General features: G+C 73.6%; 40 protein-coding genes (1 of these 40 running past the window's edge). 30 read left to right on the top strand and 10 right to left on the bottom strand.

The features are described from left to right. The 12 genes from ABT106_RS01615 to ABT106_RS01560 form a co-directional block, all read left to right on the top strand. Nucleotides 1–916: the 3' portion of an ABC transporter ATP-binding protein gene (locus tag ABT106_RS01615; RefSeq protein ID WP_351270690.1), read on the top strand. It extends 173 nt beyond the left edge of the window; 916 of the gene's 1,089 nt are visible here — the last part of the coding sequence; its start codon lies beyond the left edge, outside the window; the stop codon is at nt 914–916. Further along, a complete protein-coding gene (locus ABT106_RS01610; RefSeq protein WP_351270688.1) occupies nt 909–1,691 on the top strand; it encodes an ABC transporter permease in 783 nt (260 codons plus the stop codon). Before ABT106_RS01615 ends, ABT106_RS01610 begins: the two co-directional genes overlap by 8 nt. A gap of 48 nt (nt 1,692–1,739) precedes the next feature. Then, complete coding sequence (locus tag ABT106_RS01605; protein WP_351270686.1) at nt 1,740–2,393, top strand: HAD family hydrolase; 654 nt, start codon at nt 1,740–1,742, stop codon at nt 2,391–2,393. 147 nt (nt 2,394–2,540) lie between these two features. Continuing rightward, nucleotides 2,541–3,713, top strand: a complete 1,173-nt coding sequence (locus tag ABT106_RS01600) for an acyl-CoA dehydrogenase family protein (protein ID WP_351270683.1) — start codon at nt 2,541–2,543, stop codon at nt 3,711–3,713. A gap of 34 nt (nt 3,714–3,747) precedes the next feature. Continuing rightward, nucleotides 3,748–4,191, top strand: coding sequence for a type II toxin-antitoxin system RatA family toxin (locus ABT106_RS01595; protein WP_351270680.1), 444 nt, complete (start codon nt 3,748–3,750; stop codon nt 4,189–4,191). Next, the gene (locus ABT106_RS01590) at nt 4,188–5,204 is read left to right on the top strand and encodes an NAD-dependent epimerase/dehydratase family protein (protein ID WP_351270679.1); all 1,017 of its coding nucleotides are present in this window, start codon (nt 4,188–4,190) and stop codon (nt 5,202–5,204) included. The genes ABT106_RS01595 and ABT106_RS01590 overlap by 4 nt, the downstream gene beginning before the upstream one ends. A gap of 103 nt (nt 5,205–5,307) precedes the next feature. Continuing rightward, complete coding sequence (locus tag ABT106_RS01585) at nt 5,308–6,375, top strand: inositol-3-phosphate synthase (RefSeq protein ID WP_351270676.1); 1,068 nt, start codon at nt 5,308–5,310, stop codon at nt 6,373–6,375. Nucleotides 6,376–6,411: 36 nt separating this feature from the next. Next, nucleotides 6,412–7,602, top strand: coding sequence for a methionine adenosyltransferase (locus tag ABT106_RS01580; protein WP_351270673.1), 1,191 nt, complete (start codon nt 6,412–6,414; stop codon nt 7,600–7,602). Next, the gene (locus tag ABT106_RS01575) at nt 7,599–8,606 is read left to right on the top strand and encodes a hypothetical protein (protein WP_351270670.1); all 1,008 of its coding nucleotides are present in this window, start codon (nt 7,599–7,601) and stop codon (nt 8,604–8,606) included. The genes ABT106_RS01580 and ABT106_RS01575 overlap by 4 nt, the downstream gene beginning before the upstream one ends. Continuing rightward, nucleotides 8,603–9,391 carry an SDR family NAD(P)-dependent oxidoreductase gene (locus tag ABT106_RS01570; protein ID WP_351270667.1) on the top strand — a complete coding sequence of 263 codons (789 nt, stop codon included), beginning with the start codon at nt 8,603–8,605 and terminating at the stop codon, nt 9,389–9,391. The genes ABT106_RS01575 and ABT106_RS01570 overlap by 4 nt, the downstream gene beginning before the upstream one ends. A gap of 3 nt (nt 9,392–9,394) precedes the next feature. After that, nucleotides 9,395–10,204: a histidinol-phosphatase gene (locus ABT106_RS01565; RefSeq protein ID WP_351270665.1), complete on the top strand. Its 810-nt coding sequence runs from the start codon at nt 9,395–9,397 to the stop codon at nt 10,202–10,204. A gap of 90 nt (nt 10,205–10,294) precedes the next feature. After that, entirely contained in the window at nt 10,295–11,437 is a 1,143-nt protein-coding gene (locus ABT106_RS01560) for a hypothetical protein (RefSeq protein WP_351270662.1), read from the top strand. 21 nt (nt 11,438–11,458) lie between these two features. On the opposite strand, the gene ABT106_RS01555 is transcribed toward ABT106_RS01560, so the two are convergent. Beyond that, a complete protein-coding gene (locus tag ABT106_RS01555) occupies nt 11,459–12,433 on the bottom strand; it encodes an aminoglycoside phosphotransferase family protein (RefSeq protein ID WP_351270659.1) in 975 nt (324 codons plus the stop codon). Next, nucleotides 12,430–13,020: a P-loop NTPase family protein gene (locus tag ABT106_RS01550; RefSeq protein ID WP_351270656.1), complete on the bottom strand. Its 591-nt coding sequence runs from the start codon at nt 13,018–13,020 to the stop codon at nt 12,430–12,432. Before ABT106_RS01550 ends, ABT106_RS01555 begins: the two co-directional genes overlap by 4 nt. 203 nt (nt 13,021–13,223) lie before the next feature. Here ABT106_RS01550 and ABT106_RS01545 point away from each other — a divergent pair, with 203 nt between their 5' ends. The 7 genes from ABT106_RS01545 to ABT106_RS01515 all read left to right on the top strand — a co-directional run bounded on the left by ABT106_RS01545 (nt 13,224) and on the right by ABT106_RS01515 (nt 20,198). Continuing rightward, nucleotides 13,224–13,925 carry an SDR family NAD(P)-dependent oxidoreductase gene (locus ABT106_RS01545; protein WP_351270653.1) on the top strand — a complete coding sequence of 234 codons (702 nt, stop codon included), beginning with the start codon at nt 13,224–13,226 and terminating at the stop codon, nt 13,923–13,925. 138 nt (nt 13,926–14,063) lie between these two features. Continuing rightward, nucleotides 14,064–15,158 carry a phosphoenolpyruvate carboxykinase (ATP) gene (locus tag ABT106_RS01540; RefSeq protein ID WP_351270651.1) on the top strand — a complete coding sequence of 365 codons (1,095 nt, stop codon included), beginning with the start codon at nt 14,064–14,066 and terminating at the stop codon, nt 15,156–15,158. 94 nt (nt 15,159–15,252) lie between these two features. Continuing rightward, on the top strand, nt 15,253–16,350 hold the full coding sequence (locus ABT106_RS01535) for a hypothetical protein (protein WP_351270647.1): 1,098 nt from the start codon (nt 15,253–15,255) through the stop codon (nt 16,348–16,350). Nucleotides 16,351–16,390: 40 nt separating this feature from the next. Further along, nucleotides 16,391–18,130 (top strand): asparagine synthase (glutamine-hydrolyzing), encoded by a 1,740-nt coding sequence (gene asnB, locus ABT106_RS01530; protein WP_351270645.1) that lies wholly within the window; start codon nt 16,391–16,393, stop codon nt 18,128–18,130. A gap of 76 nt (nt 18,131–18,206) precedes the next feature. Beyond that, nucleotides 18,207–18,836, top strand: a complete 630-nt coding sequence (locus ABT106_RS01525; protein ID WP_351270643.1) for a histidine phosphatase family protein — start codon at nt 18,207–18,209, stop codon at nt 18,834–18,836. Between the two features lie 160 nt (nt 18,837–18,996). Next, complete coding sequence (locus ABT106_RS01520) at nt 18,997–19,731, top strand: SDR family oxidoreductase (RefSeq protein WP_351270640.1); 735 nt, start codon at nt 18,997–18,999, stop codon at nt 19,729–19,731. Continuing rightward, nucleotides 19,728–20,198: a nuclear transport factor 2 family protein gene (locus ABT106_RS01515; protein ID WP_351270637.1), complete on the top strand. Its 471-nt coding sequence runs from the start codon at nt 19,728–19,730 to the stop codon at nt 20,196–20,198. Before ABT106_RS01520 ends, ABT106_RS01515 begins: the two co-directional genes overlap by 4 nt. Nucleotides 20,199–20,376: 178 nt before the next feature. Here the strand turns inward: ABT106_RS01515 and ABT106_RS01510 are convergent, their stop codons facing one another. The 5 genes from ABT106_RS01510 to ABT106_RS01490 form a co-directional block, all read right to left on the bottom strand. Beyond that, nucleotides 20,377–21,189 (bottom strand): crotonase/enoyl-CoA hydratase family protein, encoded by an 813-nt coding sequence (locus ABT106_RS01510; protein WP_351270634.1) that lies wholly within the window; start codon nt 21,187–21,189, stop codon nt 20,377–20,379. 41 nt (nt 21,190–21,230) lie between these two features. Then, nucleotides 21,231–22,439: a cytochrome P450 family protein gene (locus ABT106_RS01505; RefSeq protein WP_351270631.1), complete on the bottom strand. Its 1,209-nt coding sequence runs from the start codon at nt 22,437–22,439 to the stop codon at nt 21,231–21,233. Between the two features lie 112 nt (nt 22,440–22,551). Further along, on the bottom strand, nt 22,552–22,998 hold the full coding sequence (locus tag ABT106_RS01500) for a molybdopterin-dependent oxidoreductase (RefSeq protein WP_351270628.1): 447 nt from the start codon (nt 22,996–22,998) through the stop codon (nt 22,552–22,554). Between the two features lie 83 nt (nt 22,999–23,081). Continuing rightward, a complete protein-coding gene (locus ABT106_RS01495) occupies nt 23,082–25,862 on the bottom strand; it encodes a molybdopterin-dependent oxidoreductase (RefSeq protein WP_351270626.1) in 2,781 nt (926 codons plus the stop codon). Then, nucleotides 25,859–26,695, bottom strand: a complete 837-nt coding sequence (locus ABT106_RS01490; protein WP_351270623.1) for an FAD binding domain-containing protein — start codon at nt 26,693–26,695, stop codon at nt 25,859–25,861. Before ABT106_RS01490 ends, ABT106_RS01495 begins: the two co-directional genes overlap by 4 nt. Nucleotides 26,696–26,930: 235 nt before the next feature. Here ABT106_RS01490 and ABT106_RS01485 point away from each other — a divergent pair, with 235 nt between their 5' ends. Beyond that, nucleotides 26,931–28,388, top strand: coding sequence for a helix-turn-helix domain-containing protein (locus tag ABT106_RS01485; protein ID WP_351270620.1), 1,458 nt, complete (start codon nt 26,931–26,933; stop codon nt 28,386–28,388). Between the two features lie 131 nt (nt 28,389–28,519). On the opposite strand, the gene ABT106_RS01480 is transcribed toward ABT106_RS01485, so the two are convergent. Further along, entirely contained in the window at nt 28,520–29,467 is a 948-nt protein-coding gene (locus ABT106_RS01480; RefSeq protein WP_351270618.1) for a methionyl-tRNA formyltransferase, read from the bottom strand. A 247-nt stretch (nt 29,468–29,714) separates the two neighbouring features. On the opposite strand from ABT106_RS01480, the gene ABT106_RS01475 reads away from it, so the two are divergent. The 4 genes from ABT106_RS01475 (at nt 29,715) to ABT106_RS01460 (ending at nt 48,010) form a co-directional block, all read left to right on the top strand. After that, nucleotides 29,715–31,067 carry a lysine N(6)-hydroxylase/L-ornithine N(5)-oxygenase family protein gene (locus ABT106_RS01475; RefSeq protein ID WP_351270616.1) on the top strand — a complete coding sequence of 451 codons (1,353 nt, stop codon included), beginning with the start codon at nt 29,715–29,717 and terminating at the stop codon, nt 31,065–31,067. A 101-nt stretch (nt 31,068–31,168) separates the two neighbouring features. Further along, nucleotides 31,169–32,212 carry an iron-siderophore ABC transporter substrate-binding protein gene (locus ABT106_RS01470; RefSeq protein ID WP_351270613.1) on the top strand — a complete coding sequence of 348 codons (1,044 nt, stop codon included), beginning with the start codon at nt 31,169–31,171 and terminating at the stop codon, nt 32,210–32,212. Nucleotides 32,213–32,255: 43 nt separating this feature from the next. Then, a complete protein-coding gene (locus tag ABT106_RS01465; RefSeq protein ID WP_351270610.1) occupies nt 32,256–47,804 on the top strand; it encodes a non-ribosomal peptide synthetase in 15,549 nt (5,182 codons plus the stop codon). After that, nucleotides 47,801–48,010, top strand: a complete 210-nt coding sequence (locus ABT106_RS01460; protein ID WP_351270607.1) for an MbtH family protein — start codon at nt 47,801–47,803, stop codon at nt 48,008–48,010. Before ABT106_RS01465 ends, ABT106_RS01460 begins: the two co-directional genes overlap by 4 nt. A 272-nt stretch (nt 48,011–48,282) precedes the next feature. Here ABT106_RS01460 and ABT106_RS01455 read toward each other — a convergent pair whose 3' ends face one another. Both ABT106_RS01455 and ABT106_RS01450 read right to left on the bottom strand, forming a co-directional pair. Further along, nucleotides 48,283–50,193 (bottom strand): ABC transporter ATP-binding protein, encoded by a 1,911-nt coding sequence (locus tag ABT106_RS01455; protein WP_502979149.1) that lies wholly within the window; start codon nt 50,191–50,193, stop codon nt 48,283–48,285. After that, nucleotides 50,190–51,887 carry an ABC transporter ATP-binding protein gene (locus tag ABT106_RS01450; protein WP_351270604.1) on the bottom strand — a complete coding sequence of 566 codons (1,698 nt, stop codon included), beginning with the start codon at nt 51,885–51,887 and terminating at the stop codon, nt 50,190–50,192. The genes ABT106_RS01455 and ABT106_RS01450 overlap by 4 nt, the downstream gene beginning before the upstream one ends. A gap of 209 nt (nt 51,888–52,096) precedes the next feature. Between ABT106_RS01450 and ABT106_RS01445 the strand changes: the two genes are divergently transcribed. The 6 genes from ABT106_RS01445 (at nt 52,097) to ABT106_RS01420 (ending at nt 57,630) form a co-directional block, all read left to right on the top strand. Beyond that, nucleotides 52,097–53,164 (top strand): FecCD family ABC transporter permease, encoded by a 1,068-nt coding sequence (locus ABT106_RS01445; protein ID WP_351270601.1) that lies wholly within the window; start codon nt 52,097–52,099, stop codon nt 53,162–53,164. Then, nucleotides 53,161–54,303: a FecCD family ABC transporter permease gene (locus tag ABT106_RS01440; protein WP_502979147.1), complete on the top strand. Its 1,143-nt coding sequence runs from the start codon at nt 53,161–53,163 to the stop codon at nt 54,301–54,303. The genes ABT106_RS01445 and ABT106_RS01440 overlap by 4 nt, the downstream gene beginning before the upstream one ends. Next, a complete protein-coding gene (locus ABT106_RS01435; RefSeq protein ID WP_351270598.1) occupies nt 54,300–55,130 on the top strand; it encodes an ABC transporter ATP-binding protein in 831 nt (276 codons plus the stop codon). The genes ABT106_RS01440 and ABT106_RS01435 overlap by 4 nt, the downstream gene beginning before the upstream one ends. A gap of 12 nt (nt 55,131–55,142) precedes the next feature. Continuing rightward, a complete protein-coding gene (locus ABT106_RS01430; RefSeq protein ID WP_351270595.1) occupies nt 55,143–56,723 on the top strand; it encodes an amidohydrolase in 1,581 nt (526 codons plus the stop codon). Further along, nucleotides 56,720–56,959 (top strand): hypothetical protein, encoded by a 240-nt coding sequence (locus tag ABT106_RS01425; RefSeq protein WP_351270592.1) that lies wholly within the window; start codon nt 56,720–56,722, stop codon nt 56,957–56,959. Before ABT106_RS01430 ends, ABT106_RS01425 begins: the two co-directional genes overlap by 4 nt. A 146-nt stretch (nt 56,960–57,105) precedes the next feature. Further along, nucleotides 57,106–57,630: a GNAT family N-acetyltransferase gene (locus ABT106_RS01420; RefSeq protein ID WP_351270589.1), complete on the top strand. Its 525-nt coding sequence runs from the start codon at nt 57,106–57,108 to the stop codon at nt 57,628–57,630. The last annotated feature ends 41 nt before the right edge of the window (nt 57,631–57,671 follow it).

The following is a 57,671-nucleotide window of genomic DNA, read 5'->3' as shown; positions in this document are numbered from 1 at the left end:
GCTGATGTCCCTGGTGGCGGGGCTGCTGCGGCCCGACGCGGGGGAGATCGAGGTGCTGGGCGTCTCCACGGCCCGCGAACCCCGCCGGGCCCGGCTGCGGCTCGGCCTCGCCCCCCAGGAGCTCGGCGTGTACCCGCCGCTGACCGTGCGGCAGAACCTCCGTTTTTTCGCGGAACTCGCCGGGCTGCGCCGCCGGGAGGCCGACCGGCGCATCGAGGAGGCCGCCGAACCACTGGGCCTCGCGGGCCTGCTCGAACGCCGCGTCGGGCGGCTCTCCGGGGGCGAACAGCGGCGCGTGCACACCGCGATGGCCCTGCTGCACCGGCCCAGGCTCCTCCTGCTCGACGAGCCGACGGCCGGAGTGGACGTGGAGACCCGGGCCCGGCTCCTCGCCCACGTCCGCGAGCTGGCCGCCGCCGGTACCGCCGTCTGCTACTCCACGCACTACCTCGGCGAGGTCGAGGACCTGCACGCGAGCGTGGCCGTACTCGACCACGGCCGCCTGGTGGCCCGCGGAACCATCGCCGACCTGGTCCGGGAGCACGGTGACGGGGCGGTGGAACTGACCTTCTCCGGCGCCCCGCCGCCCCTGCGCGTTCCCTGGCCGGTGACCCGCGCCGGTGAAACGCTGCGCGTGCACGCCCGGGAGCCGCACCTCGCGGCCCCCGAGGTGCTCGCGGCGCTCGGCGACGCGCTCACCCGGTTGGTCAACCTGCGGGTGCTACGGCCCAGCCTGGAGACCGTCTTCCTGGCCCTGACGGGGCAGCGGCCCCAGGCCCCCGGGGAACCCGGCGCACCCGCCGCACTCGGCGAAACCGCCGCGGCCGATGCGACGGGTGTGCCCGGTGCGACCGGTGCGGCTGGTGCGACCGAGCCCCCGGCCGGCCGGACCGTGGAGGCGGGGCGCCATGGGTGACGGGTCGCCGGGCCGGATCGCCGCACTGGTCCGGCAGGACGTACGCCTCCTCGCGCGCGACCCCGCGCCGCTCGTCGTCCGCACGGTCATGCCCCTGCTGATCATGGGCTTCATGCAGCCGCTGTTCCGCGCGGCGCTGCGGGCCGGCGACGTCAAGGACGCCACCGGAGCCGAACAGGGCGTGCCCGGCATGGCGGTGATGTTCCTCTTCTTCCTCGTCACCGTCATGGGCTTCGCGATGTTCCGGGAACACGGCTGGAACACCTGGGACCGGCTCCGGGCGGGACCCGCGAGACCGTTCGAGCTGGTCGCGGGACGGATCGTCGTGCCCCTGGCGGTCGCGGTCGCGCAACTGGCCGTGGTCTTCACGGCGGGCGGCCTGCTGTTCGGACTGCGGGTACGGGGCCCCTGGACCGCGCTCGTCGTGGTGGGGGTGCCCCTCGCGCTGTGCGTGGTCCTGGCCGGCATGGCGCTGGTCGCGCTCTGCCGCACGATCGCGCAGCTCAGCGTCTTCGCCAACCTCCTCGCGCTGCTCTTCGCCGGCCTCGGCGGCGCGCTGACCCCGCTGTCCGCACTGCCGGACTGGGCGCGCCCGCTCGCCCCGGGCGTGCCCAGCTACTGGGCGATGCGCGGCTTCTCCACCGTCATCCTCGACGGCGGCGGCGTGCGAGCCGTGCTGCTCCCGGCCGGCGTGCTGTGCGCGTTCGCGGCCGGCCTGACCGTCGTGACCCTGCTCTTCTTCCGGGTCCACCACCGCAAGCTCTCGTGGTCGTGAGGCCGTGCCGCCGAAGCCCCCACCCCGCGACGTTCCTGGAGGAACGCCATGCCCGCCGTCGTGGTCTTCGACTGCTTCGACACCGTCGTCCTGTCCCGTCCGCTCCCGGGCGCGGACCACTTCACCGCCTGCCTCGCCGACGTGCTCGCCCTGGACCCGCGGCGGGCGGGAGCGGTCGTGCGGACGGTCTTCGACGCCCTCCTCACGGCGATGACCGACCCCTCCGCGCCCCAGCCGCCGACCCTCGGCCTGCTGGACACGGCCCTGCGGGAACGGGGCGAACCGCGGGGGACCGCCGATCTGGAGGAGGCGCTGTGGCGGGCCCTCGGCTGCGCCGATCCCGGCCAGTACACCCTGTGCGCGCCGATGGCGGACGCGATGTCCCGCGCCGCCGCGGCCGGCCACACCGTCCGCCTCCTGTCCAACTGCTACCTCCCCGGCCCCCTCATGCGAAGGCTCCTGTACGGGCTGAAGGTGCCCGAGGTGTACGACCGGGCCCTGTTCACGGCGGACGGGGGTCCGAAAAAGCCGGACCCCCGCGCATTCCGGCTCATCGGAGCGGGCGGGTTCGACCGGCGCGTGATGGTCGGGGATTCCGCGGAACTCGACATCGAGCCGGCCCGCGCACTCGGCTGGGACACGGTCCACGTGAATCCCGCGCACCCGGATCCGACTCGGCTCCTGGCCCTCCTGGAACTCTGAGAAACGATTCGTCAGGCGCCACGGAGAATTCCCCCCGATTCGTGTTCCGCACAAAGAAACACTTGCTGATAAGACCGCCGTCGTCTGATTGTGTTCATCCCGTACCGATCGACGATCCGTACGGAACCGAACCCCGAGGGGAGAGGCATGACCCATGCCGCCGCGGACGCGACGGAGGGGGCCGGCCACACCGACGCCGCCCCCCACCTGTCCCTCCTGAACGCCGGTTGGAGCACGCTCTGGACGCCGGACCCGCCCCGCGAGGGCGCCTGCGGCGCCGACCGGATCCGGGACCTCGCCGCGAACGGCTACGCGGCCCTCGCGATCCCCCGGGAGTTCGGCGGCGCGGGCGCGACCCTCGTCGAAGTGGCCGCCGCGCAACGCGCGTTGGGCATGGCCGACCCGTCGGCCGCGATCGCGCTCAACATGCACGCCTTCACCGTCGGGCTGATGGCCGACTACTGGCGGCGCCACCGGGACTCCAGCTGGATGCTGCTCGAGGGGATCGCCCGGACCGGCGCCCTCGTCGCGTCCGCGTTCGCCGAGCCCGGAGGCAGCCCCAACTTCATGAGCAGCCGCTCCGAGGCGGTCCGGACCGCCAAGGGGTACCGGGTGTCGGGAACGAAGTTCCCCTGTTCCCTCGCCACCACGGCCACCCTCGTGTGCCTGACGGCCCGGGTCACCGGGACCGACGACACGATCCTCGCCCTGTGCCCGCGTACGTCCCCGGGCCTCACCGTCGGTGAGGAGTGGTCCTCGCTCGGCATGACCGGCTCGGACACGGCCGGGCTGGTCCTGCGCGACGTGGAACTGGACGACCGGCTCGTCTTCCACCGGGGCCCCGCCGACGTCATCGACGACAACGTGATCTCCGGGATGGTCTGGTTCGCGGTCCTGCTGAGCGCCACGTACCACGGTGTCCTCAGCGGGCTGCTGGACCTGGCGTACCGCCAGGTGATCCGGGCGGGGACCCACGGTCCGAGGACCGCCCTCCTCGGCCGCGCCACCCGGGAACTGCTGACCCTCGGCGGAGCCTGCCGCCAGCTCGCCGCGGACGTCGCCTCCGGCGCGGTCGCGGGGCGGGCCGCGCTGGCGGCCGCCGTCGGCCTCAGGGCCTCGCTCAGTGACACCCGTGACCGGGTGCTCGCCGCCGTGACGCCCGTCATCGGCGGCCGCCTGTACGGAAAGGGGCAGGCGGCCGCCTCCCTCCTCGTCGACTCGCTCGCCGTCCACCACCATCCGCCGTCCCTGCTGACGTGCGACGACGTGGTCGGCGCCTTCTGTACGGGACGTGAGATCAGCTTCGATCCGGCCGCCTGAGCCGCCCAGCCCTGCCCGAAGGAGACACACCGCGATGCCCCACGTCGAGGTCAACCTGCCCATCAAGGCCCCGGCGGCGGACGCCTGGCGTGCCGTCACCCGCCTCGAGGACTACGCCGACTACATGGAGAACGTCGAATCGGTCACCGTGCTCGGCGCCTCCGAGAGCGGAGCCCGTACCAGCGCGTGGTCGGTGCTGCTGAAGGGCTCCGTACTCGAATGGGTGGAGGAGGACGAACTCGACGAAGCGAACCGCGTGATGTCGTTCTCCCAGACGTCCGGGGACCTGGACGAGTTCACCGGGTACTGGCGCGTCGACGACCGGGGCGACGGCACCTCGGTGGTCGTCTTCTCGGTCGACTTCGAGATCGGCATACCGCTGCTGGCCGACATGCTGAACCCGGTCGCCGCCAAGGCGCTGCGCGAGAACTCCGAGCACATGCTGCGTGCCATCGAGCGCCGGATCACGGTCTCGTGACCGCCTCCGTACGCGTCCTGGTGACCGGCGCCACCGGCGCCGTCGGCGGGGCCGTGATGCGCGCGCTCACCGCGGCGGGACACCGGCCCCACGGCGTCAGCCGCCGCGGGGGGACCGGAGCCCGCCAGCACGTCTGGCAGGCCGGGCGGGAGGCCCCGCCGCCCGCACTGCGCGGCCCCTGGGACGCGGTGGTGCACTGCGCCGCCGACACCCGCTGGAACCTGCCCTTCGACGAAGCCGAGCAGGCCAACGTCGCCCCGCTGCGGGCGGTGCTCGGCCTGACCAGCCCGCGGACCCACCTCGTCCACCTGTCCTCCTCGTACGCCACCGGCCTCGCCGGGGACACCACCTCGCCCTCCCCGGAGTCCTACCGCAACTCGTACGAGTGGTCCAAGGCCGCGACCGAACGCCTGGTCCACGCCGAACGGCGGAGCGCCGACATCGTCCGCTTCCCCGTGGTGATGGGTGCCCGGGCCGACGGACTCCTGGACCGCTACAGCGGCTTCTTCTGGCTGCCCACGTCCCTGTGCAGCGGCGCCGTCCCGGCGATGGTGGCCGAGGAGAAGGCCCTGCTGGACATCGTCAGCACCGACGACGTGGCCGGACACGTCACACGGCTCGTCGGCGACGGCCCGCCGGCCGGCACGAGACTGTCGGTCCTCGGCCGCGGCGACCGGGCCCAGCCGGTGGCCGCGGCCTTCGAGACGGTCCGCGCCGCCCTCAACACCTGGCGCGGCGAACACGGGGTGCCCCCGCTGGAGCGCCTGCCGTCGATGACGCCCGAGCAGTGGAACCGCTTCTACCTGCCCTTCGCCGAGGAACACCTGGACCGGGCGCAACTGCTCCGGGTCACCGCGTTCCGCGCCTACCAGGGATACCTGTCGGTCACGGAACCGTTCGAGATCACCCACCGGGTGCCCGACACCGCCCTGGTGCTCCACCGCTCCATCCGCCGCTGGGCACAGACCCACGCGAGCGCCGCCCGCCGGATCCCCCGGCCGTGGCGGACCTGACCGGTACGCGCCGCGGACACGGCGCCGCGGGGAACTGACCGAAGGTGCAGGCCGGCCCGCCGGGGCCGGAGTGCCGCCGTTCGCCCAGGAAGGAAGAACCGCCATGAAGAACATTCGCGTCGCGTTCGCCGGCGCAGGCAACTGCGCATGGAGCTTCGCCCAGTTCGCCGCTCAGGCGCAGGCCGACCCGGACACCAGGCTGCCGGGACTCATGTGCCACACGCTCGGCGGCTACCGGCTCGCCGACGTCCGGATCGTCGCGGCGTTCGACGTGGACGCGGCGAAGGTCGGACTGCCCCTCGCGGAGGCGTTCACCGCGCCCGCCATCTCCGCCACCGGCTTCACCGCGCTCGGCGCCGACCGTGACGCCCCGGTCCTCCCGGCGCCCGTGCTCGACGGCCTCGCGGGCCCGCTCGGCGCGGTCATCCCGGTCGCCACCGCCGCCCGGGACGCCACCCCGGAGGACGTGGCCAAGGCCCTCGTCGAGTACGAGGCCGACGTCCTGGTCATCGCCCTGCCCACGGGCGCCTCCCAGGCCATCCGGATGTTCGCCCAGGCCGCGCTCACCGCCGGGACCGCCGTCGTCAACTGCACCCCGGAGGAGCTGGCCCGGGACGAGAACCTCAGCCGCAGGTTCGCCGACGCGGGGGTCGTCCTGCTCGGCGACGACCTGCGCAGCCACCTCGGCGCCACCTGCCTGCACACCACCCTCATCGAGCTGCTCCTCAGCCGCGGCCTGGAGCTGGAGAGCACCTACCAGCTCAACGTCGGCGGGAACACGGACTTCCTGAACCTCGCGGACACCGCGCGCTCCGCCTCCAAGTTCACCTCGAAGGCCAACGCGCTGCGCGCGGCGGGAATGACCGACGTCGACGGGGTCGCGGGCCCCGCCGGGTTCATCGGGCACCTCGCCGACACGAAGCTGTGCTTCGCCAACATCACGGCGAAGTCCGTGCTCGGCTCGCAGGTGCGCATCGACATCAAACTCACGGTGGAGGACAGCCCGAACGCCGCCGGTGTCATCGCCAACGCCGTGCGCGCCGCGAAGACCGCCGGCGACCGGGGCCTGTCCGGCGCGGTGGACGGCCCCTCCCCGCTGCTCTTCAAGAGCCCCCCGCACGGTCTGCCCGAATCCGAGGCCAGGACCGCGTTCCTGGACTTCGCCTCCTGAGCCGCCCCCCCCGGTCACCGAACAGAGAGACGGTCAATGCTGTCCATACAACGGGACTCCCGCTCGGTCGAGGACCTGCCCTACGAGCTGGTCGAGCGCAAGGGAGTGGGCCACCCGGACACCATGTGCGACGCCATCGCGGAGCGCATGTCCCGCTTCTACTCCCTCCACTGCCTCAAGGAGTTCGGCGGGGTCGCCCACCACTGGTTCGACAAGGTCACGCTCTACGGAGGCGGGGCCGACACCGGCTACGGGCGGGGCGAACTCACCTCGCCGTACCGGGTGATGGTCTTCGGGAAGGCCGCCTTCCGGGTGGGGGCCGTCGAGATACCCGTACAGGAACTCGTCTTCCGCGCGGCGGCGGACGTCCTGGCGGAGGTCACCACCGGCTTCGACGCCACCCGCCACCTCGTCGTCGAGCTCGGTGTCGTCGACCACCAGGGTTCGGGCCGCGGCCGCTCCCGCTACCAGCCCGCCTCGCCGCGGGACCTCGTACCCCTGCGCTCCGGCGGGCTGGTGTCCAACGACACCAACCTGCTGCACGGTTACGCCCCGCTGTCCCGGCTGGAGAGCGTCGTGCTCGGGCTGGAGCATCTCGTCAACGGCGCCTCCTTCAAGCAGCGGCACCCGGACTCGGGCTGGGACGTCAAAGTGTTCGGCAGCAGGCGCCGGGACGCCTTCAGCCTCGTCGTCAACATGCCCTTCCTGGCGGCCCGCATCGAGTCGATGGACCACTACCTGGCGCGCAAGGCCGTCGTGCGGGAGGAACTGGAGGAGTACATCGCCTCCCTCGGCATCCGCGACGTCCGGCTCCTGGTGAACGCCACCGACCGCAACGGCCGTCCCTACCTCACCGCGCTCGGGTCCGTGGCCGACACGGGCGACGTGGGCGTCGTCGGCCGGGGGAACCGGGTCAACGGCCTCATCACCCCCATGCGTCCCATGAGCATCGAGGCCCCCGCCGGCAAGAACCCCCTCGACCACACCGGGAAGATCTACAACGTCATGGCCATGCGGCTGGCCCAGCAGGTCCACGAGGAGTTCGGCGGACCGGCGCAGGTCCACATCTTCACCTCCAAGGAGGCCCCGCTCGAGCACCCCGACGAGGTCGTCGTGACCACCCCCGACGCGGACGAGCCGGCCCTGCGGGCCCTGGTGGAGGCCACCGTCGCGGGCTCCGCCGACCTGACGGTCGAGCTGATCGAGAACGGCATCACGCTGTGGTGACCGCCCGGGAGGCGCACGCCCTCGTCGCGCGGGCGCGCGCCACCGGACCGCGCACGGACACCGGGCCGCCGCCGACCGCCCCGCCCGCGACCGGCAGCCACTTCGTGGTCCTGGTCAAGCCCGAGGTGATGACGCCGGCCGGGGCGCCCGAGGCGGCCGCGGAGGCGGTACGGGTGCTCGGCGAGGCGCAGGCGGACGTGCGCCGCGCGGCCGTCGTCCCGGCGGGGGAGTTCGCGCGGCGCGGGTACCTGCTCCTGCACTACCCGCGCCTGCACCGGCTGGCCGCGGACGGGCCCGCGGCCCTCACCTCCGCCGCCCGGCGGGAACTGCGCTCGCTGCCGGGCGCGACGGGGACCGGCGACGTCTTCGGGGCCTACGAGGCGATGACCCGGGAGGCCGCCCTCACCCCCCAGGCCCTGGACGAACGCTGCCGGGGCGCGGGCATCCACCGGCTGGGCTCCGGCTCGTACGCCTCGGTGACCGTGCTGAACGGCCGCCCGGTGACCGTACTGAACGGATTCCTGCCGGCCCTCGCCGAGGGCTACACGGGATCCGGGGCGCTCGTCGCGCTCCTCGAATGCCACAGCCGACGCGAGATCGCGGACTTGCGCGGGGAGGTGCTGGGAGCGCTCCATCCCGCGCGGGCGGCCCCACGTTCCCTGCGCGGCGCTCTGGGGGCGCTGGCCCGCGACCAGGGCATCGCCGTCTCCGAGGGGCGCAACGCCGTCCACCTGTCGGCGGGGCACCTGGAGGGCATGTTCCAGACCTGGCGGTACTTCGCGGCGGCCGACGGGCGGGGTATCGGCAGCACCGCCTTCGGCGCGAGCCTGGCCGAGCGGGGCGTGCCGGAGGCTTCGGCGGCGGAGTTCGCCGACGACCGCAACCTCACCGGGGACTCCGGGGAGACCTTCTCGCCGCACGGCGCCACCGAGGGGCTGCGCCGCGAGGACGCGCTCGACCACGTACGCGCATGGACCGCAGGAAAGGGGCTGGGGACGACATGAACACCCTCGAACGGGGGCTCGCCGGGCGCACCGCCGTGGTGACCGGCGGCGCCCAGGGCATCGGCGCCGCGGTGGTCGGGAGGCTGTGCGCGGAGGGATGCCGCGTCCTCGTCCTCGACAAGAGCGCCGAGCACGGCCGCGCCGCGGTGAAGGCGTGGCGCGAGCACGGTCACGAGGTGAGCCTGGCGGTGGGCGACGTCGTCGACGAGGAGACGGTACGGGCGGCCTTCGCCGGTCTGCCGGCCGGCTGGCCGGCGCCCACCCTGCTGGTGAACCTCGCCGCGGGCTTCGTCTTCAAGGGCCTGGACGCGACCCCGCAGGAGTGGCATGCCGCACTCGACCCCACCATCATCGGACTGGCCCTGGTCACCCGTGAGTTCGTCGCCGGACTGCCGCGGGAAGCGGCCGGAGCCGCGATCGTGAACATGGCCTCCGTCTCGGCGCACATCGCGCAGAGCGGATACCTGACCTACAACACCGGCAAGTCGGCGGTACTGGGCTTCACCCGCTGCGCGGCCCAGGAACTGGCCCCCCGGGGCGTCCGGGTCAACTCGGTGAGCCCCGGGACGGTGTGGAACGCCAACAACGAGCGTCACCACCGCGAGGCCCTCGGCCTCGACCGGGCGTCGGCCGAGGCGGCCCCGGAACACGGCGGGAAGTTCCTGCTGGGACGGTTCGCCGACCCGGAGGAGATCGCGGCGCCGATCGCCTTCCTGCTGTCCGCCGAGGCCGGCTTCATCACCGGCACCGACCTGCCGGTCGACGGCGGATACCTGGCGGTGTGAGCGGTGATCGATCTGCACACCCACCACCAGCGCTGCGGGCACGCCACGGGCACGCTGCGGGACTACGTCACGGCAGCGCTCGACCGCGGCGTCAAGGTCCTCGGACTCTCCGACCACACCCCGATGTTCGCGGAGGAGGAGGACCACGCGCTGCCGCGCGTGGCGATGCCGAAGTCACAGTTCCCCTCCTACATCGCCGAGGCCCTCTCCCTCAAGGAGGAGTTCGCGGGCAGCATCGAGATCCTCGTCTCCACCGAGGCCGACTTCTTCCGCGGGCGGATGGACGCGTACACGAAGGCGCTGAGCGCGTACCCCCTGGACTACGTCATCGGTTCGGTCCACATGTTCGAGGGCCGGGACATCTTCGACGTGACCCGCTGGGAGAACGTCGGGGACGACGACCTCGGCGCGGTCAAGTCGCGCTACTTCCGGGAGATCGCCGCCTGCGCCCGGTCCGGCCTGTTCCACGTCATGGGCCACGTGGACGCGCTGAAGGGCAACCACCCGCGGCTGGGCGCCGCTCCCGCGCCCGCCGCTTCCGACGAGATGCTCCGCGCGATCCGGGACTCCGGCGCGGTGATGGAGATCAACACCTCCGGCGGCACCAAGAGGTGCGGCGGCTGGTATCCCGAGTTCGACCTGCTCGAACGGGCCCACCACTTCCGGGTCCCGATCACCTTCGGGTCCGACGCGCACGTCCCCGAACGGGTGGCCGACCAGTACCCGGAGGTGGCCAAGGTGCTCGGCGACATCGGGTTCCGTACCTGGACCGTGTTCCGCCGCGGCACCCCCGTGACCCGCCCGCTGTTCTGACCGCCGCCGCGGCGGTCTTCTCCGCTGCCCTCCTGACCGCCGCCCCCGACACCTCGCAGCACGTTCCCGACCGTTCCCCGTGGAGTCCCCATGCTTGTCAGTGACCTCGTATCCCGTGACCCGGACGGGGCGGCCACCCGCTTCCTGCGCGTGCGGGACCAGACGTTGAGGATCGTCACCAATTCACCCGAGGCCGACGGTCTGGTCTCGGAGACCTTCAGCCTGCCGGGCATGCTCGGTGTCGGAGAGAGCGGCCCGGAGCGGGAGCCGGACCTGGTGATCGCCGACGTGGCCCAGGACCCCTCGGACGTCGCCGAGTTGCTCCAGCGGTCGGCCGAGACGGCCGTACACGGCGTGTACGAGCTCACGCGCCACTACCGGCAGCCGCGCTTCGACGGCGAGGGCCACACCGTCTTCGTGCTCCGGGACCAGAACTCCGACGAGGTGGCCGCCCTGATCCGTACCGAGGGGCGGATGACCCTGGTGCGCCCCCGGTCCGGGCTCGGGGACCGCTGGCTCACCCGGATCATCCGCGACGTGGCCACCAGGATCGCCAAGGCCGAGGGCTCACTGGTCCTGCACTCCTCCGCCTTCGCGCACGACGACGGCGCCTACCTGGTGATCGGTGACTCCGGGGCCGGCAAGTCGACGACGGCCATCGCGCTGGCCAGGCTGCTGCCCTCGGCCGGCTGGATGGGCAACGACCGCATGCACCTCGACCAGCGCGGACCGGGCTACCAGGTGACGGCCTGTCCGCTGCCGCTCGCGGTCAACAAGGGCTCCCTCGACGTCATGGGCGTCACCGACTTCGGATCCTGGAACGTGCGGGCGGGCTTCCCGCCGGCCGGATCGGACTGGGACCGGTTCCAGGGCGAGGACAAACTGAAGCTCAGCACGCGGGAAGTCGGCCGCCACCTCGGCGTCCGGGTCGTGCCGAACGCACCGCTGGCCGGTGTGCTCCTGCCCCGCGTGGACCGCGAGGCGGGCTACTCCCTCGCCCCCGCGAGCGCCGCCCACGCCGCCGAGGTGATCACCCGGAACTGCTTCTCCCTCGACGACAACCTCTACGGCGAGGACTGGCTGGAGGTCCCCGTCCGACGCCGGGCGGCGCCCCCCTCGGTCGGCGTCTTCCTGGAACACCTGGCGAAACTGCCCGTGCTGCGCTGCTCCGTGGGCAGCGCCGCCGATGTGGCGCGGCTCGCGGCCGACTTCGAGGACCGCGTCCGCCGGTGAGGGCGCCCGCCGGCACACGGTTCAGGACGCACCCGCCTCCAGCTCCGCGGCGGTCCGCGCGACCAGGTCCAGATTCCCGCGGAAACGCGTCCAGAAGCGCGTCAGCCACCCGAGGTACCAGGCCCCCAGGCTCGCGTCACGCCGCTCCAGCAGGGTCACGTGGCCGTGCCGGGGCAGGAACCACAGGGCGCCCAGGCGGGCCAGATCGCGGGCACCGGAGTACGGCAGGCCCAGCCGGCCGTGCAGCCGGCCCAGGAAGAGGGCCACCGCCTCCTGGTCCAGCGCGAAGTCACCCCGCCCCCTGCGGCAGGAGAGCCACAGCGCCTTGCCCGCGTCGGCGGGACGGCGGGAGAAGCCCGCCTCGTCCCAGTCGATCACCGTCAACCGGCCGGGACCGTCCGCTATCAGGTTGCGCCCGTGCAGGTCGCCGTGATGCACCAGCAGGCCGTCCGCACTCGTCAACCGGGCCGCCGCGAGCCGGAGTCCGGGCAGGTGCGCGTCCATGGCGCGGCCCAGACCCCGCCACTCACCGGTCAGGAGCGGGTCCACCAGCGACCGCTCCGACCGGGCTCCGGACAGCCACGCCGAGGCGTAGTCCCCGACCAGCGCGTCCTCGGCGCGGACCCCTTCCGCACGCGCCGCCAGAGCGGCCAGGACGTCGACGACCCCGTTGATGTGCCGCCGCGCGTCGTCCGCCGGGGCGCCGGGCGCGTACGGACGCACCACCACCAGCCCGGGCCGCCGCGCCCCGCGGAATCCCAGGGCGAGCACCGGCGGATACCAGGGCGCGCCGCGCAGGGCCGCATCGACACGGCCGATCCGCCGGAACTCCGCGGCGGAGGACCGCTCCGCGCAGTGCACCTTCACCGACAGCGCCCGACGGCCCCAGACCACCCGGTAGGAGGAATTGAGGCCCCGGCCGTCGAGGAGTTCGGCCTGTCCGGCGGCGATGAGCTCCAGGACCCCGGAGACGGTGGGCGGCGCGGCGCGCGTCACGAGGGGCGGCCCGGCGCACCGCCCTCGGGCCGGCCCGCTTCCGGACCGCCCTCGAACCAGTCGGTCACCGCGGCGACCAGCTCGTCCGGCGGCAGGGCGCTGTCCAGCCGCAGCACCGGGCACGTGAGCCCCGCCAGCCAGCGTTCGTCCTTGGACCGGCGGCCCGGCACGTCGGTGTCCTCGTAACCCCTCGCCCAGTCCATGAAGTCGTGGTGGGCCGCCTCCAGCGCCCCGCCGGAGCCGATGCCGTCCCCGTACCGGACGACCTCACGGCGCATCAGCCGGTCCATCCGGACCTTCGGGTCGATGGTCAGGAACACGACGCCGTCGGCCTTCGCGATGACGTCGTCGCCCCAGCCCCGCAGCGTCCCGGACAGCACCCAGGCGGCGCGCGGCACGAACAGCGCGTCCATCAGCGCCAGACGGGCCCCGACGGGACGCTTGTGGGTGTAGGGCGGGACGGTCGGCAGCCACAGGTAGTCGTCCACGTCCGCGTGAGCCGCCGCCCACAGGGTGGCGAGCGCGCGGGCGAGCGTGGTACTGCCCGCCCCGCTCGGCCCCGTGACGAGCAGTCGGTGCGTGTGCATCCGACGTCTCCCCTTCCTCGGGTGTCCCCTGACCGGGCGCACCAGACTAACCGGCCGGTCCGCCGGGCGACACGGCGCACGGGGGACGGGCCGCGTCGCGCCGGGCCGGAAACGGTCGCGCCGGGCCGGAACCGGGCGCCCCAAGGCCGGAACCGGCCCCCGCGGTACGGACAGATCCCCGGCCGGCGGCTACGCTCGCCGCCATGCCGAATGCACTCGTGTCCGGTGTCTCCCGCGGTCTGGGCGTCCATCTGTGCCGCGCGCTCCGGGCGGCCGGCTACCGCGTCCTGGGCGTGGGCCTGTCCCCCTCGCCGCGCGGCGACCACGTCGACGACTACCGGGTCGTCGACCTGCGCGAGCCGCTCGCCGACGACCTCTTCGCCGCCGAGGACGTCGACGTGCTGGTCGGCAACGCGGGCGTCTACCTGGACGATCCCCGGTCCGGCTACGGCGACCTCTTCTCGCTCACCCCGGAGGACCTGCGGGACACCTTCGAGGTCAACCTGTTCGGCACCGCCCGACTGGTCCTGCGCTACGCCCCCGGGATGCTCGCGCGGGGCTCGGGCCGGATCGTCTGCGTCTCCTCCGGCATGGGCCGCCTCCAGGACGCGGACGGGGCCTCCTTCGCCTACCGGTCGTCCAAGCTGGCGGCCAACTCCCTGGTCCTCTCGGTGGCCCGGCACTTCGCCGCGGCCCCCGGTGACCTGGCCTCCTTCGCGTACTGCCCGGGATGGATCCGTACGGGCATGGGGACACCGCACGCCCCCGGCGAGCCCGCCCCCGCCGCCGACGACCTGGTGCGGCTGCTGGGCGTGCCCGCCGCGCGGTCCAACGGCAGGTTCTTCCGGGGGCTCGGCGAACTGGGCTGGGACACCCGCGGGCCGATGGTGCCGGAAACCGGCTGAATGCCGGCCGAATGCCATCTCCGTTCCGCTCTGCGGAATCGCCCGGGACAGGTCCGGCCGTCCTTGTCATGATCGGCCGAGAAGACCGGGACCCGGCACGACACGGGCCCCCACCCAGACACGGGGGTGAGATGCGGCATGACACCGAGCGCACCCGCACACCGGTACACCGTCCGTTCGCACGCCGAGAGCACCGGCCTGACGTGCTCGCCGTCCGTGGCGGGGTACATCGACCGCCTCGCCCGCCCCTACCTGTCCCTCGAACGGGGCCCCTGCCCGCCCGGCGCCTGGGAGGTCGTCGCGGACACCGCGCCACCGGCGGGCGCCCGGCCGGAGACGGTCACCGCGCAGGGTGAGGAGAGCGTCCACTACGCGGTCGACCACGCCCGCAGGACCCTCTACCACCTGGCCCCCCGGGGCGAGGCGTGGGTGACCCAGTCCCTCCTGCGGGCGACCCGGGCGATCCACCGCTCGGCGGCGAGCCGGCAGGGCATGGTGTTCCTGCACGCCGGGCTCGTGGAACTGGACGGGCTGGGCGTCGCCCTCGTCGGCGGCAGCCGGGCCGGAAAGACCACCTTCGTCATGGCGAGCGTGCTGCACGCGGCGGGCGTCATGGTGTGCAACGACGACGTGAGCCTCACGGCGGAACCGGACGGCGGCGGGGTCCTCGGCGTCGGGTGGCCGCGGTCCGTCTCGGTACGGCTGGACACCCTGGACCTGCTGTTCGGGCGGGAGGCGGCGCGGGCGGCCCGGTCCTCCCTGACCCATCCCGCCAACGAGACGCTGGGGAGCCTGCGCGCGTCGGGCGTGGAGGAGCACGGGACCGCCCTGATCTACCCCTGGGAGTACGCGGCCCTGCTGGACACCCGCATCGGCCGGTCGGCGGCCGTCGACGCGATCGTCCACCTCAGCCTCGCCGACGACCCGTCGCAGACCGGCGCGGCAGACGTACCGCCGGCCGAGCGCGCCGGCCTGCTGGAGCGGCACGTCCTGGGCCTGCCCAACAAACACCTCAACATCTTCGGCCACGCACCGGACGCCGCCGCGGCCGGCCGGACCCGTGACGCCCTCGCGGCGCTGCCCGCCTTCCGCTTCCGGTACGCGTTCGAGGACGCGAGCCGGGAGGTGGCACGGCTCGCCGGTCACCTCCGCACCCGGGTGCCGGCGGCGTCGGTACGCCGCGGTCGCCGCCACGGGGGGCAGCGTTCGGTTCCCCGCGCCCAACCCACCTAGGGGGTGTCACCCACCCCACCCACCCCACCCACCCCATCCACCCGGCCGGTCACCGGCCGGGCCGTCGCACCCGACAGAGAGGGGCAGGGCAGCCGTGCTCTCCTTCCGCACACATGTCGCCGCGGTCACCGGCATGGACGACTTCGACGAGGAGTCCGTCCTCGCGAAGATCCACCTCGCCGACGACGACATCCTGATGCTGTCCGGTTCGCTCGTGGACGGCTCGGGCACCCCGTCCTCGGACTTCGACTTCTGCGTCATCGCCCGGTCCAAGGACGAGCGGTTCCACCGCGACACCTTCCCCCGCGAGCAGCACATGCGGTACTACACCAGCGGCGACCGGGTGAAGGCGAGCTTCGACTACCTGCCCCACAGCCTGCTCGGGGTGGACGTCGAATACTGGACGGCCGAGGAGGTCTCCGCCCTCCTCGCCTCGCACGCGCGGCTCTACGCCCAGATGCGGACCCGCGCTCGCAAGTCCTCCGGATTCGCGGCGTCGGCCGTCGACTTCCGCCTCCTGTCGCGCCTCACCTACGGGGTCCCGCTCACGAACGCCGCCGCGTACGCGGAGCTGACCGCCGCGGTGCGCCCCGGAGAGGTCGCCTACACGGCCTTCCGCGCGGCGGTCGGCAGCTACCCCGACTTCCGCGACCTGGCCGGCATGTGGGCGCAGGGAGACCACGCGTCGGCGCTGGTCGCGGCGCGGAAGCTGGGCGTCGACACCTTCCGGGGCCTCACGCACGTCCACGGCAACACCAACCGCAATCCGAAGTACCTGGCCCGCTTCCTCGCCCGCCTCACCCTGCCCGCCGAACTGACGCACCGGTTCGCCGAGCTGAACGCGTTCGGGGCCGGGGAGCGCGACGCCGCCGATGCCGTCCTGGAGTGGCTCGACCTCATCGACCTCGCCTTCGCCGAGATCCGGGCCGGGCGCGAGAAGGCAGCGGCGTTCGTCGGCCGCACGGACTTCCTCGGTCTGCTGCGGGAGGAACTGCACGAGAACCTGGCCTGGAACGCCGAGATCTCCAACGAGTACTGCTTCCGCGCCCGTGAGGCGGAGCCGGGCCTGCCCTCCCTGCGCGAGCTGCTCCACGCCATGACCGCCCGCGCCGCCGCCCCGCACCACCTGCCTCTCCAGGAGTGGGCGAAGGGCCGTACGGCACCCGCGGGGGAGAACAACAAGTCCGCCTGAGGGGCCGCCAGGCTCCGTCGACCACCTGGGGGAGACGCCCTTGTGCCGGATCCACGGCTACTTCGGACGCGAGCGCGACGTGCGCGCGATGGAGGCCGCGCGCGACGCCCAGCTGCCCGGCGGCCCCGACCGGCAGGCCCACGTACGGGGGCGGGGCTGGGGCCTGGGCTGCAACCGCCTCGCGATCCAGGACCCGTCGCACGGGCGCCAGCCGTTCGCCAACGCCGACGGTTCGCTGCACGCCGTGTTCAACGGCGAGATCTACAACTTCCGTGCCATCAGGCGGGAACTCGCGGCGCACGGCGTCGACGTGGACGGCGACTGCGACGGCTCCGTCCTGCTCCCGTACTACGAACTGCACGGCGACCGCTTCGTGGACCGGCTCGAAGGCATGTACGCCATCGCCCTGGTGGACCTGCGCGCGGGGCGGACGCTGAAGCTGTGGAGCGACCCCCTGGCCGTCAAGAGCCTGTACTACGAGGCCACCGCGGACGGCGTCGCCTTCGCCTCCGAACCGGCCGCTCTCGCCGCCCTGCGGACGGGCCGCCCCGACGTGGATCCGTACGCCGTCGACCACTACCTCAACTGGCAGTGCCTGCCGCCCGGTGCGTCGCTGTACGCCGGTGTGTCCGCCCTCCGGGCGGGCGAGCACCTGGTCCACGACGGCCACACCACCGCCGTCCGGGCCCGCCGGAGCACCGCCACACAGCCGCCCGACGGCACCTGCACGCCCGCTCGCCTCGGCACCCTGCTGACCGGGGAGGTGGAGCGGATGTCACTCCAGTCCGCGCCCGTGGCCGTACAGCTGTCCGGAGGTCTCGACTCCGCCGTCCTGGCGACCCTGCTGGGCCGCCGCCGGACCGACGTCACCGGTTTCCACGTGACCCACGAGGGCGCGCACCCGTCCGACGAGGAGACCTACGCGCGGGACGCCGCCGCGCACGCCGGCATCCCCCTCGAAGTGGTCGAGATCCGCGAGGCGGAGCTGCCCGAACTGATCCCGCCCCTGGTGGCGGCACTGGGCTCGCCGAACGCGACGCCCCACGCGCTCAGCGCGTACGTCCTCTTCCGGGAGATGGCGCGGCGCTCGTTGCGCGTGTGCTTCGTGGGCGACGGGGCGGACGAGCAGTTCGGCGGCTACCGCCGCTACAGCACCGCGCTCGCCGCCACCGACGGCACGTGGCGCGAGCGCTACCTGGACCGGCTCTCCCTGGTGCCCCACGCGCGCTACCGCCGGCTCTACACGCCCGAGTACCGGGCCCTGCTCGACGCCGGCGGGACCAGCCGCGCCCGCGCGCTGGACCTGCTCGGACCGCCGGCGCCCGGACGCCTGGAGCAACTGCTGGACTTCGACCGGCTGCACAAACTCCCCGGCCTCAACCTCCGCAAACTCGACCACCTCTCCATGGCCCACGGGATCGAGGGCCGGGTGCCCTACTGCCAGCCGGCCGTCACCGATTTCGCGCGGCGCACCCCCGACGCGCTGAAGGCCACCGCGGTCCGGCGCAAGCGGATCCTCTGGGACGCCGGCGCCCCGCTCATCCCGGAATCGGTGCGGACCCGGCAGAAACAGCCCTTCACCTTCCCCGTCGACGCGTTCCTGGCCCCCGGCACCAAACTCTGGGAGTTCGCGACCGACGTGCTCGCCCGGCCCCGGCTGCGCACCGACGGATTCCTGAGCGCCGCCGCCGTCCGCGACGTCCTGGACACGCACGCCGTCCGCGGCGACCAGGCCCGGCTGGTGTGGGGCCTGATGATCCTGGAACTGTCCCTTCCGTAAGACCCGTCACCCGGGCCGCGCGCACGCGGTAGCGTCCCGGAGCAGGGCAGGACCCCGTCAAGAGAGAGGTGCGCCGGTGCGCAGCATCCACGTCGTCACCCACCCGGAGGCGAGCCACCACGTCGAGGGCCTGGTCGGCGGATGGCACGATTCCACGCTGACCCCCGAAGGGCTCCGGGAGGCGGCCGCCATCGCCCGCGCCCTGCGGACCGAGATCCCCGAGGGCGCCGACGTCGAGTTGATCTCCTCGGACCTCCGTCGGACCCGGCGTACCGCGCGCGAGATCGGCGGGCTGCTCGGCGTGGAAGCGGTCCTGGACCCCCGGCTGCGGGAGAAGTCGTACGGAGAGGCCGAGGGCAGGCCCCAGGAGTGGCTGGACAAGCGGTTCGTCCCCCCGCCCGCGACCGGCGACCGGATGGGTCACGACGAGGGCATCGAGGGAGCGGAGACGCGCGCCGAGTTCGCCGCACGGATCTACGAGGCCATGGACGGGATCCTGCGGCACCCCTACGAGCACCAGGTCATCGTGACGCACGGCTTCGCGCTGACCTTCGTGGTGGCCGCCTGGATCGGCATGCCGATCGACTCCCTCGGCCACGTCAACTTCCGGGCCGCCTCGGGCAGCATCACCCACCTCCGTGAGGACGACTTCTTCCACAACCGCCAGCTCGTCCGCCTCGGGGACACCCGCCACCTCGAAGGCTGACCACGCGCGGGGGCGGCCCGCGTCCGGGCGGCCGGGGCGGGGAGGTGCGTGCTGCCCGGGTGTGGTGCGTCCTGGTTGGCGGGCCGCCGCGTGCCCAGACTCGGTCGGGCGGAGACATCCGCTCCGGACGAGGAGGAGTACGGGTATGAGGAGTACGGGCATGAGGAACGAACCCAAGGTCGTCGCCATCACCGGAGCCGGCAGCGGGATCGGGGAGGCGACGGCCCGGCGGCTCGCCGCCGACGGCCACCGGCTGTTCCTGGGGGCGCGGCGCACCGACCGGCTCGACGCGCTGAGCCGGGAGATCGGCGCGGCGGGCGGCACGGCGGCCTTCCGGCGGGTGGACGTCACCGACGCCGACGACGTGCGGGCCTTCGTGGCCGCCGCCCGGGAGCACCACGGCCGGATGGACGTGATGGTCAACAACGCCGGGGTGATGCCGCTCTCGCCGCTGGACGCGCTGCAGGCCGACGAGTGGGACCGGATGATCGACGTGAACGTGCGGGGCGTGCTGCACGGGATCGCCGCCGCCCTGCCCGTGATGCGCGCGCAGGGCGGCGGGCACTTCGTCAACGTCGCCTCCGTCGGCGCGTACGAGGTGTCGCCGACCGCGGCCGTCTACTGCGCCACCAAGTTCGCCGTCCGCGCCCTGTCCGAGGGGCTGCGCCAGGAGTCGGACGGCTCCGTCCGGGTCACCCTCATCTCTCCGGGCGTGACCGAGTCCGAGCTGGCCGAAGGGATCTCCGATCCTGCCGCGCGGGAGGCCATGAAGACCTACCGCGCCGTGGCGCTGCCCGCGTCCGCCATCGCCGACGCCATCGCGTACGCCGTCGCCCAGCCGCCCGAGGTCGACGTCAACGAGATCGTCGTCCGTCCCGCCGCGAGCGCCCGGTGAGCGCCGGGACGCACGAGGACCTGTTGGACCGGTTGCGGGCCCTGGAGGACGGGGAGGCGTTGCGGCGGCTCATGATCCGCGGCTGGCGGGCCCTGGACCGCAAGGACTGGGGAGCCTGGATCGCGTGCTGGGCCGAGGACGCGGTGCTGGAGTTCGGGCCGTGGGGGGAGATCCACGGGAGGGAGGCGGTCCGGGCGAGGGTGGAGGAGGCGGAAGCCCACTTCCCGAGCATGCAGCACCACATCCTGAACATGGACTTCCAGGTGGAGGAGGACCGGGCGACGGGTGTCGGGTACATGTGGTTCGTCGCCGTCACGGGAAGCGGACAGAGCTCCTCGCCCTACTCCATGGGCGGCCCGTACGACTGGGACTTCCGCCGGGATCCCGACGGCGGCTGGCTCCTGACCCGCCAGCGGCTCGGCGTCTGGTGGACCGCCGGAACCGGGACGCCGCAGGGCCTCGGATAGCGCCACCCCGCCAGCCCGCCCGCGCTGTGGACCGAGCAGGTGAGTCCACGCGCGGCCCCCCGCGGCCACCCGGCCCGCCCGTCCACCGGCCCCGTTCGTGCACGTCGCCGGTCTCGGCGCGATCGACGGCGTCCGGAGCACCGAGTGGACCGAACGGATCCGTGCGCCGGCCGGCCCGTCAGGGCGTCCAGGCCGGCGGCCGCTTCTCGCTGAAGGCGAGGGCGCCTTCGGCCGCGGAGGCCGTGTCGAAGACGGGTGCGGTGAGCGGGTCCTGGACGGCGAACGCCGCGGCGGCGTCGAGGCCGCGGGTGACCTCGACGACCTGGCGGGTGATCCGGACCGCCTGCGGGGAGTGGGCGCGGACGCGGGCGGCGAGGGCGAGCGCGGCGTCGAGTGCCTCGCCCTCGCCGGTGAGCCGGTTGACGAGTCCGTGCCGGGCGGCGTCCGCCGCCGCGAGCGGGGAGGCGGTCAGGAGCATTTCCACGGCCAGGTGGTGCGGGAGGCGGCCGGGAAGGCGGATGGCTCCGCCTTCCGAGGCGATGAGGCCGCGGGCGACTTCCGGCAGGGCGAAGAACGCGGTGTCGGCGGCGGTGATCAGGTCGCAGGCGAGGACGAGTTCGAAGCCGCCCGCCACCGCCGCCCCTTCGACGGCGGCGATGAGCGGCTTCGACCGGCGGGCGCGGGTCAGCCCGGCCAGCCCCCGGTCCGCGACCCGCGGGACGCCCTCGTCGGGGAAGGCCTTGAGGTCCATGCCGGAGCAGAAGTGGCCGCCCGCGCCGGTCAGGACGCCGGCCTCGAGATCCGGATCGGTCTCCAGGAGGGTCAGCGCGGCATCGACGGCCCGGGCCAGGGCCTGATCGACGGCATTGCGGACATGAGGCCGGTTGAGGGTGATGACCAGGACGCCTTCGCGCCGCGCGGTCAGCACCACCGCCTCGTTCGTCCGCTTCGTTTCCGGGGTCTGTGCGGTCCGCGTGGTTTCCGTGTTCATTGTGGCTTCCGGCTCGGGGGACGGGTGGTCGGCGGCGGGGGTCATCGCCGGACGAGAGGCAGCGCGGCGAGTCCGCGCATGACGCGGGCCGGGCGCCACGGCAGCTCGTCGGCCGGTTTGGCCGGCTGCACCGGGCCCAGGCGCTCCAGCAGCAGGGGGAAGGCGACCCTGCCCTCCAGCCGGGCCAGGGCCGCGCCGATACAGAAGTGCGGTCCGTACCCGAAGGCGAGGTGGTCGTTGGGCGTCCGGCCGAGGTCGAGGCGTTCGGCGTCCGGGAACCGCTCCCCGTCACGGTTGGCGGATCCGATCAGAAGGCTGACGATCTCCCCCTCGCGGACGGTTTGCCCGTGCAGGCCGATCGATTCGCCCGCGCACCGGAACGTGGCGTCCCGCACGGGGGAGTCGTAGCGCAGGAGCTCCTCGACCGCGCTCGCCACGCGTTCCGGCGCGGCCCGCGGGCCGGTCAGGCGCGCGGCCTCGGACGGATGGAGCAGCAGGGCGAGCATGCCGTTGCCGATGAGGTTCATGGTCGTGTCGTGGCCGACCAGCAGCAGGAGGTAGGCGGTGGAGCGCAGTTCCTCCTCGCTCATCGCCCCGCTCTCGTCGCCGGCCCGGACCAGGGCGCCCAACAGGTCGGCTCCGCCGCTCTCGTGGCCCGACCGCTTCCCCGCGATCAGGACGTCCAGCAGGTGGTGCAGGTCCCGTACCGCGCGGGCGGGGTCCGCGGCGGAGTCGGGGGAGATGGTGGCCATCAGGGTGTCCCTGGTGGCCGCGGTGTCCAGGTGTCCGGGAACGCCGAGGATCGCGCAGATCATCCGGAACGTCAGCGGAGCCGCGAAGTCCGCGATCAGGTCGATGTGCGCGCTGTCCTCGACCCGGTCCAGGAGCCGGTGCGCGACCTCGGCGATGGAAGGTTCCAGCAGGGCGATGCGGCGGGGCACGAAGGCGGTGTTGACCAGGGTCCGCAGCCGGGTGTGGTCCGGGGGATCGGCGTGGACCAGGTGCCGGTTGAGTCCCGCCGGCCCCGGCACGTACCCGGGGACCCGGCCCGGATCCTTGCTCAGACGGGGGTCGCCCAGCAGGGCGCGCACGTCCTCGTACCGCGACACCTGCCAGACCGCGGGCCGGCCGGGCCTGCGGTCCACGTGGGCCGGCGCGTTGCGGCGCAGCCAGGCGAAGTAGGGGTAGGGATCCCGGACCCGGGCCGCCGACAGGTCGGCGGGCGGACGGGCGACGGCTTCAGCGGGCACGGCATCTCCGGCTCGGTGTCGATCTGCGGACACCCCACCAACGAAGCCCCGCACCGGGGGATACGGCAGCACCCGGCCCCGCAGGCGCGCCCCGCCCCGACGTCCGGGCCGCTCAGAGGCCGCGGCCCGGCGGCGGCAGTACGCCGAACCACACGTCCGTGACCGCGCTGACGTAGCGCGCCCCGCACCGGTCGGAGGGGACCACCAGCTGCGCGCCCGCCCCGTCGAGGTCCGCCCCGTCGAGGCGGGCGGCGAGGAGCACCGGGCTGTTGCCGAAGTCGGCGTCCAGCTCGGCCCAGGACAGGACGGTGTGGTGTCCGTCCCCGCCGCTGATCGCGAGCAGGAAGCGGCTCCGGTCCTTTCTCCGGCGGGCGTCGAAGGCGGGTCCCGCGTCGGCGACCACGTCCCGCAACAGGGCTCCCTCGAACACGTGGTGCCGGGCACCGTTCGTCGCGCAGTGGAACGTGACCGCGACCCGGTGCTGTTCCCATGCCCGCAGGTCCGCGACGCTCAGGGTGGCGGGGCGGTCGAGGTTTCCGTGCAGCGTGAGTTCGGCCATGTGCAGGTGATGCCCGGGGGCACCGATGAAGGAACCTCATCTGCAAGGTGGATCTGTCCCTGTGCGGTGCAGGTGTGGCACATTCACCCGATGTCACCTCGCATCTTCCGGTGGATGGCCCGCCAGACGATGTCGCGGGTCACCGGCATCTCGGTGAACCGGATCCCGGTCGCGTCCCGGAGGGCGTTGGCGAAGGCCGGTGCCACCGGGTTGAACGGGCTCTCGCTCATGGACTTGGCGCCGAGGGGGCCGATCGCGTCGAGGGTCTCCATGAAGTGGACCTCCGTCCGCGGCACATCGGCGTACTGGGGGAGGCGGTAGCGGCGGAAGGCGGCGGTGGTGACCTCCCCGCGCCCGTCGACCCGGACGGTCTCGAAGAGCGTGGCCCCCAGGGCCTGGGCGACGCCGCCCTCGACCTGGCCGCGGCACTGCATCGGGTTCATCACCTTCCCGGCGTCGGCCGCGTGGACGCTGCGCAGGATTCTCATCTCGCCGGTGTCCGGATCCACCGCCAGGCGGAACCACTGGGCGTTGAACGCGACGGAGCGGGGTGAACCGCCCCAGTGGCCGTCCGCGGCGAGCTCGTCGGCCGTGCCCGTGGCGTGGGCGGCTTCGTACAGCTCCTTCAGGGTGACGAGCCGGCCCGCGCAGTCGACGGCCTCCGCCGAGAGCGTGCACAGGTGCCGGGCGACGCCCGTGTGCCGGGCGGCGAGGGTCCGCAGGCGTTCGGCGAGCGAGCCCGCCGCGAGGAGCACCGCCTTGCCGGCGACGACGGTGCCGGCCGAGCCGAAGGCGCCGGTGTCGTGCCGTACGACGTCGGTGTCGGACTGCCGGACCGAGATCCGGCCGACCGTGGTGTTCAGCGCGCCCGCGGTGATCTGCTGGTGGACGGTGGTCGTGCCGTTGCCGAACTCCGCCGTGCCGACCGCGATGTCGTACGTGCCGTCCCGCATCAGGCGGACGCGCGCGTCGGCGTAGTGGCCGCCGGGCGGACCGGTGGCGATCATCGCCACCGCCGTGCCCTGGCCGGTGAGCCAGCCCTCGGGGACGTCCTCGTGGCTGCGGTCCTCGGCGATGGCGGTGCGGACGACGTCCATGCACTGCCGCAGCCCGTACGAGGCGATGAAGAGGTCCTCCTCGTCACCGATGGGGCTGACCATGTGGTCGCCGGGGCCGATGACGTTCCTCTCGCGGAGGACCAGCGGATCCATGCCCAGGCGCCGGGCCAGTTCGTCCATCACCGATTCGAGGGCGAAGGTGACCTGGCCGAGGCCGTAGCCGCGGAAGGCGCCCGCCGGGACGCAGTTGGTGTAGACGGAGTATGCCTCGACCTCCTTGTTGGGGGCCCGGTAGACGCCGAAGGACTCGCCGACGCTGTGGAACATGACGGCCGGGCCGTGGTTGCCGTAGGCGCCGGTGTTGGAGACGACGCGGATGCGCAGGGCGGTCAGGGTGCCGTCGGCTTTCGCCCCCGCCTTGACGGTGATCTTGAACGGGTGGCGGGTGGTGGCCCCGTAGAACTGCTCGGCCCGCGTGTATTCGAGTTTCACCGGGCGCCGCAGCTTCAGGGCGGCGAGGACGACGATGTCCTCGGTCAGCATCTCCTGCTTGCCGCCGAACCCGCCGCCCACGCGGCCCGCGACGACGCGCACGCCGTCCTCGGGCAGGTCGTAGAGCGCGCAGAGCGCGCGCCGGGTCAGGAAGGGGGTCTGGGTGGAGGAGCGGACGGTCAGCCGCTCGCCGTCGCCCTCCTCCTTGGGCTCGAAGTACGCGACGCAGCCGTGCGTCTCCAGGCTGGCGTGCTGCACGCGCTGGGTCCGGAAGGTCTCCTCGTAGATCACGTCGGCCCGGGCGTAGCCCTCCGCCATGTCGCCGATCGTGCCGTGCACCTCGCCGACCACGTTGTCGCCGGCGCGCGCGATCCGGGCCTCGGGGCCCTTGTCGTGGATGACCGGGGCACCCGGCAGCATCGCCTCCTCCGGGTCGATGACGTACGGCAGTTCCTCGTACGTGACGACCACGCGCCGGCAGCCCTCCTCGGCGGCCCGCTCGCTGCTCGCGACGACGGCCGCCACCCGCTGTCCCACGTGGCGCACGACGTCGTCCAGGACGCGGGTGTCCTCCGGGTCCTCGGTGGGGTGCTCGTGGCGGGCGCTGGAATACAGCCGCTCGGGGGCGTCGAGGTGGGTGAGGACCGCCTGGACGCCCGGGACGCGGAGTGCCTCGGAGGTGTCGACCGAGACGATGCGGGCGTGCGGGTGCGGGGAGCGCAGCAGTTTCATGTGCAGCAGCCCGGGGACCTCGACGTCGAAGGTGTAGCGGGCCGTTCCCGTGACGACCTGCGGTCCGGCGGGCGCGCCCGGGGACCTGCCGACGGCCTGGCCCGCCTCGGGCCGCTCGGTGTGCTTGACCCCGCGCACGGCGTCCTCGATGGCGCGATAGCCCGTACAGCGGCAGATGTTGCCCTTGAACGCGCGCGGGAGGTCCTGGAGCTTGCCGTCGTCGTGGGCGGTTCCCCGCTCGGCCTCGAGGGCGGCCGTGGTCATGAGGAAACCCGCGGTGCAGAAGCCGCACTGGAACCCCTGGGCGTCCAGGAACCGCTGCTGCACGGGGTGGAGTTCGCCGCCGGGGGAGCAGAGCCCCTCGACGGTGGTGACCGAGCGGCCCTCGGCGCGGACGGCCGGGTAGAGGCAGCTGTGCACCGGCCGGCCGTCGACGTGGACGGTGCAGGCGCCGCAGTCGCCCTGGTCGCAGCCCTTCTTCACGCCGAACCAGCCGCGCTCGCGCAGGTACGTGCGCAGGCACTGGCCGGCGCGGGGCTCCGTCTCGAACCGCTGCTCGTTGATCTCGATCTCGTAGCTCACCGGGATACCTCCGAACGGTCCGGGGACGTCAGTTCGCGGCGGATCTCCTCGGCCAGGCGCAGGGCCATGTGCCGCCGCCAGTCGGGAAGTCCGTGGATGTCGTCGAACCACTCGCCGGGCCGGACGGCGTCGTCGATCGCCGTACGCAGTGCGGCGGCGGTGGGCGGCAGCGCGAACCAGAAGGAGAACGGACGGGTGGTGGCGGCCGTGACGGTGACGCTCAGCGAGCCGTCCGCCGGGTCGCACGCGCCGGTCACCAGGGCGCCGGAGCGTCCGAGCCCGTACAGCGAGACCTGCCGGAAGGCCGTACGGCGGTCCAGGGCGCGGGCGGGCAGCCGGACCGAGCGCAGCAGCTCGCCCTCGCTCAGGTCCGTGAGGCCCGCGCCGAGGACGAAGCCGGTGACGGGCAGCCGGCGGGTGGCGCCGTCCTGGCCCTGGAGGAGGACGGTGCCGTCGAGACCGGCGGCCAGGGAGATCATCGGGCCGGCGGGGAGGCCGTTGCAGAGGTTGCCGCCGACCGTCGCCATGTTCCAGATCTTGAAGCTGGCCAGGAAGGCCCGGCAGCACTGCTCGAAGAGCGGGGCGGCGGCCACGGGCAGGCTCCGGCCGAACCGCGACAGCTCCGTGACGGTGCAGGTGGCGGCGATGTCGAGGGAGCCGTCGGGCTGCCAGGACAGGGGCGGCCAGCCCATCCGGGAGAGGTCGACCAGCCGCCGGATGTGGGGATGGGGCTCGGAGAAGAGGTACGTGCCGCCGCCGAGCCAGGCGTCACCGGGACGCCACGGTTCGCGGCGCCGGGCGTCGCGTACGTCGAGCACCGTGTTGAGATCCAATTCCAGCCACCAGCCTTTCCCGCCCGACGGCGGGGAACCGCGGGTTCCCGCCAGTGAAGCAACGCGGCGAGGCCGAAACGACTGGTCCCCGCCACGGAATCACACCGCCGTGCGGCCGCTGTCCCTGGACGATCAACCAACAGGCGATAGGGGCACTTGCTCTTGCATTTACGATGGTCTTCCTCGTATTCGCCTCGCGAATCTGGGGAGCTGCCCACCGCAAGGAGTCCCCGTCATGCACGTCCTCGAACTGCTCCAGTCCGAGAATCTCGGCCTCACCCTGCTCTGGGGCGAGGAAGCCCTTCTCAGCCAGGACATCAGCGGGGTCACCGCCACCGACCTGGAGGACCCGGGCCGTTTCCTGGGCCCCGGGGAACTCGTCCTCAGCGGGCTCGTGTGGTGGTCGAGGGACGACCCCGGGAAGGCGGACCGCTTCGTGGCCGCCCTCGCGGAGGCCGGAGCCACCGCCCTGCTGGCCGGCGAGGAGACCCACGGCCGGATCCCCGCCGAGCTCGTCGCCGCCTGCCGCGCCCACCGGGTGCCCGTCGCGGCCGTGCCCGCGACCACCAGCTTCCGCGCCGTGACCGAGGCCGTGTACCTGCGCCAGTGGGGCGACCTCAGCCGCCGGCCCACCCGGACCTTCGCCCTGCCGGAGAACGTGCGCGCCGAGCTGAGCCGGCTGCTGGAGAGCGGGGCCGGTCCCGCCGAACTCCTCGACCGGGCCTGCGCCCACCTGGGCCGGGTGAGCGGCTACCTGCTCACCGCGAGCGGCCGTACGGTGGCCCGCACCCCGTCCGCCCCCGCACTGCCCGCCGGGCGGACGGTGGCCGCCGCCGCGCGCGGCGGGGTCCGGCTGCGCGTCGAGACCGAGAGCACCCCGTACGACGCCTGGCACCTGTACCTCCCCGACCCGGACGCGGCCCCGCCGCGCGTGCTCCACGAGATCGCCGAGATCCTCGCCCAGTACCGTGACGGGCAGCCCCGCCGGGCCGCCGCCGTCCGGGTCGCGAGCGAGGAGCTGTTCGCGCTGCTGGAGGGGGACGGCCCGGCCGACCCCGGCGCGCTGGAGGAGGCCCTCGCCGCCGCCGGGCTGCCGCCGGGCGGCCCGTACCGCGTCCTCGCGGCGACCTCCGGCGACGCCCTGGCCGAGGCCCTGGCGCACCTCGAGGGGATCCCGTACGCGGTGTGCGGCGCGGCCGCGGTCCTGTCCGAGGCCGAGGCCGCGGAGCCGGATCCGACGGCGGGGCTCCGCCCGGTGTGGCCGCTGATCCAGGCGTGCGGGGACGCGGAGGCGGACCTGCGTCTGGGCATCGGCGCGCGGGCCGCCGGGACCGGGCAACTGCGCGTGTCACTGAGCCAGGCCCGGTACGCGCTGACGGCGGCCGACGCGACGGTCCCGGTGCGCGGGGTCGAGCAGTTGGACACCCTCTCGGAACTGCTGGCAGGGGTTCCGGCCGACGTACGGCGGGTGTTCGCGGCCCGGATCCTGGGGGCCCTGGGGGACGGGATGCTGCGCGAGACCCTGGAGGTCTTCCTGGCCAACAACTGCTCGTGGACGCGCACGGCCGAAGCCCTGCACCTGCACGTGAACACCGTCCACTACCGGATGGACCGGGTCGAGGTCCTCACGGGCCGCGACCTCACCCGCCTCGACCACAAGGCCGACCTGTACGCGGCGCTGCGCTGCGCCTGACGGAGCCCCGGCGCGCCGGACAGCGCGATCGGCGCGCCGGGGTCCCCTGCGCCGCGCCCACGGTGGCCGCGGGGGAGCCGCCGGGCAGCCTCGGGGCTGCGCGGCGGGGCCCCGGCCGGGCGCGCCGTGGGTCAGGGGCGGCTCGTGAGGTAGCCGCCCATGGCGGTGAAGTACTCGAGGGCGGGCATCTCCCGGCCCTCCTCGGTGCGTACGCGCGTGATGGCGAGGCCGTGGTTGCGTCCGGTGCGGGCGTCGGCTCCGGCGACGACCGCGACGCCCTCGCCCTCGCGGTAGAAGATGCGGCCCGGCGTACCGCCGTAGCGGCCCTGGGACACGACCGCGGACACGATCTCCAGCCGCTTGCCCTTGTGGAAGGTGAACGCGCTGGGGTACGGGGCGGACTGGGCGCGCACGAGACGTTCCAGGACGTCCGCCGGCCAGCTCCAGTCGATCCGGATGTCCTCCTCGGCGCGCTTGTGGAAGAAGCTGGCCTGCGAGCGGTCCTGCCGGGTGAAGTCGCTCTCCCCGGCGGCGATGCGGGCCAGCGCGCCGACGGTGACGGGTCCGATCAGGTCGACCGTCTTGTGGAAGAGGTCGGTGGCCGTGTCGGTCGGGCCGACGGGGACCGACCGCTGGAGGACGATGTCCCCGGCGTCGAGCTCGTCGTCCATCATGTGCGCGGTCACGCCGACTTCGGACTCGCCGTTGATGAGGGCCCAGATGAGGGGCGAGAAGCCGGCGTACTTCGGCAGCAGCGAGTCGTGGACGTTGAGGGTGCCGTGACGCGGCAGGTCGAAGATGCGTGACGGAATGTACGTACGCCAGTTGTTCGCCACGATGATGTCCGGATCGGCCTCCTTGAGGCGCGCGAACAGTTCCTCGTCGTCGGGGCGGTTGCGGATCACCACGGGGACGCCGTGCTCTTCGGCCAGGTCCGCGACCGAGTCGCTCCAGATCTTCTCGTAGGCGTGCTCGCTCTTGGGGTGGGTGAGGACCATCACCACGTCGTGCTCGGAGTCCAGGAGCGCTTGCAGGGTGCGGTGGCCCCAGGTCTGATAACCGAACATGACGACCCGCATGGGGTTCCTCCTCGGGAGAGCGTGAGATCACCAGAAAGTAAAGCAAGCCTTACCTAAGGATGCAACGTGCCTGATTCTCGGCGCTGTTTGCTGGCCTAATGAACGATCTGTCCGCTTTGCCTGGTCGACAGGGTGGCGTGATCAGGTTAGCTTTACCTAAGTTGGCTCGGCCGTCGCTCGTCGGCGTGCCCTGCCCAGGATTCTCCTCGACGCCTCACAGGCGGCTGTCTCGCATGATCGGAGTGACATGTCACAGGCTCTTCCTGGTGACGCACCGGTGATCCATGACCTCATGGGAATCGGCTTCGGGCCGTCCAATGTGGCCATGGCGATAGCGCTCACCGAGCACAACGCACGCGTTGGCAGGCAGGAGGCGGTGACGGCTCACTTCTTCGAGCAGCAGCCGCGGTTCGGCTGGCACCGGGGCATGCTGTTCGAGGACGCCACGATGCAGGTCTCGTTCCTCAAGGACCTGGTGACGCTGCGGAATCCGTCGAGCGAGTACAGCTTCCTCTGCTACCTGCAGAGCAAGGGCCGGCTGATCGACTTCGTCAACCACAAGAACCTGTTCCCGCTGCGGGTGGAGTTCCACGACTACTTCGAGTGGGCCGCGGCCAAGGTCGACGACATGGTGTCCTACGGTCACGAAGTGGTCGCCGTGCGGCCCGTCGTGCGCGAGGGCGTCATCGAGTACATGGACGTGACGGCCCGTTCCGGTGCGGAACTCGTCACCCACCGGGCCCGCAACCTGGTCATCGGCACCGGCCTGCGGCCCTACATGCCCGAGGGTGTCGAGCGCACCGAGCGCGTGTGGCACAACTCCGATCTGCTGCGGCGCGTCGACGGCCTGGACGGCACCGACCCGTCCCGGTTCGTCGTCGTCGGCGCGGGCCAGAGCGCCGCGGAGAACGTGGCCTTCCTGCACCGCCGCTTCCCCGGGGCCGAGGTCTGCGCGGTGTTCGCCCGCTACGGCTACAGCCCGGCGGACGACAGCAAGTTCGCCAACCGCATCTTCGACCCCGCTGCCGTGGACGAGTACTACACGGCTCCCGGCGAGGTCAAGAACAGGCTGATGGACTACCACGGCAATACCAACTACTCCGTGGTGGACATCGACCTGATCGACGACCTCTACCGCCAGTCGTACCAGGAGAAGGTCCTGGGCGAGGAGCGGCTGCGCTTCCTCAACGTCTCCCGGCTCTCGGACGTCGTCGAGACGCCCGACGGCGTCAGGGTGACCGTCGAGTCCCTGGTCTCCGGCGAGGAGACCCCGCTCGACGCCGACGTCGTGGTCTACGCCACGGGATACCGGCCCGCCGACTCCCTCGGCCTCCTCGGCGAGGTCGAGGGGTTCTGCCACCGCGACGACGAGGGCCGGGTGCGCGTCGAGCGCGACTACCGCATCACGACCGACCCGGAACTGCGCTGCGGCATCTACCTCCAGGGCGGTACCGAGCACACGCACGGCATCACCTCCTCCCTGCTGTCGAACACCGCGATCAGGGTCGGCGAGATCCTTGACTCGGTCATCGACAGGACCCCCCGGCCGGCTGTCGGCGAAGCCCAGCTGGTCGCCGACGGGATCGGCACCTCCTCCTAGGAGCTGTCGCCCCGCCCCGCCCCACCCTCTCCTCCTGCCTGGCAGCGCCGTTCTGCCGGGCGTGAGGCATGCACTGTGCAACCCCCGTGAAAGGAACACCCGTGTCCGCTGGTTCCCGCCCCGCGCTGACGAGGATCGTCAGAAACCTTCCCCGCGTGGCCGTCGCGGCCGCCGCCGCCCTCGTTCTGAGCGCGTGTGGCGGTGGCGAGGAGAAGACCGAGTCCAAGCCGTCGGGGGAGGCGTCCGGCGGCACGTCCTCGGCCGCGTTCCCGGTCACCGTCGAGCACAAGTACGGCTCGACCACGATCGACGCGGAGCCGAAGAAGGTCGTGACGCTGGGCCTGTCCGACCAGGACGCGGTGCTGGCCCTCGGCGTGAAGCCGGTCGGCGCGGTCGACTGGTTCAAGGAGACCCCGTACGGCAAGTGGCAGTGGTCGAAGGACCTGTGGGGTTCCACGCCGCCGCAGGTCGTCGGCGAGCGCGACGAGTACAACATGGAGAAGATCGCGGCGCTGAAGCCGGACCTGATCATCGCCCAGTACTCGGGCATGAAGAAGGAGCAGTACGACACGCTCTCCAAGATCGCGAAGGTCGTCGCGCAGCCCAAGGGCTCGGAGGACTACCAGGCGACGTGGCAGGTGATGACGCAGCAGATCGGCAAGTCGCTGGGCAAGGACGCCGAGACGAAGAAGCTGATCGCGGGGATCGACGAGAAGTTCAAGACGGTCCGGGAGAAGCACCCGGAGTGGAAGGACAAGACGGTCGCGGTGGGCGAGCCCGTCGAGCCCGGCAAGTTCTCCGCGTTCTCGCCGAAGGACCCGAAGGTCATCTTCCTGAGCGAGATGGGCTTCACGACCTCCGAGACGTACCGCACGGCGCTGGGCAAGGACAACATCGCCGACCTGAGCTCCGAGCGGTTCGACGTGATGGAGGCCGACCGGACGGTGTGGCTGGGTACCCCGGACACCGAGGCGGCGATGAAGGCCGACCCGCTGTACGCGAAGACCAAGGTCAACCAGGAGAAGCGCGACCTGTTCCTGCCGTACGAAACCCCGGACATCGGCGCCGCGCTCTCCTTCAACACCGTGCTGAGCATCCCGTACGCCATCGACCAGGTCGTCCCGAAGCTCGAAGCCATCAAGTAACGACCAGCCACCGACGCAGGACCAGGGAAAGGCCCAACGAACGATGATGGACGCCGACTCGGACCGGACCACTGCCGCCGGAACCCCCGTCACCGGTGGACAATCCGGGATCTGGCTCGCTCAGCGGATCGAGCCGGACAGTTCGGCCTTCAACGTCTCGTTCACCCTGGAACTGCGCGGTGACGTCGACCTCGACCGCCTGACCGCCGCCGTGCGGCAGGTGGTCGAGGAGGCGGACTGCCTCCACGTCGTCTTCGCGACGACCGGGGACGGCAGCCCCCGCCAGTTCCCCCGCCGCATGCCCGTCGACGTGCCCGTAGTCGACCTGCGCGCCGAAGCCCACCCCGAGGACGCCGCCTGGGAGTGGATGGGCGCCCACCGGACCCGTCCCCTGTCGCTCGCGGACGGCCCGCTGTTCTCGCACACCCTGCTCCGGCTCGCCGACGACCGGGTGCTCTGGTACCAGTGCTACCACCACCTCGTCATCGACGGCGTGAGCATCGGCCTGCTCTCCCAGCGGGTCGGCGAGCTCTACACCGGAACCCGGGAACCCGCCCCCGTCGCCTGGAACGTGACCCGGCTCGCCGCCTCCGAGGAGGCATACCGCGCCTCCGAGACGTACGCCGAGGACCGCGCGTACTGGCTGGAGCGCTTCGCCGACCGGCCGCAGCCGGTCCGCCTCGTCGAGCCCGGCCAGAAGATCATCACGCGCCGCTACCGGCGCACCACCGAACTCTCCGTGGCCGGCACCGACCGGCTCAAGGCCGCCGCCCAGGCGTCCGGGGTCCGCCTGTCCGCCCTGCTGGTCGCCGCCGTGGCCGCGTACACGCACCGCACCACCGGTGAACAGGACCTGGTGCTGGGCCTGCCCGTCACCACCCGCCGGGACCGCGCCATCCTCGGCGTCCCCGGCATGGTCTCCAACATCGTGCCGCTGCGGCTGACCGTACGCCCCGGCACGACCGTCGCCGAGCTGCTCGCCCAGACCTCCGCCCGGATCGCCGAAGCCGTCGCCCACGGCCGGTACCGCGCCGAGGACCTCGCCAAGGAACTCGGCCTGGTCGAGGGCGTGTCCGAGCTCGTCGGCCCCACCGTCAACATCCTCCCCGGCACCGACTGGCTGCGCTTTGGCGACCACGAGTCCGACCTGCGCCCCCAGTGGATGGGCGCGGTCAGCGACCTGGCCGTCAGCGTCGGCGAGTCCGTGCGCGGCGCCGTCCGCGTCCTCTTCGATGCCGACGCCGACCAGTGCACCGAGGACGGCCTCGTCGCCCACCAGGAGCGCTTCGGCATCCTCCTCGACGCCTTCGCCGAGGACCCCGGCCGGCTGATGGGCCGGCTCGACCTCACCACCGCCGCCGAACGCGACCGGCTGCTGGTGGACTTCGGCACCTCCCCGAGCGATTCCCCCGAACTGTCCTGGCCGGCCGCCTTCGAGGCCCAGGTGAGCCGCGCCCCCGGGGCCGTCGCCCTGGTCTGCGAGGACACCGAGCTGACCTACGCGGAGCTCGACGCCGCCGCCAACCGGCTCGCCCGCCTCCTCGCCGCCCGCGGCGTGGGCGCCGAGGACGTCGTCGGCGTGGCCCTGCCCCGCTCGCCCGAGCTCGTCACCGCCCTGCTCGCCGTGATGAAGACCGGCGCCGCCTACCTGCCGCTGGACTCCGACCACCCGCAGGACCGCCTCGCGTACATGCTCCAGGACGCCGGCGCCCGTACGGTCGTCACCGCCCGGGAGCAGGCCGAGGGCCTGCCCGTGCTCCCCGGCCTGGAGCCGCTCCGGCTCGACGACCCGCGGACCGCCGCCGCCCTCGCCGCGCAGGACCCGGCCGCCCTCGGCCTGGACATCCCGCTCGACGGGGCCGCGTACGTCATCTACACCTCCGGCTCCACCGGCCGCCCCAAGGGCGTCGTCGTCCCCCACGACGGCATCGGCAGCCTGATCGCCACCGCCACCGAGCGGATCGGCATCGGCCCGGACAGCCGGGTCGTCCAGTTCGCCTCCGTCGGCTTCGACGTGACGGTCTGGGACCTGGTCATGTCGCTGTGCGTCGGCGGCCGGATCATCGTCGTCCCCACCGAGCGCCGCGTCGCGGGCCCCACCCTCACCGACTACATCGCGGCCCACCGCGCCACCCACATGATCCTGCCGCCGTCGCTGGTGTCGGCGCTGCCGCAGGACTGCGAACTGCCCGAGGGCTGCGTGCTCGTCGTCGGCACCGAGGCCGTCCCCAGCGAGCTGATCGCCCGCTGGTCGCACCGCCTGCGGATCGTCGTCGCCTACGGCCTCACCGAGGCGAGCGTCAACTCCACCCTCTGGCTCGCCCGCCCCGACTGGCAGGGACCCGTCCCGATCGGCGAGCCCGACCCCAACACCCGGGCCTATGTGCTGGACTCCGCGCTGCGGCCCGTCCCCGTCGGTGTCGAGGGCGAGCTGTACGTCGCCGGCCGCGGCCTGGCCCGCGGCTACCTCGGCCGCTTCGGCCTGACCTCCGAGCGGTTCGTCGCCGACCCCTTCGGCGAGCCAGGCACCCGCATGTACCGCACCGGCGACCGGGTCCGCTGGACCGCCGAGGGCAACCTCGACTTCCTCGGCCGCGCCGACGGCCAGATCAAGATCCGCGGCCACCGCATCGAACCGGGCGAGATCGAGAGCGCGTTCATGGCCTGCCCGGGCATCGCGCAGGCCGCCGTCCTCGTCCGCGAGGACCAGCGCGCCGCGAAGCGGCTCGTCGCCTACCTCGTCGCCGACGCCTCCCTGGACGCCGCCGGAGCCGAGGCCGCCGTCACCGCGGCCCGCGCCGAGGCCGCCCAGGGCCTGCCCGACCACATGGTGCCCTCGGCCGTCGTCCGCATGGACGGCCCGCTGCCGCTCACCCCCAACGGCAAGCTCGACGCCCGCGCCCTGCCCGACCCGCGGTGGACCGCCCTGACCGGCGACGCCGCCCCCACCACCCCGGCCGAGACCGCCCTCGCGGCGCTCTTCGCCGAGGTCCTCGCACTGCCGTCGGTCGGCGTCCACGACAGCTTCTTCGAGCTCGGCGGCGACAGCATCGTCGCCATCCAGCTCGTCACCCGCGCCCGGGCCGCCGGCCTCGCGATCAGCCCCCGCGAGGTGTTCCGGCTCCGTACCGTCGCGGCCCTCGCCCTCGCCGCCGGGCAGGCCCCGCGGGCGCCGCGGGCCGCCGCCCCGCTGCCCGAGCCGTTCTCCCTGGTCCCGCTCACCGACGGGGACCGCGCCGCGTTCGCCGAGGGCCTCGGCGACCTGCTGGACGTGGTCCCGGCCACCCCGCTCCAGGAGGGGTTCTACTTCCACGCGGCCATGGACCGGGGCGGCGCCGACGGCTACGCCGTCCAGGACGCCGTCGAACTCGGCGGAGACGTCGACCCCGAGGCCCTCCGGGCCGCCGTCCAGCGGCTCCTGGACCGCCACCCGCTGCTGCGCGCCGCCTTCCGCCAGCACCCCGACGGCCCCGTCGTCCAGGTCATCGGCGCCGACGTCGCCCTGCCCTGGCGGTTCACCGACCTGACCGGCCAGGACCCGGCCCGGCAGGCGGCCGCCGTCGAGGAGACCGCCGCCGCCGAACGCGGCCGCGGCTTCGACCTCGGCGCCCCGCCGCTGCTGCGCGCGGCCCTGGTCCGGCTCGGCGCGCGGAGCTCCGTCCTGCTCCTGACGATGCACCACATCATCGTCGACGGCTGGTCCGTCTCCCTGGTCATGCGGGAACTGCTCGACGGCTACCGCCCCGGCGCCCCCGCCACCGCGACCGCGGCGGACCCCGCCTACCGGGCGTACACCGGCTGGCTGGCCGGCCTCGACCGGGACCTGGCCCGCGCGGCCTGGCGCGACGCCCTGGCCGGCCTCGACGCGACCGACGGCCTCCCCTTCCGCGCCGGCGAGACGCCGGGCGCCGCCTCCGGCCGGGTCACCGTCGAGCTGTCCGCCGAGCGGACCGCCGCGCTCACCGCCGCGACCCGCCGCCTCGGACTGACCCTCGCCGCCGTCGTGCAGGGCGCGTTCGGCCTCGTGCTCGGCGACGTCGTCGGCGCCCAGGACCTCGTCCTCGGCACCACCGTCTCCGGCCGCCAGGCCCCCGTACAGGACATCGAGACCCTCGTCGGCCTGCTCATCAACACCGTGCCCGCCCGGCTCGGCTGGCGCCCCGGGCAGAGCCTCGCCGAGGTCCTCACCGCCTTCCAGGACGGCCAGGCCGACCTGCTCGACCACCAGCACCTCGGGCTCGCCGAGATCCAGCGGGCCGTCGGCCGCGGCGACCTCTTCGACGCGCTCGTCGTCGTCGAGAACCTCCCCGAGGCCGGCGACGCCGCCGACCCGCGGGGCCTCATCCGGATCCTCGGATCCGAGATCCGCGACGCGGTGCACTACCCGCTCGCCCTCACCGTGCTGCCCGGCGCCACGCTGCGGCTCCAGCTGGACCACGACCCGGCCCGGCTCGACGGCGCCGCCGCCGCCCGCTTCGCCGACCGGCTGCTCGCCGTGCTGGACCAGGTCACGGCCGACCCGCACCTGCCGGTCGGCCGGCTCGCCGCGCAGTCCCCGGACGAGCGGCGGGCCACCCTGGCCGCCCTCGCCGGAGCCGAGCGGCGGCTGCCCGTGGACACCCTGCACGGCGCCTTCGCCGCGCAGGCGCGCCGCACCCCCGACGCCGTCGCGCTCGTCCACGAGGACGGCCACACCTCGTACGCCGAACTCGACGCCCGCGCCGAGGCGCTCGCGCACCGGCTGGCCGCCCACGGCGTCGCCGCCGAGTCCGTGGTCGCCGTCGCCGTGCCCCGGTCCGCCGAGACCCTCGTCGCCCTGCTGGGCGTCATGAAGGCCGGCGCCGCCTACCTGCCCGTCGACGTCGACTACCCGGCCGGCCGGGTCCGCCACATGCTGTCCGACTCCGGTGCCCGCACCGTCGTCGCCACCGCGCGGTCCCTGGCGAAGCTGCCCGCCCTCGACGGGGTCACCCCCGTCCTCCTCGACGGCCCCGGGGCGGCCGCGGCCGCCCCCGCGACGGGCGCGCTCGCCCCCGTCGACCCCGACGGCGCCGCGTACGTGATGTACACCTCCGGCTCCACCGGCCTGCCCAAGGGCGTCGTCGTCCCGCACCGGGCCGTCGTCGGCCAGCTGGCCTGGACCGCCGAGGAGTTCGGCTTCGGCCCCGGCGAACGGGTGCTGCACCAGTACTCGACCAGCTTCGACCCCTCCGTCCAGGAGATCTTCGTCCCCCTGCTCACCGGCGGCACCGTGGTCGTCGCCCGGCCCGACGGGCACCGCGACCCCGCCTACCTCGCCGGGCTGATCCGCGCCGAGCGGATCACCAACGTCGACCTCGTGCCGTCCCTGTACACCGCCCTGCTCGCCGAGTACCCCGACCTCACGGACGGCGCCCCCTGGTGGGCGACCCTGCGCCGCGCCTTCAGCGGCGGCGAGGCCCTGCCCGTCCCGCTCGCCCGGCGCTGGCAGGACCGCACCGGAGTCCCCCTGCACAACGTGTACGGGCCCACCGAGGCCGTCATCCAGGTCACCAGCTGGCAGGCGGGCGGCGAGAGCGCCACAGCGGCCACCGTGCCGATCGGCCGGCCCGTGTGGAACACCCGGCTGCACGTCCTCGACCGGTACCTGCGCCCGGTGGCCCCGGGCGAACCCGGCGAGCTCTACCTCGCGGGCGACCAGCTCGCCCGCGGCTACCACGGACGCACCGCGCTCACCGCGGAACGCTTCGTCGCCGACCCGTTCGGCACTCCGGGCGCGCGGATGTACCGCACCGGAGACATGGTCCAGTTCAGCGCGGACGGCGTGCTCACCTACCTCGGGCGCACCGACCACCAGGTCAAGATCAGGGGAAACCGAGTGGAACTCGGGGAAATCGAAGCCCGCCTGCGGGACGAGGCACACGTCGCCGACGCGGTGGTCGTCGCCCGCGACGACGAGCGCGGCGTCAAGCAGCTCGTCGCCTACCTGGTCCCGGCCCGGGGCGGCCCGGCCGACGCGTTCGACACCGAGGCCGTGCGGACCGCCCTGACGGGCACGCTGCCCGCGCCCATGGTGCCCAGCCACTTCGTCGCCCTCGACGCGCTGCCGCTCACCCCGGGCGGGAAGACCGACCTGAAGGCCCTGCCCGCCCCGGCGGTCCGCCGCACGGCCGGCCGCGCCCCCTCGCGAGAGGGCCGCGAGCAGCAGCTCCGCACGATCTTCGCCGAGGTGCTCGGCCTCGACGCGGTCGACGCCGACGAGGACTTCTTCATGCTCGGCGGCGACAGCATCCTCTCCATGTCCGTCTCCAGCCGCGCCCGCAAGGCCGGCCTGTCGGTCAGCCCCCGCGAGGTGTTCGAGCACCGCACCCCGGCCGCCCTCGCCGCCGCCACCGGCGGCGCGGACGCCGCCGCGGCCCCCGCCGCCGACACCGACGGCGTCGGCGACCTCACCCTCCTCCCGATCGTCCACCAGCTCCGCGAGGACGGCGGCCCCATCGGCCGGTTCAACCTGTCGATGCTGCTCCAGACACCCGCGGACGCCGACACCGACCGGCTGACCCGCGTCCTGCGGGCCGTACTGGACCACCACGACGGCCTGCGGACGTCCCTGACCCGCATGGACCTCGGCCCGGCCATCCCGGCCCTCTGGTCCGCCGCCACCGCCCCGGCCGGCAGCGTCGACGCCGCCGCCGTACTGCGCCGCGCCGACGCCGCCGGCCTGGACGACACCGCCCTGCGCGCCCTGATCGCCCGCGAGTCGGACGCGGCCGCCGGCCGCCTGGACCCCGACACCGGCGCCATGCTCCAGGCCGTCTGGTTCGACGCGGGCACCGGCACGGCCGGACGGCTGCTGCTCGTCATCCACCACCTGGTCGTGGACGGCGTGTCCTGGCGCGTCCTGCTCGGCGACCTCGCCGCCGCCTGGGACGCCGAGACCGCCGGGCGGCGCCCCGAACTGGAACCCGTACCGACCTCGCTGCGCCGCTTCGCCCGGGAGACCGCCGAACAGGCCACCTCCCCGCTGCGGCAGGCCGAACTCCCGTACTGGGCCAAGACCCTGGCCCCCGGCGCCGAACTGGTCCCCGGCGCCGACCGGTCCGGCACCGCCGGCTCCGCCCGGGACCACACCGTCACCCTCACCACCGAGGAGACCCGCGCCCTGCTGACGGCCGTCCCCGCCAGCGCGGGAGCCGACGTCACCGAGGTGCTCCTCGCCGCCCTGCGCCTCGCGGTGTCCCGCTGGCGGTCCGGCCGCGGTGGCGACGCGGCGGGCGACCTGCTCGTCGACCTCGAACGCCACGGCCGCGACGCCACCTCCCTGGACCTGTCCCGCACCGTGGGCTGGTTCACCGCCCTGCACCCGGTCCGGCTGCCCGCCGCCGACGGCGCCCTCGACACCCTCAAGGCCGTCAAGGAAGCCGTCCGCTCGGCCCCCGACTCCGGCGCCGGATACGGCATGCTGCGCTACCTCAACCCGCAGCTCGCCCCCGTCTTCGCCCAGCTGTCCACCGCCCAGGTGCTGTTCAACTACTTCGGCCGGCTGCCCGCCGACCAGGCCGTCGACTGGGCGCCCGCCGCCGAGTCCGACGCCCTGTCCGTCGAAGCGGACGCCGGCCTCGCCATGCCGTACCCGCTCCAGGTCAACGCGGTCTGCGCGGACACCCCGCACGGCCCCGAACTGCGGGCCACCTGGACCTGGCCGGCGGACCGGACCCTCGGCGACGAGGACGTCCACGCCCTCGGCCTGGCCTGGGCCGAAGCCCTGCGCGAACTCATCGCCCAGGCCGCCGGATCCGGCTCCGCCACCGGCGCCCTGACCCCCTCCGACCTGCCCCTGGTCCAGCTCACCCAGGCCGAGATCGACCGGGTCCAGCAGACCAGCCCGGTCCCCGTCGCCGACATCTGGCCGCTGTCCCCGCTCCAGGAGGGCATCCACTTCCACGCCAGCTACGACACCGACGGCCTGGACGTCTACACCGCCCAGGACTGCTTCGACTTCGGCCACCGCCTGGACCCGGACCGGCTGCGCACCGCCTGCGCCGCCCTGCTCGCCCGGCACCCCGGCCTGCGCGCCGGCATCACCTCCGAAGGGCTGCCCGCGCCCGTACAGTTCGTCGGCCCGGCCGGCGAGGTCCCCGTCCCGCTCACCGAGACCGACCTGACCGGCCTCACCGAGGAGCGGCGGCAGGCCCGCCTCACCGAGATCGCCGACGCCGACCGGCTGCGCCGCTTCGACCTGGCCGCGCCCCCGCTGTTCCGCCTCCAGCTCATCCGGCTCACCGAGAACACCGACCGCCTGATGCTCAGCCACCACCTGGTGGCCTGGGACGGCTGGTCCCAGTCCCTGTTCCTCGACGAACTGCTGGCCCTCTACGCGGCGTCCGGCGACGACACCGGCCTCGCCGCCCCCGGCAGCTACCGCGACTACCTGAGCTGGCTCGCCGGCCAGGACTTCGACGCGGCCCGCGCCACCTGGAGCACCGCGCTCGCCGGCCTGGAGGAACCGACCCTCGTCGCCAAGAGCCGCGGCGGCGAGCCCACCATCCCGCGCCGCCACTCCCTCGACCTCGGCGCCGACCTCAGCGACCGGCTCCGCGGCTGCGCCCGCGCCCACGGCCTCACCATCAACGCCGTGCTGTCGGCGGCCTGGGCCCTGGTGCTGTCCGCCGCCGTCGGCCGCAGCGACGTGGTGTTCGGCGCGACCGTCGCCGGCCGCCCGGCCGAGGTGCGCGGCGCCGAGTCGACCATCGGCATGTTCCTCAACACCGTCCCATTGCGCGTCACGCTGCGCCCCGAGGAGACCGTCGCCGACCTGCTGCGGCGCGTCCAGTCCGAGCGCATGGCGCTGATGGACCACGAGTACCTGGGCCTCGCCGAGCTCCAGCGCGCGGGCGGCCACCCGGTCCTCTTCGACACCCTCTACGTGCTCCAGAACTTCGCCGACGAGGGCGCCTTCCGCGAACTCACCGACCGCCACGGCATCACCGGAGTCGGCAGCGTCGACTCCACGCACTACCCGATGACCCTGATCGTCAACCCGGCCGAGCGCGTCCAGATCAAGCTGGAGTACCGGCCCGACCTCGTCGACGACGACCAGGCCGCCGCCACCCTGAACCGCTACCGGACCCTGGTGGAGCGCCTCCTCGGCGACCTCACCGCCCCGGTCGGCACCCTGGACCTGCTGCTCCCCGACGAGCACGCCGAGCTGACCGCCGCCTGGGCCGCCGGCGACCAGCCGGTCCCCGACGAGACCGTCGCCGACCTGCTCGCCACGCAGGTCGCCCGCACCCCGGACGCCGTCGCCCTCGTCTTCGGCGCCACCTCCCTCACGTACGCCGAACTCGACGCCCGCATCAACCGGCTGGCCCGGCTGCTGCTGGCCCGCGGCGCAGGCCCCGAGCGGACCGTGGCCCTGGCCCTGCCCCGCTCCATCGAGATGGTCGTCGCCCTGTTCGCGGTCCTGCGCACCGGAGCCGCGTACCTGCCCCTGGACCTGGACCACCCGGCCGACCGGCTGCGCCTGATGGTCGAGGACACCGGGCCGCTGTGCCTGCTCACCACCCTCGCGGTCGCCCCGACCCTGCGCGCCGCCTCCGGCCCGCTCGCCCCCGAGATCGCCCTCGACGACCCGGCCGTCGCCGCCGAGCTGGCCGGACACCCCGGCGGCGAGGTCACCGACGCCGAGCGTCCCGCGTTCGCGCACTCGGTCGCGGGCCGCCTGGAGCACCCCGCCTACGTCATCTACACCTCGGGCTCGACCGGCAAGCCCAAGGGCGTCGTCACCCCGTACCGCGGTCTGACGAACATGCAGCTCAACCACCAGGTGGAGGTGTTCGACCCGGCCATCGCCGCGGCCGGCGGCCGCCGCCTGCGCATCGCGCACACCGTCTCCTTCGCCTTCGACATGTCGTGGGAGGAGCTGCTCTGGCTCGTCGAGGGCCACGAGGTCCACGTCTGCGACGAGGAACTGCGCCGCGACGCCGAGGCCCTGGTCGCCTACTGCGACGACCACCGCATCGACGTCGTCAACGTCACCCCCACCTACGCCCAGCTCCTCATCGAGGAAGGGCTCCTCGACCGGGACGAGAGCGCCGGCAAGCACCGGCCCGCGCTGGTCCTGCTCGGCGGCGAGGCCGTCTCCGACACCGTCTGGACCCGCCTCGCCGACACCGAGGACACCTACGGCTACAACCTGTACGGCCCCACCGAGTACACGATCAACACCCTCGGCGGCTCCACCGCCGACAGCCCGACCCCCACGGTCGGCCGCCCCATCCGCAACACCCGCGGCTACGTCCTCGACGCCATGCTGCGCCCCGTCCCGCCCGGCTGCCCCGGCGAGCTCTACATCGCCGGCACCGGCCTCGCCCGCGGCTACCACGACCGGCCCGGACTCACCTCCGAGCGGTTCGTCGCCGACCCGTTCGGCGGCCCCGGCGAGCGCATGTACCGTACGGGCGACCTCGTACGCCAGCGCCCCGACGGCCTGATCGACTTCCTGGGCCGCACCGACGACCAGGTCAAGATCCGCGGCTACCGCATCGAGCTGGGCGAGATCTCCACCGCCCTGTCCGCGCACCCCGACGTGGCCCACGCCGCCGTCGTCGTGAACGAGCAGGCCGCCGGGAAGCGCCTCGTCGGCTACGTGGTCCCCGAACAGAGCGCCGAACGCGGCGAGGCCCTCGTCCAGAGCCTGCGCGAACACCTCAAGGCCACCCTGCCCGACTACATGGTCCCGGCCGCCCTGATGGCCGTGGACACCCTGCCGCTGACCGTCAACGGCAAGCTCGACACCCGGGCCCTGCCCGCCCCCGAGTTCGCCGGCGCCGGAGCCGGCCGGTCCCCGCGGACCCCGCGGGAGGAGACCCTCTGCGCGCTGTTCGCCGAGGTCCTCGGGCTTCCGGAGGGCGGCGTCGGCATCGACGCCAACTTCTTCGAGCTCGGCGGACACTCACTGCTCGCCACCCGGCTCATCGCCCGCGCCCGCACCGCGCTCGCCGCGGAGCTGGCGATCCGCGACCTCTTCGAGGCCCCGACCGTCGCCGAACTCGCCCTGCGCGCCGGCGGCTCGCGGGCCGACGCACGCCCCGCCCTCGTCGCGGGCGAGCGCCCGGACGAGCTGCCGCTGTCCCACGCCCAGCAGCGGCTGTGGGTCATCCAGCAGATCGAGGACACCTCCGCCGCCTACAACTTCCCGCTGGTGATGCGGCTGCGCGGGAACCTCGACATCGACGCCTGGCGGGCCGCCCTCGCCGACGTCACCGACCGCCACGAGGCCCTGCGCACCCTCTTCGCCGAGCGCGACGGCCGGGCCTACCAGCGGGTCCTGCCCGCCGGACAGGCCCACCCGCCGGTCGAGCACCTGCGCGCCACCGAGGAGGAGGCCCGCGCCCTGGTCGACGCGGCCGTCAACCGTACCTTCGACCTCGCCGCCGAACTGCCGCTGCGCGCCACCGTCATCGAGGTGGCGCCCGGGGAGCACGTCGTCGTGATCCTCCTGCACCACATCACCACCGACGAGTGGTCCGACCGCCCCTTCCTCGGCGACCTGGCCGCCGCCTACGCCGCCCGCCGCTCCGGCAACGCCCCCGTCTGGGAACCGCTCCCGGTCCAGTACGCCGACTACGCGCTCTGGCAGCAGAAGCTGCTCGGCGACCCGGCCGACGCCCGGAGCCTCGCCGCCCGCCAGCTCGACCACTGGCATCGCGCGCTGGACGGCGCCCCCGAGGAACTGGAACTGCCGACCGACCGGCCGCGCCCGGCCCGCCCCGCCTTCACCGGCGCGGAACTCGACGTCGCGTTCGACGGCCCGGCCTACCGGAACCTGAAGCGGCTCGCCAAGGACAACGGCGTCAGCATGTTCATGGTGGTCCACGCGGCCGTCGCGACCCTGCTGCACCGCCTCGGCGCCGGCACCGACATCCCGCTCGGCTCGCCCATCGCCGGCCGCGGCGAGGAGGCCCTCGACGACCTCGTCGGCTTCTTCGTCAACACCCTGGTGCTGCGCACCGACCTCAGCGGCGACCCCACGTTCACCGAACTGCTCGGCCGGGTCCGCGACACCGACCTGGCCGCCTTCTCGCACGCCGACGTGCCCTTCGAGTCGGTCGTGGAGAAGCTCAACCCCACCCGCTCGCTGGCCCGCAACCCGCTGTTCCAGGTGATGGTCGGCTACCACGCCCGCACCGACGGCGAACTGGACCTGGCCGGCCTGGGCGTGGAGTACGTACCGTTCCGCATCCGCTCCGCCAAGTTCGACCTGGTGTTCAGCTTCACCGAGGAGACCGCCGCCGACGGCGACGGCGGATCGCTGGTCTGCCGTCTGGAGTTCGCCACCGAACTCTTCGACCAGGAGACCGCCGAGCTGATCGGCGAGCGCCTCGCGGCCCTCACCGGCGCCCTCGCCGCCGCCCCCGACCTGCCGGTGTCCGCCGCCCCGCTCCTGGTGGGCGACGAGCGGACGCTGGTCCTGGAAGGCTTCAACGGCGCCCCGCGCGCGGTCGACGAGCTGTCCCTGCCCGCCCTGTTCGCCCGGCACGTCGCCGAGCGCCCCGGCGCGGTCGCCCTCGTCGACCGCGACACCCGCCTCGACTACGCCGCGCTGGACGCCCGCTCCAACCGGATCGCCCACCTGCTGGCCGACCGGGGCGTCGGCACGGAGAGCGTGGTCGGCGTCGCCGTGCCCCGCTCGGCGGACATGATCGCCACCGTGCTGGCCGCCCTGAAGCTCGGCGCCGCCTTCCTGCCGCTGGACCTGGTCCACCCCGCGGACCGGCTCAGCTACATGATCGAGGACTCCCGGGCGACCCTGGTCGTCGGCACCGAGCCGGTGGCCGGGAAGATCCCCGCCACCGGCGCCCCGGTCCTGCTCCTCGACGAGCACGCCACCGCCGCGGCCCTGGCACGGCAGCCCGAAACCGCCGTGCCCGCCCCGCGGGTGGCCCTGGACCAGGCCGCGTACGTCATCTACACCTCGGGCTCCACCGGCCGCCCCAAGGGCGTCGTCGTCCCGCACGAGGGCATAGCCAGCCTGGTCGCCACCGCGGTCGACCGGATGGGCCTGGAAAGCGACAGCAGCGTCCTGCAGTTCGCCTCCATCGGATTCGACGTGTTCGTCTTCGAGGTCGCGATGGCGCTCTGCCACGGCGGCCGCCTCGTCCTCATCACCGACGAGGCCCGGGTGGCCGGACCCGCCCTCACGGACTTCCTGGCCGACCACGCGATCAGTCACATGATCCTCCCGCCGTCGCTGGTCTCCGCGCTGCCCGCCGGCTGCACGCTGCCCGAGGGGTCGACCGTCCTGGTCGGCACCGAGACCGTGCCGCCGGACCTCTTCGAGCGGTTCGGCGCCCACGCGAACCTGATCTGCGCCTACGGACTGACCGAGGCCACCGTCAACTCCACCCTGTGGGACTCCCGGGACGCGCGGCTGCGCCCCGGAGCGCGCGTGCCGATCGGCGTCCCGGATCCCAACACCACCGCCTACGTCCTGGACGACCGGCTCCAGCCCGTCCCGCCCGGCGTCGTCGGCGAGCTGTACGTGTCCGGCCGCGGCCTGGCCCGCGGCTACCTCGGCCGCTTCGGGCTGACCGCCGAACGGTTCGTCGCCGACCCCTTCGGCGCTCCCGGCAGCCGCATGTACCGCACCGGCGACCGGGCCCGCTGGCGCCGCGACGGCAACCTCGACTTCCTCGGCCGGGTCGACACCCAGGTCAAGATCCGCGGTTTCCGCATCGAACTCGGCGAGATCGAGGCGGCGCTCGCCGGACACCCCGGCGTCGGCCAGGCCACCGTCGTCCCGGACCGCGCGGGCGACATCGTCCGCCTGGTCGGCTACGTCGTCCCGGAGCACGGCGCCCTCGACCCGCAGGACGTCCGGGCGCACGTCGCCGGGCATCTGCCCGAGTACATGGTCCCCGCGCTCGTCGTCGTCCTCGACGGCCCGCTGCCGCTGACCCCGAACGGCAAGCTCGACCACAAGGCGCTCCCCGCGCCCGACTGGTCCGGCATGTCCGGCGGGGCCCGCCCGGTGGGCGCCACCCAGGCGAAGCTGGCGGAGCTCTTCGGCGAGATCCTCCAGCTCGACGAAGTCGGCGTCCACGACAACTTCTTCGCCCTCGGCGGCCACTCCATGGCCTCCATGCGCCTCCTGGGCCGCATCCGCTCCGAGTTCGGCGTCGAGCTGAGCATCCGCGACGTCTTCGACGCCCTGACCGTCGCCGGCCTCGCCGCCAAGCTCGACGGCGCGGCCGCCGCCCGCCCGGCGCTGCGCCCGGCCGACGGCCCGGCCCCCGCCGACGAGGACACCGCTGCGGCCCCCGTACAGCGCTGGCAGTGGTCGGCGTACCGGCGCTGGGACGGCTTCGACCACGGCCTGGTGCTCCGTTCGCCCGGCGCCCTGGACGCGGCCGCCCTGGCCGCCGCCCTCGACGACGTGGTGACCCGCCACGAGCCGCTGCGCACCCGCTTCACCGAGCGGGACGGCGCCGTGCACCGGCAGCCCGCCGGGCACCCTCTCCTGGAGACGGAGAGCTGCGCCGACCTCGACGCCCGGCTCGCCGAACTCGCCGCGCTCCACCCCGACCTGACCCGCGAGGCGCCCCTGCGCGCCACGCTCCTCACCGACGCCTCGGGCGACCAGGCGCTGCTGCTGACCGCGCACTACCTCGCGGTGGACGAATGGTCCGCAGTCCCCCTGTTCCGCGACCTGACCGCCGCCTACGAGGCCCGTGAGCAGGGCCTGGCCCCCGCCTGGGAGCCGCTGCCCGTCGGCTACTCCGATTACGCGGCCTGGGCGCGGGAGGTCCTCGGCGACCTCGCCGAGCCCACCAGCACCGGCGGCCGCCAGCTCGCCTGGTGGCAGCGGAACCTGGAAGGCGTCCCGCGGGAGCTGGCGCTCCCCGCGGACCGGCCGCGCCCGCAGGCCCCGGCCGTCCGCGGCCCGGGCGGCGACTACGTCTCCTTCGTCCTGGACGAGCGGCTCCACGCGGACGTGGACGCCCTGGCCCAGGCGACGGGCACCAGCATGTTCATGGTGCTGCACTCGGCGCTGTCGGCCCTGCTCACCGCCCACGGCGCGGGCACCGACCTGCCGATCGGCACGATGGTCGCGGGCCGCGGCGAGGAACAGCTCGCCGACCTCGTCGGCTGCTTCTTCAACACCGTGGTGCTGCGCACCGACACGGCGGGGGACCCCACCTTCGCCGAGCTGCTGCGCCGGGTGCGGGAGACCACGCTCAGCGCCCTGGACCGGCAGGACGTCCCGTTCGACGAGGTCGTCCGCGCCACCGGTCTGCCCGCCGGGGGACCGCAGGTCATGGTGATCCACCACGAGCAGGCGGACCTCGGCCAGTTGGAGGGCGGCGTGGGATCCTTCCACGCGGTGCCCACCGGTTCGGCGAAGGCGGAGCTGACGCTCAGCTTCTACGAGCCGCGCGGCGACGGGCCGGTGCACTGCGAACTGATCCACGCCACCGACCTGCTCGGCCGGGCCAAGGCCCGCCGGCTGGCCGAAGAACTTCACCGGCTGCTGCGCCATGTGGTGGCCGAGCCCGGACAGCCGCTCTCGGAGCTGTTCACCGTTATGTCCACGAGGAGTGAGAACGCATGACCACCAACCCGTTCGAGGACCCGCAGGGCCGCTTCCTGGTCCTGGCCAACGACGAGAACCAGCACTCCCTGTGGCCGTCCTTCGTCGACGCGCCGGCGGGCTGGCGGACCGTGTTCGGCGAGGACACCCGTGAGGCGTGCCTGACGTACATCGAGACGAGCTGGACCGACCTGCGCCCCGCGAGCCTGGTCGCCCTGCAGGGCTGACCCGCCCGGCACCACGACGCCGCCCCCGGCGAGGAGAACCTCCTCGCCGGGGGCGGCGTCCGTGCGTTCCCGTCCGTTGCCGTCCGGCCGGGGGACCCGCGGGAACGCAACGGGAACGCGCGGGCGCGGCTTCGCCGCTTCGCCGGTACGGGAAAGCGCCGTGTGCCGTCCTCCGGCTCCGGCGGATGCCGGGCGGGCGGACGGCACACGGCGCGGGCCGGGTGCGGTCGTACGGGTTGCGGTTCAGCCGGGCCGTACGGCCGGGCGTCGGCTCAGTGGGCCGACGTGGCCGGCGGCGCGGTCTTCCGGGGCCCGGGCAGCGTCGCGTCCCGCGGCTCCCGACGGCTGGCGGACCAGGCGGCCCAGAGGTCGGCGTACCGCCCGCCCGCCGCGACGAGTTCGTCGTGTGTGCCGGTTTCCACGACCCGCCCCTGGTCGAGGACGACGATGCGGTCGGCGGTCGCGGCCTGCGGCAGCCGGTGGGCCACCATCAGCCCCGTACGCCCTTCCAGGGCCCGCAGCGCGGCCGTTTCCAGTACGCGGGCGCCCGCGCTGCCGGCGTCGGCGGTGGCCTCGTCCAGGATCGCCACCGGCGGGTCGGCGAGGACGAGACGGGCCAGGGCCAGGTGCTGGGCCTGGGTCACCGTGAGCCGGTGCCCGCCCTCGCCGACCACCGTGTCCAGACCTTCCGGGAGGGCCAGCGCCCAGTCCAGCGCGCCCACCCGGTCGAGTGCCGCGCGGAGTTCCTCCTCGGTGGCCTCCGGGCGGGCCAGCCGCATGTCCTCGCGGAGCGGTCCGGCGAACACGTGGACCTCCTGGCTGATCAGCGTCACCACCCGCCGGATCCCGCCGGGGCCCAGCTCCCGCGTGTCCACGCCACCGAGGCGGATCGAGCCGCCCGACGGGTCGTGGACGCCGGCGATCAGCTTCGCGAGGGTGGTCTTCCCGGCGCCGCTCGCGCCGACCAGCGCCACCCGCTCGCCGTCGCGCACTTCCAGGTCGACGTCCCGCAGGACCGGGTGCCCGGGGACGTACGCGTGGTTCAGGCCGCGGACCTCCACCGATCCGGCCATCCGTACGTCCCGTTCCCCGGCCTCCGGCTCGGCCGGCAGGTCGGACACGCCGACCAGGCGGGCCAGGCTCGCGCCGGCCGACTGGGCCTCGTCGATGAGGAAGAGCGCGGCGTTGACGGGGTTGAAGAGGCTGTGGAAGTAGAGCGCGGCCGCGGTCGCCGTGCCGATGCTCACCGAACCGTTGTCGACGAGGAAGAACCCCGTCAGCAGGACCGCCGCCAGGCCGATGAACTCGGCGAGGTTGAGCCGCGAGAAGAACCCGGACACGAGCCGGATGCCGCGCAGTGCGAGGTCGACGGCCTCCCGGGACCGCTGTTCGAGGAGCCGCGCGTGCCGGTCGCCCAGGCGGAACGCCCGGACGGTGCGGACGCCGCCGATGCTGTCGAGGAGCTGGTGCTGCAGGGCGCCCGTCGCCACACGGTGCTCGGCGTACACCTTCGAGGCGCGGGGGATGTACCAGCGCACGGACAGGACGTGGACCGGCACGGCGAGCAGGACGGCCACCAGGAACCGCCAGTCCAGTACCGTCAGGCCGACCAGCGTCAGCGCGATGGTGAGCAGGGCGCCCGCGAACTCGGGCAGGGCCTGGCGCACCGCCCGCGCGATGACGGTCACGTCCTGGGTGACCCGCGAGGTGAGGTCTCCGGAACCCGCCTTCTCGACGCGTTCGAGGGGCAGCCGCAGGGCCCGCGCGATGAACCGCTCGCGCAGGCTCGCGAGGATCGTCTCGCCGAGCCGGGCGACGAGGGAGCTGCCGATCGCGGTGGCGACGCCGCGGGCCACCGCCACCACGAGGAGCAGGATCATCGGCACGGTCAGCGAGGCGGGGCCGCGCTGCTCGACGACGAGGTCGACGATGCGCCCGAGCAACGGGGCGGTCAGCAGGCCGACGCCCGTCCCCAGGACCAGCACGGCCAGCGCGGTGGCGGCCAGCAGGCGGTGCCCGCGGAGCAGGGTGCCGAGGACGGCGACGGTCTGCGCCCCGGTGGCCGTGGGCAGCAGCTCGCGCTCCGGGGTGCTCGGTCCGCTCATCGTCCGTCCTTCGCTGGCCGCGTCTTCGGTGCCCGCGCCCGCATCGGGCGCGCTGTCGATCGTGTGGGGATCGGTCATGCCAGCACCGCCGCGCGGTAGGCCGTGTCGTCGGCGACCAGGTCCTGATGGCGGCCCCGCGCGGCGACGGCGCCGCTGTCGAGGACCACGACCAGGTCGGTTCCGGCGAGCAGGGCGGGGCTCGTGGTGACCAGGAAGGTGGTGCGGCCGGGGCGCAGGAGCCGCAGGCGGGCGGCGATGTGCGACTCCGTGACGGTGTCGACGGCGGTGGTCGGATCGTGGACGACCAGGACCGGGGGGTCCGCGGCGAGCGCCCGTGCCAGGGCCACGCGCTGGCGCTGCCCGCCGGACAGGGAGCGGCCGCGTTCGGTGAGTACGGTGTCCGCGCCCCGGGGCAGGGCCCGCGCGACGTCGTCCGCCGCCGCGGCGGCCAGCGCCGGTCCGGCGTCCCGCGCGCCGGGGGCCATCGCGGCCCGTACGTTGTCGAGGAGGCTGCCTTCGAACAGGTCGGCGTCGTGGTGGGCGACCAGGATGGCCCGGCGCGCTTCGCCGGGGTCCAGCTCGGTCAGCGGTACGCCGTCCAGCTCGATCACCCCGTCGTCGGGGTCCGCTTCGCGGCCCAGGCACAGCAGCAGGTCGTTGGCGGCGGCCGGGTCACCGGCGACGACGCCGATCAGGCTGCCGGGCGCGACGTCGAGGTCCAGCCCGCGCAGCGCCCCGTACGTGACGCCGCGCAGCCGGACGCGGCCGGTGACCGGTTCCGGCAGCGCGGTCGTCCCCGCCGTGACGGCGGGCGGCGAGGCGAGCACCTCGGCGATCCGGTCCGCGGAGGCGCGGCCCTGGGCGAACTCGCCGTTGACGTAGGTGAGGAGCTGGAACGGACCCAGCAGGTACTGGGCGAGGCCGACGGCCGCGACGAGCTCGCCGACGCTGATCGAGCCGCGCATCGCCAGGTGCGCGCCGACCAGTCCGATGATCGCGATGAAGGTTCCGGTGAGGGCGAGGATCGCACCGTCGTGCCAGGCGCGGCTGCGGGCGGCCCGCAGGGCCGCGGCCAGCGAGTCCTGGCTCGTGCGCCGGTAGCGGGACACCGCGGCGGCCTCGGCGCCCATGCCCTTGAGCACCCGCAGCCCCGCGACGAGGTCGGCGGCGACGCCCGACGCGTGCGCGGCGCGGTCCTGTTCGACCTCGCTGCGCTCTTCGAGCGGCCGGCTGATGAGGTGGCCCAGCCACAGCAGCGGCGGGACGCCGAGCAGGATCAGCAGGCCCAGCGGCAGCGAGATGCGCAGCAGTGCCACCGCGCTGATGACGAGGCCGGCGGTCGCCGACAGGGCGTACGTCACCGCGGCGGCGGTCGCGCCCACCCGGGTCGCGTCTCCCGTGGCGATGGCGGTGAGCGCGCCGGGCAGCCGGCCCTTGTCGGCGCCGCCGCGCGGGTCGAGCACCTTGGCGCCCAGGGTGAGGCGCAGGCCGTGGGAGGCGTGCTCGGCGGAGCCGTCGGTGATCCTGGCGGCGATCCGGTAGCAGGTGGACAGGGCGAAGAAGAGCGCGGCGAGGACGAGGAGCCAGCGCAGCAGGGGCCCGGTGGCGCCGGTCGCCACCGCCTGGTCGATGATGACGCCTATGACCACGGGCACCAGGGCCTCGCAGCCCTGGTGCGCCATGCCGAGCAACGAGGCCGTCGTGACACGGCGTCGCTGACCCCCGACCGCCTTCCGGAGGACTTGGCTCCCCGTCGGTCCTCCGTCGAGCATGCGTTCCTCCGCGAGATGGTCTGATGGTTAGGTAAGGCTAGTCTAAGCAGGCTTCCGCCCGCGTTCCGCGCGGAGGTCCGGATGCCCTACTTGTGCCATGTGTCGACACGTTGACCGTGTAGGGCGGATTCGCTTAGGGTTACCTAAGTATCCTTTGATCCGTACGTCCTGTTCTCATACCGGTGCGATGCCGCCAGGGAGAGTCGCTGTTGTTGATCGAAACCCGGGCGGCGTCCGGAAGCGAGGCCGCCGGTCCGATCGCGCCGTCGACGTCCCGGTCCGTGACGGCCGTACGGACGGCGGGCCTTCTCATCGGGCTCGCCGCACTGGTCCTGACCGGACTGCTCAGCGTGTGGGTCGGCACCAAGGGGATCCCGTTCCTGTCGACTTGGAGCGTGCTGTGGCACCCCGACGGGTCGCAGGTCTCGGTCATCATCCACGAGTACCGCATCCCCCGTACCCTCCTCGGCCTCACCGTGGGCGTGGCCCTGGGCCTGTCCGGTGCGCTGATGCAGGCACTGACCCGCAACCCGCTCGCCGACCCCGGCCTGCTCGGCGTGAGCCTCGGCGCCTCCACCGGCGTGGTCGTGGCCATCGCCTTCCTCGGCGTCGGCGCGGCCCTGGGCTACGTCTGGTTCGCGTTCGCGGGCGCCGCCATCGCCTCGGTGGTGGTCTACCTGCTGGGCTCCTCCGGCCGGTCGCTGGCCACGCCCGACCGGCTGGTCGTCGCGGGCGCCGCCGTCACGGCGGTGCTCACCGCCTTCAACACGGCCGTCCTGCTGCTCAATCCCCAGGCGTTCAACAAGTTCAGGTTCTGGACGGTCGGCTCCCTCTCGGGCCGCGACCTCGACTTCCTCTACGTGATCTTGCCGTTCGTCGCCGCGGGGCTGCTCGTCGCCCTCCTGCTGGCGCCCTCGCTCAACGCCCTGGGCATGGGCGACGACGTCGGCCGGGCCCTCGGGGTGAACGTCACCCGGACCCGCGTGCTGGGCGCCCTCGCGGTGATGCTGCTCTGCGGCGCGGCGACCGCCGCCGCGGGCCCGATCGGCTTCGTGGGCCTGGCCGTTCCGCACGTGGCCCGGTTCGTGGTGGGACCCGACCAGCGCTGGGTGCTCGCGTACTCGATGCTCATCGCGCCCGTCCTGCTGATCGGTTCGGACGTGCTGGGCCGGGTGCTCGGAGCGCCCGGCGAGATCCAGGTCGGCATCGTCACCGCGTTCCTCGGCGCACCCCTGTTCATCGCGCTGTGCCGCCGCCGAAAGCTGGTCATGCTGTGAGTGCCGCACACGACGCCGACACCGCCGTCGCCCCCGAGTCCCGTACCGGCGAGGACCACGCGTCCCGTACCGCCGCCGCCCACGTGCCCGGCCCCCGCATCCTGAGCGGCTCGGTCCTGCGCACCCGGGGCGGCCGGTACTCCCTGCGGATGCAGGGCCGCACCGTGGCCGTGACCGTCATCCTGCTGGTCGTCCTCGTCGCCGTCATGGGGATCACCCTGACGACGGGAGACTTCGACCTGTCCGTCGGCGAGGTGCTGGAGGCGCTCTTCGGCAGCGGCGGCGGCGCGGCCGACTTCGTCGTCAACACGCTGCGCATGCCACGGCTCGTGACGGCCCTGTGCGTCGGGGCGGCCCTGGCCGTCAGCGGCGCCATCCTGCAGAGCCTGACAGCGAACCCGCTGGGCAGCCCCGACATCATCGGCTTCACCAACGGGTCGGCGACCGGAGCCCTCGTCGTCATCGTCGTCCTGCACGGCAGCATGACCCAGATCGCGATCGGGGCGCTCGTCGGCGGACTCCTCACCGCCGCGGCCATCTACCTCCTCGTCGTCGGCGGCGGGCTCCAGGGCTTCCGGCTCGTCGTCATCGGCATCGGGGTCAGCTCCCTGCTGCTCGCCGCCAACTCGTACCTGATCACCCGGGCGAGCTGGCAGGAGGCGCTGGAGGCCCAGGCCTGGCTGATCGGCAGCCTGGGAAACCGGGGCTGGGACCAAGCCACCGCGATCGGCACCGCCGTCGCCGTACTGCTCCCGCTCGCCCTGCTGTTCGCCCGGCGGCTCTCCATGGTGGAGATGGGTGACGACACGGCCAGGGCGCTCGGCGTCAACGTACGCGCCAGCCGTACGGCCCTGCTCCTCATCAGCGTCGCGCTGGCGGCGTTCGCCACCGCGGTGACCGGGCCCATCTGGTTCGTCGCCCTCGCGGCCCCCCAGATCGCCCGGAAACTCACCCGTTCGTCCGGCCCCGCCCTGGTTCCGGCCGCGGCGATGGGCGCGGTCCTGCTGGCCGGAAGCGACCTCGCCGTCCAGCGCGTCTTCTCTCCCGCCCTCCTGCCGGTGGGCACGGCGACCGGCACCATCGGCGGCCTGTACCTCATCTGGCTGTTGGTCACGGAGTCACGAAAGAGCCGCGCATGACTGGAACCCTTCGCCCCACGGCCCGACTGAGGGCCGAGGACCTGACCCTGTCCTACGACCAGCGGACCGTGGCCGCCTCCCTGGACGTGGTCATCCCCGACCACTCCTTCACGGTGATCATCGGGCCCAACGCCTGCGGGAAGTCCACCCTGCTCAAGGCGCTGGCCAGAATGATCAAGCCCCAGGCCGGCGAGGTCTACCTCGACGGGGCCGCCATCGCGTCCTACCGGTCCCGCGAGGTCGCCCGCCGGCTCGGCCTGCTCCCGCAGTCCTCGACCGCGCCGGGCGGCATCACCGTGGGCGACCTGGTGGCCCGCGGCCGCTATCCGCACCAGAAACTGCTGAAGCAGTGGTCCGCCGAGGACGAGTCCGCGGTCGCCGAGGCGATGCGCCAGACCGGCGTGCTCGCCCTCGCCGACCGGCCCGTCGACGACCTCTCCGGCGGCCAGCGGCAACGCGTCTGGCTGTCCATGGTGCTGGCGCAGCAGACGTCCATCCTGCTGCTGGACGAACCGACGACCTACCTCGACATCGCCCACCAGGTCGAGGTGCTCGACCTGTGCGCCGATCTGCACGAGCACAAGGGCCACACGATCGTCGCGGTCCTCCACGACCTCAACCAGGCCTGCCGCTACGCCACCCACCTCGTGGTGATGAAGCCGGGCGGCATCGTCGCGGCCGAGGGCGACCCCTCGCAGATCATGACCGAGGAGCTGATCGAGGACGTGTTCGGCCTGTCGTGCCGGATCATCGAGGACCCCGAGACCGGCACGCCCCTGATGGTGCCCACCGCCCGCAAGCGGACCGCCGCACCCGCCACTTCCTAGGGACGGACCCGCATGCTCACCACCCGCCTGACGAACGCGAACATCCTCACGATGGACCCGGACCACCCGGTCGCCCACGACCTGGGCATCTGGCACGGCCGGATCGTGGGTCTGGACGAGGCGGTGACCTCGCTCCCCGCGCGCGAGGTGATCGACCTCCAGGGCGCCACCGTGCTGCCCGGGTTCATCGACAGTCACGTGCACCTCGCGTGGACGGGCCTGAAGGCGGGCACCCCGAGCGTCGCACCGTGCACGCGGATCGACGACGCCCTGGCGGTCGTCGCGGAGGCCGTCTCCCGGCAGAGCGTGCCCGGCGCCTGGGTGGACGTCGCCGGCTACGACCAGCGGGGGCTGGGCCGCCACCTGACCGCCGCCGAACTGGACCGGGTCAGCGGCGGCCACCCGGTGTTCCTGATGCACGACTCCGGACACGCCTGCGTGGTCAACAGCGCCGTGCTGGACCGGCTCCCCGCCCACGTCCCGCACGAGAACGGCTTCCTCGCCGAGGGCGCCATGAGCGCCGCCCGCGCGCTGCGGCCGCCGTACGCGCAGACGGAACTCGCGGACGCCGTCGAGCGCGCCGCACGGGCCTGCCTGGCCGAGGGGGTCACGGCCTGCGCCGAGGCGGGCATCGGCGGCGGTCTGCTGGGACACAGCACGGTGGAGCTCGGGGCGTACCAACTCCTGCGCGACCAGGGCCGGCTGCCGCTGCGGGTGCAGCTCATGGCGGCCGCCGACACGCTGCGGCCCGTCACGCCGCAGACCTCCGACGGCATTCCCCGCGCCCTCGACCTCGGCATGCGCACCGGCTTCGGCGACGACTGGCTCTCCCTCGGCGCGCTCAAGATCTACACCGACGGCGGGATGATGGCCCGTACGGCCGCGCTCACCAGCCCGTACCAGGGCTCGGAGCACGCCGGGCAGCTCCAGGACGATCCGGAACGCCTCGCCGGCACCATCGTCGACGGTCACCTCGCCGGATGGCAGCTCGCCGTCCACGCCATCGGCGACCGCGCCGCCGACCTCGCCCTCGACGCCATCGAACGCGCCCAGCGCCTGCGGCCGCGCCCCGGCGCCCGGCACCGCGTCGAACACGCCGGCCTGATCCGGCCCGACCAGCTCCCGCGGTTCGCGCGGCTCGGGGTGAGCGCGGTGGTCCAGCCGAACTTCCTGCGCTCCTTCGGCGACGACTACGCCGCCGTCATGGGGGAGGAGCGGGCCCCCTGGCTGTACCGGGGCCGCGGCTTCCTCGACCACGGTGTCACCCTGGTCGGCAGCTCCGACCGCCCCGTCACCGACGGTTCACCGCTGCGGGCCGTCCAGTTCATGGTCGAGCGCGCCTCGTCGTCGGGCCGGTCCATCGGCCCGGACGAGGGCATCACGGTGGACGAGGCCCTGTACGCGTACACGGTCGCCGGGGCGTACGCCTGCCACTGGGACGGCGCCGCCGGCAGCCTCGCCCCGGGCAAGCGCGCCGACCTGGTGGTACTGGGCGACGATCCGCGGCGCGTCGCCACCTCGCGCATCGGTGACATCGAGGTGGTGGCCACCTATGTGGACGGCCTGAAGACGCAAGGGCCGAATCCGCTGTGAGCGCGCGCACGGAGACCGCCGCGCGGGCCGAGGCGTTCGCCTACCTGTGGCAGGAGCCCGAGGACGAACTCCGCTGGGTCATCTGGGACCTGGGCGAGGAGACCATGGTCTTCGACCGGGAGATCAACTGCCCCGTCCACATCGACGAGGACGCGATCCGTTCCGAGGTGCTGCGCAGGATGCGCGACGCCGGTGTGCCGGAGAGCCGTGACTATCCGGGCCGCCCCTGCGCGTAGGGGCCGGACGGGCCGCGGGCCCGGCCGGGGACGGGTGCGGGGTTTGGTCCGTCAGCTTAAGTAAGGCTAACCTTAGTTGATGGCTCCAGTGGTGCGGCGATCCTGCCGCCTTCCGCGCGTGCTGGAGCCGTAAGGAAAGGGAACCCTTGATCACGGCCACTCCGCGGACCGCCCCCCGGTCCGCCCGCACCCCCCTGCCCGCCGCCCTTCCCGTCCGCACCGCGAAACCCCGGGACGCCGCCGCCCTCTCCGCGCTGTCCCGGCCGTTCGTGCGGTCCGGTGCGCTGCGTGCGCGCCCCTTCTCCCGCTACCTTGCGGACGCGGCCGACTTCCTCCTCGTGGAGGCCACCGACGGGACGCTCGAAGGCTGCCTGGGCCTCGGTGTCCACCCGGCCGACCCGGCGCGCGGCCACGGGCCCGCCGGGGTCCTGTACAACTTCTGCGTAGCCCCCCGCAGTCAGGGCCGCGGCATCGGGGCGATGCTCCTGCGCGGCGCGCTGCTCCGCGCGAACTCCCTCGGTCTGACGTCTCTGTTCACCGCGACGACGGGAGGCGGCGCGCTGTTCCTCCGGCACGGCTTCGCCCCGGCCGACGCGGGCCGGGCCCCGGCGGACTGGGCGAACTCGCTCTCTCCCCGGCGGAACTCGCGGATCCTCGCCCGCGCCCTCTGACGGGCACCCGGGTACGGGTGCGGGCCGGGCGTCCCCGTGGG

It is taken from the genome of Streptomyces sp. NPDC002044 (assembly GCF_040296725.1).
In the GTDB taxonomy this organism is placed as follows: Bacteria; Actinomycetota; Actinomycetes; order Streptomycetales; family Streptomycetaceae; genus Streptomyces; species Streptomyces antarcticus.
Note: the sequence above shows the minus strand (reverse complement) of the source record. Positions and strands in the feature narration are given on the sequence as shown.

Coding starts and splice junctions, on each gene's coding strand:
- ABT106_RS01520 (WP_351270640.1), top strand. CDS start 18,997: ATGAGGAACGAACCCAAGGTCGTCGCCATCACCGGAGCCGGCAGCGGG.
- ABT106_RS01610 (WP_351270688.1), top strand. CDS start 909: ATGGGTGACGGGTCGCCGGGCCGGATCGCCGCACTGGTCCGGCAGGAC.
- ABT106_RS01435 (WP_351270598.1), top strand. CDS start 54,300: ATGACTGGAACCCTTCGCCCCACGGCCCGACTGAGGGCCGAGGACCTG.
- ABT106_RS01585 (WP_351270676.1), top strand. CDS start 5,308: ATGAAGAACATTCGCGTCGCGTTCGCCGGCGCAGGCAACTGCGCATGG.
- ABT106_RS01605 (WP_351270686.1), top strand. CDS start 1,740: ATGCCCGCCGTCGTGGTCTTCGACTGCTTCGACACCGTCGTCCTGTCC.
- ABT106_RS01430 (WP_351270595.1), top strand. CDS start 55,143: ATGCTCACCACCCGCCTGACGAACGCGAACATCCTCACGATGGACCCG.
- ABT106_RS01600 (WP_351270683.1), top strand. CDS start 2,541: ATGACCCATGCCGCCGCGGACGCGACGGAGGGGGCCGGCCACACCGAC.
- ABT106_RS01475 (WP_351270616.1), top strand. CDS start 29,715: ATGTCACAGGCTCTTCCTGGTGACGCACCGGTGATCCATGACCTCATG.
- ABT106_RS01560 (WP_351270662.1), top strand. CDS start 10,295: ATGCTTGTCAGTGACCTCGTATCCCGTGACCCGGACGGGGCGGCCACC.
- ABT106_RS01510 (WP_351270634.1), bottom strand. CDS start 21,189: ATGAACACGGAAACCACGCGGACCGCACAGACCCCGGAAACGAAGCGG.
- ABT106_RS01450 (WP_351270604.1), bottom strand. CDS start 51,887: ATGCTCGACGGAGGACCGACGGGGAGCCAAGTCCTCCGGAAGGCGGTC.
- ABT106_RS01540 (WP_351270651.1), top strand. CDS start 14,064: ATGACACCGAGCGCACCCGCACACCGGTACACCGTCCGTTCGCACGCC.
- ABT106_RS01570 (WP_351270667.1), top strand. CDS start 8,603: ATGAACACCCTCGAACGGGGGCTCGCCGGGCGCACCGCCGTGGTGACC.
- ABT106_RS01485 (WP_351270620.1), top strand. CDS start 26,931: ATGCACGTCCTCGAACTGCTCCAGTCCGAGAATCTCGGCCTCACCCTG.
- ABT106_RS01460 (WP_351270607.1), top strand. CDS start 47,801: ATGACCACCAACCCGTTCGAGGACCCGCAGGGCCGCTTCCTGGTCCTG.
- ABT106_RS01500 (WP_351270628.1), bottom strand. CDS start 22,998: ATGGCCGAACTCACGCTGCACGGAAACCTCGACCGCCCCGCCACCCTG.
- ABT106_RS01455 (WP_502979149.1), bottom strand. CDS start 50,193: ATGACCGATCCCCACACGATCGACAGCGCGCCCGATGCGGGCGCGGGC.
- ABT106_RS01465 (WP_351270610.1), top strand. CDS start 32,256: ATGATGGACGCCGACTCGGACCGGACCACTGCCGCCGGAACCCCCGTC.
- ABT106_RS01595 (WP_351270680.1), top strand. CDS start 3,748: ATGCCCCACGTCGAGGTCAACCTGCCCATCAAGGCCCCGGCGGCGGAC.
- ABT106_RS01480 (WP_351270618.1), bottom strand. CDS start 29,467: ATGCGGGTCGTCATGTTCGGTTATCAGACCTGGGGCCACCGCACCCTG.
- ABT106_RS01545 (WP_351270653.1), top strand. CDS start 13,224: ATGCCGAATGCACTCGTGTCCGGTGTCTCCCGCGGTCTGGGCGTCCAT.
- ABT106_RS01580 (WP_351270673.1), top strand. CDS start 6,412: ATGCTGTCCATACAACGGGACTCCCGCTCGGTCGAGGACCTGCCCTAC.
- ABT106_RS01550 (WP_351270656.1), bottom strand. CDS start 13,020: ATGCACACGCACCGACTGCTCGTCACGGGGCCGAGCGGGGCGGGCAGT.